This is a genomic window from Natrialba swarupiae, from assembly GCF_008245225.1.
GTDB lineage: Archaea > Halobacteriota > Halobacteria > Halobacteriales > Natrialbaceae > Natrarchaeobius > Natrarchaeobius swarupiae.
Genome location: NZ_VTAW01000019.1, coordinates 1 through 56,203, shown reverse-complemented (window position 1 = coordinate 56,203; position 56,203 = coordinate 1). Strand labels below are relative to the sequence as shown.

The window sequence follows — 56,203 nt, the reverse complement described above, 5'->3', positions numbered from 1 at the left end:
AACCGCCGCGGGAACTACCTCCTCCCGCCCCGGGAGCACCGTGCGTTACCGCCCGCAGATCCGGGTTCGGGGGCGTGAACCGACCGACAACGACGATACGAACACGACACATGCAGGACCGCGACACCATCGACCGACGAACGTTCACACGACGAACAGCCGCCGTAACGGGAGCGATCGCGCTCGCCGGCTGCGTCGGTGGAGAAGAACCCGGTGACGGCGACGAGACCGGCGACGGAGACGGGAACGGGGACGACGACGTCGCCGCCGTTCCGGAACTGCCCGAGATCGAGGACCCGCCGGACGCAGTCTACGTCCCGACCCACCGGGAGGCGATGCGGATGCTCGAGCCGATCGACGCCGGCGAGTTCCGGCTCGCCCCGATGCTCTCGTACCCCCACCCGTTCTGGGTGATCGCGGGCGGCGGGAGCGCCGAAGAGGAGGTCGAACGAATCGACCCCGACGACGGCCGCGGCGTCCACATGATGTTTACCCTCTGGGACGCCGAGACGGGTATCGTGCTCCCGGTCGACGAGGGGACACAGATCACGATCTATCGGGACGACGAACAGGTCGGCTCCCCCCGATCCCCGTGGGCGATGATCTCTCAGGAGATGGGCTTTCACTTCGGCGACAACGTTTCGCTCCCGGAAGACGGAACGTACACCGTCGAGGTCACCATCACTCCGGTCTCGACGACGAAAACCGGCGACCTCGAGGGCCGACTCGAGGAGAGACAGACGGCCACGTTCGAGTTCGTCTACGACGACGAGTTCCGTCACGAGGTCGTCGGCGGCGTCGAGTACCTGGACGAAGACGACTGGGGACGACGCGGCGCGCTCGGGCCCATGGATCACGGCCACGGAGAGGGTGGACACGCTCACGGCGAAGAACACGGTGACGGCCACCACGACGACGGCCATCAGCACGGTGACGGTGACGGCCACCACGACGACGGCCATCAGCACGGTGACGAGCATCGCGATGACGGCGGCCACGACGACCACGACCACCACCACGTTCCGTACTCCGAACTGCCGGACGTAGACGAGTATCCTGGGACGGTGCTCGTGGATCCGGACGCCGACGAACGGCCAGCGGAGACGATGGACCTCCCCCGGAGCGGTGATGGGGCATTTCTCGCGACCCTCACGGAACCGGGATTCCGACTGGCCGACGGGGACGAGCGCTACCTGCTCGTCTCGCCGCGAACGCCGTACAACCGCGTTCCGCTCGCGGATATGTCCCTGTCCGTGACGGTCGAGCGCGACGGCGAGACCGTCGCCGAACCGTCGCTCGAGCAGACGCTCGATAGCGAGCTCGATCTCCACTACGGAACGTCCGTGGCGGACGTCCAGCCGGGCGATTCGGTGACGATCACGGTCGAATCGCCCCCGCAGGTCGCCCGCCACCGTGGGTACGAGACGGCGTTCCTCGAGATGCCGCCGGTCGAACTGACCATCCCGGAGGAATCGTGATGGGTCGGGCCGGTGTCCTCGAGGGGCGATCGTCTCGGGCTCGAGCCGGCGTCACGATCGGAGTCGTCTGTCTTCTCGGGATTGGGTTGCTCGTCCCCGCACCGGTGTTCGCGGGCGACAACACGACGTTGTTCTTCTTCGAGGAGACCGAGATCGACGCCGATCCCGGTGAGACGATCGAACTCGAACTCGTCGTGAGCGACCACGGCGACTACAACGCCAACGGCATCGACGAACTCGGGTTCGAACTCTCTTACGACCCCGACGTGTTCACCGTGACCGACCTCGAACACGGCTCGATGCTCACCGGAGGCGATTCGGACGTCGAGGTCGTCGGAACGAGCGAGATCGACGACGACACGGGGACGATCATCGTCGAACAGGAGCGCGATCCCTCCGGCGACGGCGCGAGAGCAACCGAGACGGCGGTGACGATCACCCTCGAGGTCGCCGAGGACGCGGAGCCGACGACGGAGACGATCGAGATCTCCGACGCATTCGCAACGCTCGTAACAGACTATCCACAGGCTGTGATCGAGCGGGACGCTACGGTCTCCGTCGACGGCGGGGCCGGACCAGCCGACGACGAGAGCGCCGGGACCGACGACCCGGACGGCGTCACGTTTGCGGACGAGGAGACATCGGACGCGGCGAGCGATTCGTCTGCCGACGACGCCGGCTCCGGAACGGTCGCCGACCCCGGTGAGGGCTCGAGCGACGAATCCGCGGACGACGCGGCGACTGAGGACTCGATCCCCGGATTCGTCGGCACAACCGCTGTCCTCGGTATCGCTGTGGCGCTCGTGCTGAGACACACCGGAAACCGACGCTGATACGTCTTACAACTGTGGCGGAGATTCTACCGGTTTCATCGCCGACCACTGGGTTTTTTATTCCATAACATGATTGTGGACAGAAAGGACGGAGCGCTCGTCGGTCGATCGCGTCCGCGGCCTCCCGAGATGTATGGGACCTGTTGATGGTATGGAATCGAACACCAGTGGAGAACTGATCGTCCTCGTGACGGACGCTCGAAGCGCCAGCAGTGACGTCACGGACGAGATACGGAACCGGACGGGGATGAGCGTGCGGTCTGTTTCGGTCGCTGACCTCGACGATCGACTCGAGGACGCCGTTCCGGACGCGATCGTGCTGTCTGCGGACGACCCTGAGATCGTCCGGACGACCGTCACGCGAATTCAGGAGGACGTCCCCGACGCGCCCGTCGTCGTCGCTCCCCGCGACGGAAGCGAGAAGCTAGCGACGGTAGCGATCAGGGCAGGTGCGACCGATTACGTTCCGGAAGACGGCCCCCGTCTGATCGACCGGATCGTGGATTCGGTGCAGACGACCGGGGAACGGGACCGAAACGTCGAGTTCCGTCGAATCCTCGCGGAGGAACTGCCTGATGAGGCGTTCGTGATCGGCGAAGACGGAACGTACCTCGAGGCGAAGGTCCGTCCCGAATCGGCGGAGCTGTACGAGACGACCGCGGCGGAACTCGTCGGAACGACGATCGGCGAGGCGTTCCCGGAACCGACCGCGGAACGGCTTCTGGACTGTGTCGAGCGAGCGATCCGGTCCGACGAGATACAGTCGATCGAGTACGACGTCGAGACGGCTGACGAACATCTCCGGTACGAAGCCCGGGTCGTCCCGACAGATCGCAGAATCGACGGACGGCGAGTTGCCGTGTGGCTCGCACGCGATATCACCGAACGGGCGAAACGCGAACGGGAACTCCGGGCACGCCAGGCGGAACTCGAGACGCTGAACCGGATCAACGCAGTCGTCCGGCGGGTGATCGAGACGCTGGTCGAGGCACCGAGCCGAAACGCGATCGAACGGGAGGTCTGTCGACAGCTCGTCGATTCGGAGCTGTACTGTGGCTCCTGGATCGCCGAGTGGACCGGTGACGGCTCCCTCGCGTACCGAACCGGCGCGGGTGACGCGACGACCTATCTCGAGTGCGTACAGGAGGGGACGAGCGGTCCTGATCGCCCGTTCCGACGCGCCGTCCGGTCGGCGGAGATTCAGACGGAAGATCACGTCCTCGAGCGCGAGCCGTTGCCCGACCCGCTGCAGACGGCCGCTGCCGACGACGACGTCGAGGCCGTCGTCGCCGTCCCGATCACCCACGAGGACGCGACCTACGGAGCGTTAACCGTTCTGGCGAGTCGCGACGACGCGTTTAGCGAGAGCGAGCGGGCGGGATTCGAGTTACTCGGCGAGACGATCGGCTTTACGATCATGGCCGTCAAAAACCGCCAGCTGCTGTTTGCCGATACCGTCGTCGAACTCGAGTTTCGCATCGATGGCGGCGAGACGTTTTCGTTCGACCTCTCACGGGAGTACGACTGCACCTGTTCGCTCGAGTGGGCGGGGACGACTGCGGACGGGCGGACGTTCCAGTTCGTCACGATCGACGGTGTCGACGGGGAGACGGTACTCGAGGAGGCAAACGACCACGGCTCGATCGAGGAGTGTCGGCTCGTCCACGACGGAGTCAGCGGCTGTACGATCGAGATGCGGCTGAGCGACTCCGGCGTTCGAACGCTGACGAACCACGGCACCACGATTCGTGACGTAACGGTCGAGGACGCCGTCGGAAGCTGTCTGGTCGAGGTGTCACAGGAGGCAAACGTCAGGGAGATCGCGGACGCACTCTCTTCGATTTACGAGAACACCGAACTCGTCGCCAGACGGGAGGTCGACCGGCAAGTCCGAACCGCCGCCGAACGTCGCAATCTAATCCTCGACCAACTCACCGACCGACAGCTCACCACCCTCCGGCTTGCCTACTACGGTGGCTTCTTCGATTGGCCCCGTGAGAGCACCGGTGAGGAGATCGCGGAGGCGATGGATGTCTCGGCGCCGACGATGCACCAGCACCTTCGGAAAGGCCTGAAGACCGTCCTCGGCGAGTTCTTCGAAGGCGGCGGTACGAGCGAGTAGGTCCTCGCAAGCGGTGCGTCGATGGATGGTCGTTCGGCGACTCTTCCGATGAACGTGACGTTCACCGACACCAGACCGTCAGGATACTATAAAAGTCACGCATATGAACCCGGTGGCCGATAGACCAGTGCAGATTTCACTCGAGTGATGAGCGACCGGAGCCGGGCAATTCGACTCCAGATGGCAGAGATCCCGTGGGTGCACCGCCCCAACCGAACCGGTTTATACCGAACGACAACCGTGGGGTCGGGTGTATAGGTGCACACAGTGGCATCGATCGATCCAGTCGAGACTGTATTCGAGGCATCGGACGGTCAGTACTACACGGCCTGGCAGGTCCGTCGTCGACTCGAGAGTGGGAGGTGGCGTTGCTGTCTCCGCCAGCGGGATCCGGATCGACGGCTGGTGGAGACGGAATGCGCCCAACTGCTGTTTCTCGTGGCGACCGACCCGCGAGCGCTTCCCGACTGGACGGAACTCCGCATCGAACGGACTGCCACACACGTCGTCGATACGCGATCGTCGCTATCGCAACCGGTGGGACGGCGTTCCTGAACGGCCGCGTATATAACTCGTGAATATACTAACCGCGAGCTAGAGAACGAGTCACACCGAACGGTCAGTCGTGAACCGCCGACACGTCCTGGGAGCGATCGGGTCGGTCGGGTCGCTCGGGACGCTCGCGTACGCGACGCGTGATCCGGTTCGGACCCTCGAGTTTCGACTCTGGCTCTCGGAGGAGGCCGCCGCGTACGACGGGGTCGCCGAGCGCGTCCTCGAGTACGTCGAGGAACTCATGACGTTCGAGTTCTGGTCGCTCGAAGCCTCCTTCGGCGGCGTCCTGTCGGTCTCGACCGAGGACGGTGCGCGCGTCACGACCGGCGGAGAGTGGCCGCTGGCGCTCGCATCGGGAACCGTTGGCTCGAGCGACGTCGAACCCGCGGGCGACGTCAATCTGATCGTGACCGACGGCCAGATGAAGCGAGCCCCGACCGGCTACGGCCTGCCACACGTCGCCTCCGTCGGCGGCGCGCGACACATCGCCGATCTCGAGCCGTTCGACAAACTGGTCGGGTCGGGACCCGAGGGGGACGTCCAACGCCGGATCGTTCCGCTCCAGACGCGCACTCGGACGATTCAGATTCTGCTCCACGAGGTCGGCCACGCGCTGGGGTTACACCACGACCACGGCGTCGCGTTTCGGTACGGCGATGCGATCGTGTCGACGCCGATGCTCAGTACGTACGCGTTCAGTTCGAACAGCCCGTACGACCGCTCGCGATGTGGCACGAGCTATCCCGACCCGGGCGATCTGAGCCGACAGCTCAGTCTGGCGTTTTCGACGTGTGCACGGCGCGAACTGACGAGTTACAGCGGCGGCGTCCGACTTCGGAACTCGAGTGGGCGGTAGTGGACGCTACCGTCTCCATCCATAGGACCAACGCCGAATCCGAACGTCGGTCAGTCGAGGTTAGTTAGTCGTCTTCTTCCGCCTCGTCTTCGTCGCCGCGGGCGAAACTCGCCTGCTCGCCACCGGCTTCCTCCGCGTCGGCCGCGTTCGGCCCTTCGATGAGCGACTCGAAGTCGTCGACCTCGTCGTACTGGTCCCGGTAGACGAGTGCGGCCTTCCCGAGCGACGTGATCTCGTAGAGGCCGGACCGTTCGGCGGGTCCGATCTTCTCGACGAGTCCGTAGTCCTCGAGGACCGGTAGTCGGGTGTTGATATTCTTTCGGCTCTTGCCCGTGTGGGCGGAGAGGTTCGTTGCGACGTTTCGTCCCTTGTCTTCCAGGGCGTCGAGGATCAGGAAGTCAGTTGGCTGTCGTAATTTCACACTCGTTCACTCTCATACGCACTCTATATTTCCAGTGGTAACTAATACTTTCGGCTCTTTGCGGAAAATTACTACCGGATGTTTCCGTCGGCATTCTCCCCCTAGGCCGCTCAATCGTCGGCCGTTCCGGACGATTTCGGCAGTTCCGTCTGCACGGACGGCGGACGGATGGTTCCGGTTTCTTCGTCCTCGAGTGACCCGTTGAGCAACCCGATGCCGGCCGAACCCAGCCACGTCAGAAACGAAGCGACCTCCGTCGGCGAGCGGACCCGCCAGTCGGCCGCCGACGGCTCCTCACCGCCGACCCGGATCCCGATACCGTCGGGACCGACGGCCCGGAACGCCGATTCGTCGGTTGTGTCGTCACCGACGTAGACGACGACCGTCTCGGGCGGGAGATCCGCCGCGGTCAACTCGACGGCGTTACCTTTTCCCCACGGGATCGCGGGACCGATCTCGAGGACCCGTTTTCCCCGTGACACCTCGAGGTCAGTGCCGCCGAGCCGGTCGACGACTGCGGCCGTCCGTCGGCGAACGAGCGGACGGAGCGGATCGGGGACGGCCCGCGTGTGAACCGTCGCGGTCAGTCGCTTGTTCTCGATTCGGACGCCGGGAACCGAATCGAGGGCGGCCTCGAGCGCCGAGCAGGACTCCCCGACCAGCGTGGCCCGTTTGCTGGCGACGGGGTGGACCGCGAGCGAGCCGTTACGAAGGAGTTCGAGCCCGTGATTGCCGGCGTAGGCGTCCGACTCGCCGACGCGGCCTCGAACGTCGGCGAGTGCACGCCCGCTGACGATAGCCGTCGAGACCGCCCGTTCGGCGACGAGCGTCTCGAGTGCCTCCTCGTTTCGGTCGAGCGGGGTCGCATCCGCCGGGTCGTCGACGATCGGTGCGAGCGTTCCGTCGAAATCCAGACAGACTAGCAGTCGCGAGGCTGCAGACAGTGCCGACCGGATCTGTACCAGTCCCACCTCGAGTCGTCGTGGCGGGGTTTCGGCGGTCATGGATTATATCGGTGACGTGTACTCCGGAGAATCCGGATCGAGATCGGAGTGGCCCTCGTGCTGTCGGTCGTCGTGGACGCGCCGTATCCAGTCGAACTGGGTGGCCATCCACCACCCGATGTCCCGGTCGAAAACGCGGTTACGAAGGGCGGACATCCGGCGACGACGCTCGTGACGGGGCGTCGAGAGCGCGTCGTCGATCCGACGTGCGAACCCGTCGACGTCGGTCGGATCGATCGTAAACGCGTGGGAGCCGAGACGTTCGTGTGCCCCGGTTCGATCGCTCAACAGCAACGTTCCGTCGGCGTCGCTGCTCGAGGCAACGTACTCCTGTGCGACCAGGTTCATGCCGTCGACGAGCGGGCTGACGATCATCACCTCCGCTCGCCGGTACAACGCGGCGAGCGTCTCCGTCTCGAGGTACGAGTCGGTGTAGACGATCGGTCGCCAGTCCTCGGTGGCGAACCGGCGGTTGATCCGCTCGACCTCGTCTCGGACGAACTCGCCGTACCGCTGGTAGGCCGGTATCTCGGTTCGTGAGGGGGTCGCCTTCTGGACGAAGGTAAACGACCCGCGCCAGCGCGGATTCCGCTCGAAGAACCGCTCGAGTGCAGCGAGTCGCTCGGGGATCCCCTTCGTGTAATCGAGCCGGTCGACGCCCAGTCCGAGGACGGTCTCGCTCGAGACGCCGTTCGTCGAGAAAACCGACGACAGTCGTGACGGATCGGCCGACCGGGCGTTCCGGTCGTACCGCTTGGCGTCGACACCCATCGGCGTCGCGACGACCGTCGTGGCCTCGCCGTCGTACCGAACGGTGTGGCGGTCCCGGTCGACCGTCGCCGACGGCAGCGCTCGCTCGACACACTCGAGGAAGTTTTTCGCGTATCGATCGACGTGAAATCCGAGCAGGTCGTTCCCGAGAAGCCCCTCGAGGATGCCGACGGCCGCCGGGCAGTCGCGGAACGTCTCCGGCGTCGGCCACGGAATGTGCCAGAACTGCGCGACCGCCGCCGAACTGGGGATCGAGTCGCGGATCGTTCGCGGAGCGAGCGCAAAGTGGTAGTCCTGAATCCAGACGACAGAGTCGTCGTCGGCGTGGTCGGCGACTGCGGTCGCGAACTGATCGTTGACCGACCGATACCACTCGAAGTCGTTCGGCCGCTCCTCGAGGAGATCCGTAAACCCGTGACAGAGCGGCCAGAGGACGCGGTTGCTGAACCCGCGGTAGTACGAATCGACTGCGTCTTCCGAGAGGTCGAGTCGGCGCAGCGTGTACGCCCCGGACGATGGTGGAACGCTGACGCAGTGTCGGTCGTCGGCGACGTCGAAATCCGCGTCGCCGTCGCCCCACGCGATCCAGGTGCCGTTCGTTCGCTGGCAGACGGGGTCGAGACCAGCGGTCAGCCCGCCGGTCGGTTCGTCGACGGATACCGATCGCTCGTCGTCCGATTCGTCGTACTCGTGGCGGTAGGGCTGGCGGTTCGAGACGACGATCAACGACCCAGGACAGTTCGGTTCCCGAGAGCGGTCGGTTCGCAGGCTCCGGTCGCCTCCGTCGGTTCGTATCGATCTGTTATCCGTGTTCGTCGACGACAATCGCTCGTCGGTAACTCGCATTCGCTGGTAGAACACAGCGCCGCTACGGGTTGATTCGTGGCCTGCAACCGCATGGAGGTCTAATAGGTACCCCGTACTGTTCTGGACCAGTGGAGGGTTCGACGAGACGATAGGTCGATCGGCTCTCGTTTCGGGCGGGGTCGACCGCCGGGTGTCGGCCGGAGCAGGGGTCGATCCCAGCCCGATTAATAGTAGTACAACTCGAGTTCGTGGCCACAGCTTCGACAGACGGTTTCGCTTCCCCGCAGTCGGTTCGAGTCGCTTTCCTCGACGATACCGGGGCCGGGCGGCACGGACGTGTTGACGGTCGCGTCACACGCGGGACAGCCGATGTCCATCGCGCCACGGTTCGACTTCGACATGTCCTCGTGCTACTCGAGGTTGGCCGATAGTTATACCAGCCGTACTGGGAGTGGGGGATCCGTTTCGAATCGTTCGCCGAGCGTACGGCGTGGTTTACGATCGAACGGACACCGTTTCGCGGCCGACCGGTCGTCACACGGTCAGTATTCCGGACGTCCGAGCCGTTCAGGGTCGCGTTCAGTTCGAAACACGAACCAACGAGCCTTTGATCGCTCCACCCTACCGTCCGATATGGAACGCCGAACGTACCTCCGAGCGGCGGGGGCCACAGGAGTCGCGGGGATCGCCGGCTGTCTCGACAACGTCGGGTTCGTCGGCGGCGACGGCCGAACCGCACTCGGCTCCCCCGAGGAACCACGCGGGGACCCCTCCCACCCAACCCACGGCGACGAGTTCCCCTCGTTTTCCCTGCCGGATCCGCTCTCGGGAGAGACCGTATCGCTCGAGGACATGGTGGGCGAGCGAGCCTTTCTGATGACGTACTTCTTTACGGCGTGTCCCGACGGCGCCTGTCCCGCGTTGCTCTTGCGTCTCCGCCGGACCCAGGAGGACGCGATCGAACGCGATTACGAGGACGACATCGCGCTGCTCGCGATGACGTTCGATCCCGAGCGGGACACGCCGGAAGTCTTAGCGGAGTACGCCGGCGAGCGCGGGATCGACCACGAGGCCGACAACTGGCACTTCCTGCGACCCGAAAGCTACGAGGACGGCGAGCAGCTACTCGACGACACGTTCGGCATGCACATCGAACGGGTCGAAGACGACGACGAGCTCGACGACCACGGTCAGGAGGACCACGGTACCGATCACGAGGACCACGACCACGGCGAGTACACGTTTATCCACTACAACCTGATCATGCTGGTCAACGACGACGGAATCGTCGAGCGATCGTATCCAAACGCCGTCCAGCAACGCGAGGAAGTGAGCGTCGAGGCGATCGTCGAGGACGCCAGAACGGTCGCACAACGATAACCATGCGTCGACGGGAAGCTATCGCCGGAGTTGCGAGCGCAGGCGTAGTCGCCGGTGCCGGTGCCCTCGCGGTGTTCGGCGTCCCGTCGGTCGACGAACTCACCGGCGAGGACGTCGAACGCGACCCGCTCGAGATCGAGACGGTCGACGCGCCGGGGAGCGAGGCCGGTCACGTGCTCGTCCCCGCCGCCGATCGCCCGACGTTCGTCGACATCTTCGGCACCTGGTGTCCGCCCTGTATCGAGCAGATGCCCGCTCTCGCCGAGGCGTACGAGCGAGTCGGTGACGACGTCCTCTTCATGTCGGTCACCAACGAGACGGTGGGCGAGACCGGTTCGATCACCGAGGACGAACTTGTCGAGTGGTGGGACGACAACGGCGGGAGCTGGACGGTCGGACTCGACCCGACGGCGGAGCTGACCGAGCGCTACCTCGCCGGCGGCTATCCGACCGCTGCCGTGATCGATCCCTCCGGTCGGGTCCGCTGGTCCGACGACGGCGTCAAGACCGCCGACGAACTCGTCGACCGAATAGAGGACGCACTCGCGGCTCGGGACCCATGATCGGGGCGGACACGACGTTCCTTCTGACGCTCGCGTTCGCCCTCCAGGCCGGTTTTCTGACGTTCTTCTCCCCGTGTGCGTACCCGCTGTTGCCCGGCTACGTCGGCTTCTACGTCAGTCAAACCGAAGGAGAGGACGCCTCACTCGGCGGCTCGCTCACCCGCGGGCTGATCGCCGGCGGCGGCGTCCTGGTAACCCTCGCCGCCCTATTCGGGTTAGCGTTCTGGGTCGGCCACTCGACCATCTCGAACGTCGTCCTCTTCGAACCGATCGCCGGTGCGCTCCTGTTGATCTTCGGCGTACTGGTCGTACTCGGTCGAGCACCGTCGCTGTCGGTCGCGCTTCCGAAACGGCGCTCGAGCGTCTTCGGATTCGGGATCTTCGGCGTGGGGTACGCGCTGGCCGCGGCGGGCTGTGTCGCCCCGCTGTTCGGCGCGGTCGTCGCCAGCGCGCTCACGTATCCGCCGGCGACGGCCGCGCTCGTCGTCGGAACCTACGTCGGGAGCGTCACGCTTTTGATGGTCTCGCTGACCGTCGCGACCGGGATGGGTCTGGTCGCGAGCACGGGCAAGATCATGGCCTACAGCGATCACTTGGAACGCCTCGCCGGTGTCGTCATGATCCTCGCCGGCATCGGACAGCTTTACCTCGCGGTCGTCGTCCTCGACGTGATCTGACCGGAACGCTATCCAGTGCGACCACGGGACTTGCCACAGGGATCGACGGACAGGTGACCGTCCGAGACGGCGGTCCGTCGAGTATTCTATTACACCATCACTTAATCCAACGTTCGTTGACAATTCTTTATGCCGCGAGAGCTCGTATCCCGTCTTACGTGAGCAAACGCGCTGTCCGAGCTGTCTCGAGTTGACGGATGAGGAAGTCGATCGAAACGTCACTGATTCGGGGCTCGAGCGGACGTTCGAGCGTGACGACTGCGGCCACCGGTGGTCCGTTTTCTTCTGATTCGTCGAGGGGGTGTCGTGTATCCCCAGCACCGGCAAGTCGGGGACGTATTCGGCCGTCGACCGAACGTCCGAACAGTGATGTACCAAGATCTCCTGCTCGCCACCGATGGGAGCGACGGTGCTCGACGCGCGACCGACCACGCGCTTGCGCTCGCGGATCGCCTCGATGCGACGCTCCACGTGCTCTCGGTCGCCGAGGAGGGACCACACAGTTCGGAAAAACGGGACAAGATGCGGTCCGACCCGGAAGGCGAAGCAATCGACGTCGTCGAGACGGTCGAACGGACGGCGACGGCCGAGGGGGTCGACGTGCGGACGACGGTTCGCCACGGCGTGCCACAGGAGCAGATTCTCGAGGCCGCGACGGCCTCCGGTGCCGATCTGATCGTCGTCGGGACGGTCGGACGGAGCGGGCTCGACCAACTGATCGTCGGCAGCGTCGCCGAGGAGGTCGTCCGAAACGCGCCGGTTCCCGTGGTAACCGTCAGGGAGGGGACGTAGACCGCCACCCGAGGTGCGTCCACCGGCTGCAGACGACCGTTTGCCCGCTGACCGAATAGCGTGCGGACCGGCGGGGGAGGAGCCCAGGCTGATGGCCGACCGACCGAAGACGGCCCCGAACTGACGGTCTGCCGGTGGAGACGATCACCGACTGAGAGTCGGTGGGGGAGAGGCGAACCTCCCACTGACAGCTGATGAGCGGAGAGGCGAACACCCCACTGACAGCCGATGAGCGAAGAGGCGAACCTCCCACTGACAGCAGATGAGCGGAGAGGCGGGCTAATTGGCGGAGAAACGATCTCGGCCCCGATCGTAATCCAGGATTACTGAATCGTACCGTGACGATAATTTTCTCTGCGGGCAGGAAATCGAACCCCACCGTGGACACCCGGTTCGACTCGAGGCGCGGGTGGTCGCTCTCTCAGGAGGTGTTCGGACCGTGAGCGACGACGCCACCGCCGTCGCCGCCGGCACCCCGGGGGTTCTCGTCGTCGGCGACTCGCCGGCGGTCGCCGCCGCCGCCGCGGCCCTCGAATCGGCGCTGGGGGCCGATTCGGTGTGGCTCGAGCCGTCGACCGACGGCGCACGGGACCGACTCGAGTCGGACGACGTGCGGTGTGTCGTCTGCGAGTTCGACTCGTCTGCCGACGGATCGGTCTTCGACGAGATCCGCGACGGCGCGAAAGCGGTCCCGATCGTCGCCGTCGCGGATACGGACGCTCAGACGGCGGCGATCGAGGCGGGTGCGACCGACGTCGTCGATCCGGCGACGCCGTCGCCAGTCGCCGTCACTCGCGTCGGGAACGCGGTGAGGGGGGCTCGACTCGACGAGCGCGAACCGGATCGCAACTACCGACGACTCCTCGAGTACGCGGACGTTCCGCTCGTGGTCGTGACGACCGACGGCACGATCACGTACGCAACCCCGGCCGTCGACCGCCTCGGCTGGACGCCCGACGATCTCGTTCGATCGGCTCTCCCGGGTCTCGTCCATCCCGACGATCGCGACCGGGTACGCGAGGTGGTTTCGGGCGTCCGCGACCGGCCCGTCGGCTCGACCGAGACGGTCACCTGTCGGCTGCACACGGACGACGGAGCGTGGACGGTCGTCGAGTTGACGGCGGTCGATCGCCTCGAGGACCCGGACGTCGAGGGAGTGATCACGACGATCACGGTGGCGCCGGAGGTCGGAGACGAGACAGTCGAGACGGCCCTCGAACACGTCGGCGACCCGTTGTTGGTTCTGGGCGAGCGGTGGGAACTCGTCCACTGGACCGACGCCGCGGGCCGATTGCTCGAGGGAGAGCCGGAGCCCGGAACCGTCCTCTGGTCGGTTCTCCCGGACGACGTTCGTGAGCTGTTCGCCGATCGACTCAGGGAGTCGGCCGCGACCGGCGACCCGGTCGCGTTCGAGACGAGCCACCCGGTGTTCGACGCGCCGCTCGAGGTGACGGCCTACCCGGACGACGGGGGGATGTCGGTGGTCGCACGCGAGAGCTCGGGCGGGGACCGCTCGCGGGCCGACGCCGAGACGTCCCTCCGGACGGAAGCGAACCGACTCGCACTCCTCGAGGACGCGATCGACGGAGTCGTCGACGGCGTGGCCGTACTCGACGGAACGACCGTCGAACTCGCCAACGCTTCCTTTCGGGAACTGGCCGACGACGACGTGCTGATCGGTCGGAGCGTCGACGACCTGTTCGACGCCGACCTCGCGGCCCGGATCCGGAAGCGACTGGAGTCGCCCCTGTTCAGGTGGATGGAGCCGGTCTCCGGCGACCTCGCGGTCGGTGACGGGCGCGCGGTCGACGTCTTCATCACGCCGCTGGACGACGACGCTCGGGCAGTCTGCACCGTCCGTGACCGGCGGCGATCGGGGGCGACGCTTCGCTCGAGCGTCCTCGACGCCGTTTGCGACCTCCGTCGGGCCGACACTGCCGTCGAGATTCGACGGGCTGTCGCGGATGCAGTTCTCGGTGGTGCCGACGCCGAGTTCGCAGCCTGGTACCGGGTCGACGACGGCGTCCTCGAGCCGGCAGCCGTCGCGACGACCGGCTCAGACGACCGACTCGACCTCCCGGCGGTCGCCGTCGACCGAACCGAGATCGAACCCCTTCTCGACGCGGGCGAGGCAATCGTCTCCGACGGCTCCACGCTGGAACCGCTTCTCGAGCGCTCCGGCGTCCGGGCCGAACGCGTCTTCGTCCTGCCGGTCGACAACGAGAACCTCCTTCTCGCCACGACCGCGAGACCGCTCGGCTTCGCGTCGCTCGAGGTCGACGCGGTGGAACCGCTCGCCGACGCGGCGTCGGTCGCACTCGAGGCGCTCGAGCGTCGCCGTCGGCTCCGGACGATCGGTCGTGAACGCGACGTGTACGAGGCACTCGAGGGGGACTCGGAACGGCTCCGTGCCGAGGTGCGCGCGATACTCGCGGCCGAAACCAGAGACGACCTCGAGCAGCGCGTCTGCGAGGCGGTACGCGAAGTCACTCCCGTGGGGACGAGCGGATCGATCGGCCTCGTCTGGATCGGCCGCCACGACGTCGGCGCAGAGACGGTGACGCCGTCGACCTGGGTCGGCGACGGCGGCGAGTTCCTCGACTCGCTGTCGGTGCCGGTCGATCCCGACCTGGGGTTCGTCGGCCGAGGGGGTCGGTCGGACGTAACGGGGAAGAAACCGTCGGGCGTGACAGGGGAGAAGTCGCCTGACACGACGGCGGCAGAACCGTCGGACGCGACGGTGGCGATCGACCTCGAGAGGGAATCGAATCGCCGGACCGGCGACGGGGAGCCCTGGCGGGAGGAACCGCTCGAGTACGGCTATCGGAGCGCTCTGCTCACGCCGATCGAGTACGGTGAGTTCCGGTACGGAACGCTCACCGCGTACGGTGATCGGTCGGGGCTGTTCGACGATCGAGTTCGGAGTCGTTGTCGCCACCTCGCGACGGTCGCCGGCCACGCGACGGTGGCGCTCGAGCGGAAGCGAGCGCTGCTCTCGGAGTCGGGTGTCGAACTCGAACTCGTGGTCCGCGACGAGGACGACCCGCTTCTCGCGACCGCCCACCATCTGGAGACGGAGATCACCGTCGGGACGGTCGTTCCCGGATCGTCCGGCGGGTCGACCGTCTACTGCACGACGGCGCTGGACGACGCCGACGGAGACGACGGTGCCGACTCACTCGCGGGCGTCGACTCGATCTGCCGGATCGGGACGGATTCCGGCGTCGAACTCGTCGTCCGCGAGGAAACGATCGCGGACCGAATCGCCGAGCACGGCGGCGCGTTGCGTTCGATCGAACCGGCCGGCGATCGGACGCGTCTCGTCGTCGAACTGCCGAACACGATCGCAGTGCGTGGATTCGTCCGAATGCTCGAACGCAGCTATCGGGGGGTGAAACTGGTCGCCAGACGCGAACGCACTGGGTCCGACGCTCGGCGTCGGTCGTTCGACGCCGAGTTGCGGGACCGACTCTCGGATCGACAGCTTCGCACGCTCGAGACGGCGTACTACAGCGGCTTCTTCGAGTGGCCCCGGGAGAGTACCGGCGAAGAGGTTGCGGGGGTGCTCGGTGTCTCTCAGCCGACGTTCAGCCGGCACTCACGGATAGCCCAGCGAAAACTGTTCGAACTCCTGTTCGACGAGCGAGGCGACGGGGAATAAGCGACTGTTTCGGAGTTTACCGTCCATTACCAGGTCTCGTTCGGGGCCAACTCGTGGGGTAATTGCTTGTTTCGTTCGCCAGCCGACGTTCAGAATATCGGACGGATGAATACGTATTGAGCCATCGTGGCTGTGATTTTGCTATCTAGCGCCCACGTCCAGATAGCCACGGCCTAATCACTCGATCGATGAGCGTGTCACCGGTAACGGACGCTTACGGAGAGGCGACCGGACGGAGCGAGGTGGATCTGTGAGCATCGAACTCGCCGAGACCGAACGCGAACGATCGACGGTTCTGGATCGGTCCGACGGCGGAATCGTCGCGCAGGTTCGACTCGATCACCCCGACCTCGTCTTGCGATCGTCCCTCGAGCGGGCTCCTGACGTCACCCTCGAGCCCGAGTACTGGACGACCGACGAGACGGGCCACACCCTCCTGTTCGTCACCGCACGGGGGGCGGAGTTCGGCGGGTTCGAGGCCGCCCTCGAGACCGATCCGACGATCCGAGAGCCGATACTCGTCGACCGGTATCCCGACCGGCGGGTGTACCGGGTCACGCTGACCGAACGGGCGCTGACGTTCACCGCGAGTACGGCCGAAGTCGGCGGCCGGCTGCTCGAGGTCTCGAGTTCTCGAGACGGCTGGCTCGTCCAGCTTCGGTTTCCGAGCCGGGACGCACTCGTGGCGTTCAACGACGCCTGTCGGGACGACGGCGTGTCGGTGTCGGTCGAACACCTGCGAGTCTCCGACGACGGCGACGACGGCGTCGTAGCGCTGACCGAGAAACAACAGGAACTGCTCGCGGTCGCCTACGAGGAGGGCTATTTCGACGTGCCGCGTGGGATCTCACAGGACGAGCTCGCCGACCGTCTCGGCGTCTCGAAGTCCGCCATCTCCCAGCGACTCCGTCGGGCAATCGCCGAACTCTGTGCCGCGTCACTCGCCTGACCGCCACCGTGGGGCAGCATCGACATCCGCACCTGAGTGTGTTCGTATCTCCCCACCAACCTTTTTGAGCCTCACGCACACCGTTCGAATATGCTTCGAGCACTGGTCTCCCGCGCCCGCGAGTGGATCGCAGTCGACGATCCCGAGGATCGCATCGAGGGATCGGGTGAGCCGATCATGTCGCCGAAAAATCGCCGATCGCCGGAGGCCCAGCGCGTACTCCGCGAGTCTCGAGACCTCGAAGAACGCCACGAACGACGGGACGAACCATGACGAGTCGACTCCCGAGGGGCCGGTTCCGACGCTAACGTGAAAGGACTCATCCGAGCCTCCGGTAGTGTTAAAATACAACTACTAGTCCGAATTTTAGTTCACGTTTGTCTACCGTTTGACGTTGCGGTTCGTTTTTATACTCCGATACAGTACCAACGGTAGACGATCGACGACAGAGGATCGAAATGCAAACAGAACGTTCTCCCACCCACGACATCAGCGATCTACAGTACGACCAGCCTAACGATCGGTACGTCTTCCACCACGATGGCGACGGTACCGCGACGATCACGACGACGATCGTCCACGCCATCGCGTCGATCGCGGACATCGACGTCTCCCAGGGCGAGTTTTCGCTCTACGACAGCGTCGACCCCGACGCGCTCGATCGGCTCTTCGGCAAAAAGGCCGACGGCACCGAACGAACCGGCGGGCACGTCGCGTTCACCGCCTTGGAACACGAGGTGTACGTCTACGCGAACGGGGACGTGATCATCTACCCGCCCTCGGCGTCGGTGGACCGGCCGACTCGCGACTAGTCGGGACCGACACACAGTCCCCGATCATGGTACATTTTAGGCTCCCGCGCGTTCTCAGTGGCAACCATGACGGTAGTCGCACTACTGAGCGTCGCACCGGTGATCGAAGACAGTATGTCGGACGAGGTCGCGAAGGCCGTCGACGCCCTCGAGGCCTACGACGTCGAGTACGAGACGAACCCGATGGGGACGGTGATCGAGACCGACGAGATCAGTGAGCTGTTCGCCGCCGCACAGGCGGCCCACGAGGCGGTCGACGGCGACCGCGTGAGTACGGTGTTGAAGATCGACGACAAGCGGACGAAGCAAACGTCCGCTGCGGAGAAGGTCGAGGCGGTCGAAGAACACCTCGGCCGAGCGGCGACGAGCGATTCCGCGTAATCCGACCGAATCGTCGAACTCCGCCGAAACGAGGACTGACACGGATTCCTGCCCCGATGGAACGGTGCACCCGCCCCAGGGGTCGCGGCTGCGCCCGAAGTGACTGACACGACACTGTATGATGGGTCCCGATCCGAACGGTCGACCGGACACCTGTCAGTCAGATCCGACCCGCAGACGCGCGCGGATACGTGATCGATCATAATCCGTATCACTCGTCGGGGCCAAGTAGGGACGTCATGACGGAGACGACCATCGAAGTAGACGGAATGGCGTGTGAGGGCTGTGAGAACACCGTCACCGACGCCCTCGAGTCCCTCGAAGGCGTCTCCTCGGTGACGGCGAACCACGAGGCGAGCGAGGTTCGCGTCGTACACGAGGAGACGCTCGTCGACGAGTCGTCGATCGCCGATGCGATCGAGAACGTCGGATACTCCGTGTGAACACTGCCCATACTATCGGGGCGTAGGACCATAGTCGGACGGTGGTCAGACAGAGACTGACAAACGGTTTTAGGTCGGAGGCTGAAGCGACACCATGGAGAGTCTCAACCGAATGGCGATCGAACTGGTCGACGAGGCCCTCGAGTATGCCGAGGAGCTAAACGTCGGCGGATACGACCTCGAAAACGACGCGACGGTGCTCGATTTCGGCCTCGAGTTCGACGGCGGTATCGAAGCCGGAATGCTTCTGACCGAGATCCAGACCGCCGGGATGGCGACGCCGAGTTACGACCTCGGCGAGATCAGCGACGCGCCGATCCCCTACGTCTCGCTCTCGACCGATCAGCCGGCGCTCTCGCTTTTGTGCTCGCAAAAGGCCGGCTGGGAGCTGACGACCGAGGACTTCGAGGGGCTCGGAAGCGGGCCGGCCCGGGCGCTCGTCGCCGAGGAGACGGAGTTCAGACGCATCGGATACACGGACGCGTTCGACCTGACGGCACTGGCCGTCGAGACAGAGGACGTACCGACCGAGGCCGCCGCCGAACAGGTCGCCGACCTCGCGGAGGTCGAGACGAGCAGCGTCTTCTTACTCCCCTACTCCACCGCGAGTATCGCCGGGAGTATCACCAACGCGGCTCGAGCGGCCGAACTTGCGACGTTCAGATTGACGGAACTCGGGTACGATCCCCTCGATATCGTCTCGGTGACGGGACGTGCGCCCGTCCCACCGGTCGCGGGCGACGAACGGACGGCGATCGCCCGGACGAACGACGCGATCGCCTACGGCGGAACGGCCCACCTCACCGTTCGGGAGGACGCCGACCAGTTCGAGTCGGTGTCCTCGACGGCAGCCGACGCACACGGACGACCGTTCGGCGAGATCTTCGACGACCTCGAGTGGCAGTTCGAGGAGGTTCCCTCCGATCTGTTCGCCCCGGCGAAGGTGACCATCGACGTCGTCGGCGGCCCGACGTACGTCCACGGCGAGACGGACGAGAGCCTGCTCGCCGACTCGTTCGATCTCTGAGCGTGCGATTCAAACCCGTTCCGGAGCCGCCCGACGGTCTCGAGGCCGTCGCTGGCGTCGCGGCCGCGGTTCCGGCCGAATCGAACGCTACGGCGAGCGACGCCGACTGCTGTTCCCGGCTCGTCGAACGAACCGACGTCGAGGGCCGCGAGGCGGCCGCAACCTGGCTGACGTTCCTCCGAGCGCTCGAGTTGGTCGAGACGGAACGCGACACGTATCGGCGGACGGCCAACGACGTCGATCCGGAATCGCTCCGGACCGCGTTCCGGAGCCGCGTTCGCGACGTTCCGACCGTCCTCGAGGTACTCGAGGACAGTACGACTGGGCTGGAGGTGGCGACAGTGACCAGGCGGGTTCGCGACCGCTCGACCGAGCGAACGGTGGGGCGCTCGCACCGCGAACCCGACGACTGCGCGGAGTGGGCCGTACGCGTCGAACGCCTGCTCGAGTGGGCGACCCTGTTCGGGCTGGTCGAGCGGACGGGCGACGGGAACGGTTCGACGGTCCGGTATCGACGCGAGAGGGCCGACCGGTAGCCGATCTCCGTTTGCTGTGTCCCGCATCTCCCAACCTATGGCGAGGTGTACCGATAGGACACGACCAGCGGGAAAGAGCACGCGACCGAAGCGGTCGAGACCGTCTGTTTCGACCCCGACGACACTCGGTACGTACCGTCTGCCGGGTGGATCGTCCTCGGGCGTTCGGCCGAATCGGTGTCGGCCTCCGCTGGATAATCGGAGACTACCACGGTCGACACCGCAACTGTGTCCAGAGAATACGATCGTAGCGGATCGCTCTGTTCAGTTCCTCCGAGACGTGAAAAGGCTGCGAAACCCACCGAAGCCGACACTCCTATGTATCGTCCAGTCGAACTCTGATATGGTAGCATCTATCACAGGTTGAGCGAGCAAAAAACCTATCCGATCACGTATCGGAGTCACTGACATCCCCGTTTAATCCGAATCATGAACGAAGTTCAACTGGAGGTTGCGAAGGCGTACCCGAACGACTCGGGTCGTGGTATCGCCCGACTCGACCCGGACACGCTGTTGCATCTAAAGCTGAGTCCGGGCGACATCATCGAGATCGAAGGTGCGGATACGACCGCGGCGAAAGTGTGGCGGGCCGACCGGCAGGACTGGAACACGGACACCGTTCGAATCGACGGCTTCACGCGCCAGAACGCGGACGTCGGCATCGGGGAGCGCGTAACGATCCGGAAGGCCGAAGCGACGAAGGCGGATTCACTCACCCTCGCACCCCCCGAGGAGGCGTCGGTCCAGTTCGGTTCCGACGCCGCCGGCATGGTGAAACGCCAGATCCTCAAACGGCCGGTCGTCGGCCGCGACATCGTCCCGGTGATGTCCTCGACGAACCACCCGTTCATGCGATCGCCCGGCCAGGCGATCCCGCTTATCGCGGTCGAAACCGACCCCGAGGGAGTGGTACTCATCACGGAAGATACAGACGTCGAACTCCGAGAGGAACCGATCAGCGGTTTCGAGAAGACCGGTGGCGGAATTACCTACGAAGACATCGGCGGCCTGCAAAGCGAGATCCAGCGGGTTCGGGAGATGGTCGAACTCCCGATGAAACACCCCCAGATCTTCAAGAAGCTGGGTATCGAACCGCCACAGGGCGTCTTGCTCCACGGCCCGCCGGGGACCGGGAAGACCCTGCTCGCGAAGGCCGTCGCCAACGAGACCTCCGCTTCGTTCTTCTCGATCGCCGGCCCCGAGATCATCTCGAAGTACTACGGGGAGTCCGAACAACAGCTCAGAGAGATCTTCGAGGACGCAAGCGAGGAGTCGCCCGCGATCATCTTCATCGACGAACTCGACTCCATCGCGCCCAAACGTGAGGACGTCACCGGCGAGGTCGAACGCCGCGTCGTCGCCCAGTTGCTGACGATGATGGACGGCTTAGAGGCGCGGGGACAGGTCATCGTCATCGCGGCGACCAACCGCGTCGACAGCGTCGACCCTGCGCTTCGCCGGCCGGGTCGGTTCGACCGCGAGATCGAGATCGGCGTTCCCGACGAGACTGGCCGCGAGGAGATCCTCCAGATTCACACCCGCGGGATGCCGCTTTCGGACGACGTCAATCTCCCCCACCTCGCCGACGAGACCCACGGTTTCGTCGGTGCCGACATCGAGAGTCTCACCAAGGAGGCGGCGATGAAGGCGCTCCGACGATACCTCCCGGAGATCGATCTCGACGAGGAGGACATCCCGCCGAGTCTGATCGACCGGATGATCGTCAAGCGAGAGGACTTCCGCGGTGCCTTGAACGAAGTCGAACCCTCGGCGATGCGGGAGGTACTCGTCGAACTGCCGAAGATCTCCTGGGACGACGTCGGCGGCCTCCACGACGCCAAAGATCAGGTCAAAGAGTCCGTCGAGTGGCCGCTGAACAACCCCGAACGGTTCGACCGGTTGGGTATCGACCCGCCGGCCGGCGTCTTGCTGTACGGCCCGCCTGGCACCGGGAAGACGCTCATGGCGAAAGCCGTCGCCAACGAGACGAACGCGAACTTCATCTCCGTGCGCGGCCCGCAACTACTCAGCAAGTGGGTCGGCGAGTCCGAGAAGGCGATCCGTCAGACGTTCCGTAAAGCCCGACAGGTCTCGCCGACGGTGATCTTCTTCGACGAACTCGACGCCCTCGCACCCGGGCGGGGCGGCGAGGTCGGCTCGAACGTCTCCGAGCGCGTCGTCAACCAGCTCCTGACCGAACTCGACGGATTAGAGGAGATGGGGAACGTGATGGTCATCGGCGCAACCAACCGTCCCGACATGATCGACCCGGCACTCCTTCGTTCGGGCCGGTTCGACCGTCTCGTCATGATCGGCGAACCCGACGTCGACGGCCGCGAACGGATCCTCGATATCCACACGGAGAACACGCCGCTCGCGGCGGACGTCACCCTCCGTGAAGTCGCGGAGATCACCGACGGCTACGTCGGCTCCGATCTCGAATCGATCGCCCGCGAGGCCGCGATCGAAGCACTTCGCGAGGACCACGAAGCCGACATCGTCGAGATGCGTCACTTCCGTCAGGCGATGGAGAACGTCCGACCGACGATCACCGACGACATCTTGGATTACTACGAACGGATCGAAGAGGAGTTCAAAGGCGGCTCGAGGGGACCGGACCCGACGGGCCGTCGGGACAGTCGCATCGGTTTCCAGTAACGACTCGTTTCTCTCCCGTACGCTCTTCGTACCTGCGTTCCAGTTCCGGACGGTTTCCAACGACAGACGAACCGGCGAGCCCACACGACGGGAGAACGACCGTATTCGAGTAAATTGTAGTCAAGCGATCATAAACGGTCGTATCCGTATATACCGACGTGTGGGCGAGAACGCGTGTATCGATGTCGGATTCCCCGGCGCCAGGCGATCGAGGGTCGTCTTCGGTGAGCGGTCCACCGGTCGAGAGTGAGAACGACGATCGACGAAAGATGCTCGAGCGGGTCGTTCCGACTCTCGCCGAACCGATCCGTCGAGCGGGGTTCTGGACCGCAATCGTAGCTCCGTTTCTGTACTTTCCCGTGTTGTTCAACGGGTTAGGGACGTGGCTCGAGTTGCTCTTCTTTCTCGGTTTGCTCTCGGTGAACGTCCTGGCACTGTACGTCGGCCACACCTACCGTCGCTAATCGGCGTTGGCGTGGCCGACTGCTGTCACTGACCGGCGTTGGCGTAGCCGCCGGCTCTGGAGTGTCTCCCCTACCGTCTCCACTGACCGGCGTTGGCGTAGCCGCCGGCTCTGGAGTGTCTCCCCTACCGTCTCCACTGCCCGGCGTGTACGAGTTCCGCCCGGAGCGCGCGTCGCTTGACGATGACGAACCCGAGTACGATGAACCCGAATCCGACGAGCGTCGTCGTATCGACGACTTCACCGAGGTAGAGCCAGCCGACGACTGCCGTGAACACTGGGGCGACGTAGGAAACCATGTTGATCTCGACCGCGCCGAGACGCTCGAGCAGGTCGAAGTAAATCAGGAAGCCGATCGCGCTCGCGACGACCGCCAGATACGCGAGCGCGCCGATCGCTTCCGGATGTGTCCAGGACGAGGGATCGATCGGCTCTCCCATCGCGATGCTGACGGCGTGCAAGAGGAGTGCGCCGCCGATCATCGACCAGGCCTCCATCGTCTCGATAGGGAGATCCGAGTCGAAGCGCCTGGTCAGGACGCCACCGAGAGCGAACGACGCGGCGGCACCGAAGATCAGTAGTTTGGCGACCACGTCGGTCGAAAACAGATTCGACGGATCGGGCTGAGTGATGACGGCGACGCCGACGAGTCCCAAGAGGACTCCGACGACCCCGACCGCCGACAGCGCGTCAGTGGGCATCAACGCCCGGGCGAACCCGGTCGTGAGGACTGGCGACAGACTGATGATGATCGCCGCGGCAGCCGCAGTCGTGTTCTGTTGTCCGACGAACAAGAACACGTGGTAGGCGGCGATCAGCAAGATTGCACCGACAGCCACGACACCCCACTCGTCTCGTCGGCGTGGTCGCCATCGATCAGCCGCGTAAACGGCGTACGCGAACATGAGTAGCCCGGCAACGTCGTATCGAAATGCGGCGAAAAGAACCGGGGGAAAGTGTCGGAGTCCCGCACTGATCGCGACGAATGCGGACCCCCAGAGAGCCGCGAGTATCACGAACAACCCGACGTTGCGAAACCGGTTCACACCGATGCTCACTCCGGACTAATCCTATATATTTCGATTCGAAACGTGCAACGTTTCCCGGTGACGAGACGTGTTCACGACCGAAGGACATCGCTCGAGAACGGGCACGCGGCAGTCATACGGTCTGCTCCGACTGACTGCTGGTCGTCGTGTGACCGGTCGGGACAGACGGACAGCGGTCCGTATCAGAGTGCCGGTCGCTGACGGATCTCGGGAACCTCCTCCGTCTGACGGAACTGCTCGAGCAGCGGTTTGATGTCATCGAACCCGTCGTCGAGTACGATGTCACCGCTGCGAAGGTCGTACTCGATGATGTCGTAGTCCGCGAGACGCGGGAGGTGATTGTGGACCAAGGATACGTAGATTCGCTGTCTGGTCTCTTTCTCGATGGTCCCCGCCGGTTCGTCCAGCTCCCAGGCGGCCACCTGTGAGATGAACTCCTCGATGTTCGCCCCGCGGTCCTCGGCGAGGAGATACAGCAGATACCGGCGCTCGGACTCGGCTAACAGGGAACAGGCAGCCTCCATTCGGCTTGCACTCGTCCGGTCCATACAGACACGAGACGCGTCGGGGTATTACACCTGCTGCCAACATGGATAGGTCGGAATTCGGAGATTTTCGTCGACGCTGATCGGTGTCTCCGGGACGTACCGGCTCACGGACGAGTCTCCGCGGCAACTTCCCGTTCAGTGGGCGGGTGGAGAGACACCCGGAACGACCGCGACAAGTTTCGATCTGATCCGACGGCTGTCGTCTGGCCTAAGGGTATATCCGTATCAGTTCGGTCCCGCCTGGTCGCCCCGCTCGTCTGTCCCGGACGTCGACTCGGGGTCGTCGTACAGGTGACACGCGACCGGGTGATGTCCGTCGCCGAGTTCCGGATTTCGTCGTTCGCAGACGCTCTCGTACGTCGAAGCCAGCCGCTCGGCGGCTGCATCCCAGTCGGCTGACGCCAGGTGTGCGAGCGCCTCGTCGACGACTGCCTCGTGTCGACCGGATAGGTCGGACTCGAGCAATCGCCCCTTCAACTCGGTGACGAACGCTCGCGTCTCGCCGGCGTCGAAGTCGTCCTCACCGAGCGACTCGAGGGAGACGTCCCGACGTTCGATTCGCTCGCGGAGGTTCACGATCGCACGGTACTCGTCCTGATCGATAGCGAGGTCGTCGGGCGGGATCACCATCGGACACCGGGTTCGAAACCGGCAGCCGCTCGGTGGATCGCGGGGAGAGGGCACGTCGCCCGAGATCGTCTCGCGATCCCGGTCTCGCTCTGCCGTCGTCGCCCGCGGTACGCTCTCGAGCAACGCCTCCGTGTAGGGGTGTTTCGGTTCCTCGAAGATGGTTTCGACGGGGCCGATCTCGACGATCTCGCCGAGGTACATGACGGCGACCCGGTCGCAGATGTGACGGATGACCGAGAGATCGTGGCTGATCAGCAGGTAGGTCAGGTCGAACTCCGTCTGGAGGTCTTCGAGCAGGTTCAGCACCTGGGCCTGCACGGAGACGTCGAGTGCCGACGTCGGCTCGTCGAGAACGAGGAACTCCGGCTCGAGCGCGAGCGCGCGAGCGATGCCGATCCGCTGGCGTTGACCGCCGGAGAACTCGTGGGGGTACCGGTCGAGCTGGTCGGCCGAGAGACCGACGCGTTCGAGCAGGTCGCGGACGCGTTTGCGCCGTTCGGCGTCAGTGTCGACGTCGTGAACGTCGAGGGGCTGTCGGACGATCTCACCGACCGTCATCCGAGGATCGAGACTCGAGAACGGGTCCTGGAAGACGACCTGTGCCTCCCGACGGAACTCGTTCAGTTCGTCCCCGCCGAGGTCGTAGACGTCACGTCCCTCGAACTCGACGCGACCATCGGTCGCCTCCTGGAGTCGGAGGAGCGTCTCGCCCGTCGTGGACTTTCCGCAGCCGGACTCACCGACCAGGCCGAGCGTTTCGCCGCGGTGGACATCGAAGCTGACGCCGTCGACGGCGCGGACGGCGACCGGCTCGCCCCCCAGCAGACGGTCGAAGACGGAGTCGTTCTCCCAGAAGTACTTGTGGAGGTCGTCGACCCGCACGAGCGGCTCGTCGACACTCCTCTCGTCGGTCGTCTTCCCCCCGTTCGCACCCGTTCCGTCTGCCGTACTCGCGTCGTCCGTACTCACGGGCGGTCACCTCCAGGCTCGTCGACCGGTTGCCGCGGTGGGTTGCCGGGGCCGGTGGACTCGTCGATATCCGTTCCAGGGTCGGCGTATGCGTCCGCGGTCGGACGCTCTTTCCCTCCGAAGTAGTCCGCCGGCAGCGCGCGGGACTCGTCGTACTCAGTCTCCGTGAGGACGCAGCGAACCTCGTGATGATCGCTTCCCGGCGCGTCGAACTCCGGCGGATGCTCGAGACAGTCCTCCATGGCCTTCGGACAGCGATCGGCGAACTGACACCGGTCGTCCATCTCGTGGTCGAGCAGACTTGGGACGTTCCCAGGGATCGGCTGGAGACGCCCACCCGCGCGCTCGAGGTCGGGAACCGAACCGAGCAGCCCTTCGGTGTAGGGGTGGACGTGGCCGTCGAAGACGTCCTCGAGCGTCCCGCGCTCGACGATCTCGCCGGCGTACATGACGCCAACCTGGTCGCACATGCGTGCGATAACGCCGAGGTTGTGTGTGATCAACAGGATCGTCATGCCCGTCTCCGCCTGGAGCTCGTCGAGGAGGTCCAGGATCTGGGCCTGGATGGTGACGTCCAGTGCGGTCGTCGGCTCGTCGGCGATCAGCAGATCCGGCTCGCCGGCCAGCGCCTGCGCGATCATCGCCCGCTGGAGCATCCCGCCGGAGTACTCGTGTGGGTACTCGTCGGCTCGTTCGACCGGGTCGGGAATGCCGACCAGCTCGAGCAGTTCGATCGCCCGCTCGTGACTCGCCTCGGAGACGTACCGCTGGGACGGAAGAACCGTCGATAGGAGGTAGTTTCCGAGCGAATACTCCCGCGTTCGCGCCCGCGTCGATCGCGGGTTCGCGCTGGCCCGGCGCTGGACTTCGACGGCTTCCGCGAGTTGCTCGCCGACGGTCAGCGTCGGGTTGAAGCTACTTTCCGGGTCCTGAAAGATCATGCTGAACGATGTCCCGCGAAGCGATCGCCTGACGTCGTCGGAAAGCGCGAGCAAGTCGACGAACTCGCCGTCGACCGCGTCCGGATAGTCCCCTTCGACGTCCTCGACGAGGTCTCGGTTTCGATACCAGATCTCGCCGCTCGTGATCTCTCCCGGCGATTCGATCAGATTCATGACCGAACGAGCGGTGACGCTTTTACCGCTGCCGCTCTCGCCGACGATCCCGAATATCTCGCCGCGTTCGATCCGAAGATCGAGGTTCGAGACCGCGTTTACCTGTCCCTCCGTCGTGAAAAACCGGGTCGAAAGATCGTTTACTCGAAGTACATCTTCTGTCATCGTCCTTCTCCCTCGATGTTTGGGTCGAGTGCGTCCCGGAGCCAGTCGCCCAGCAAGTTGACGCTGATCACTGCCAGGACGATCCCGATCCCCGGAAGCATCGAGACCCAAGGTCTGGTTCTGAGGACGTCCTGGCCTCGTTCGATCTCGTACCCCCAGGAGAGCGTCGTTCCGGAAAAGCCAAGATACGCAAGCGATGCCTCCAGGAGGATGATCACCGCGACCTGAATCGTTGCGAGCACGATGATCGGCGTCAGGCTGTTCGGGAGGACGTGTTTCAACAGGATCGTCCGGTTGCTCGCCCCGAAGCTGCGTGCCGCCTTGACGTACTCTTCGTTCCGGATCGACAGTGCCTCGCCTCGGGCGACCCGCGCGAACCATACCCAGGTGACGAGGCCGACGACGATCGTCACAGTTCCGGGGATCGGTATCGATTCGGGCATCCCCTCTGCCAGTCCGGCCCGGACGATCGGATCGGGGACGTAAAATGGCGACTCCCCGAACACGCCGATAAGCGCAAGTGCGAGTACGAGCGCCGGGAACGCCAGCATGACGTCTGCGATACGCATCAGACCGTCGTCGATCCGGCCGCCGTAGTATCCCGCAACGAGCCCGACCGGAACCCCGATCGCGACTGCCATACTCGTTCCGAGGAGTCCAACGAGCAACGAGACTCGCGCCCCGTAGAGGAACCGCGAGTAGACGTCTTGTCCGACGTTGTTCGTTCCGAGGACGTGTTCGCTCGAGCCCTGTACCGTTACTTCACCGATTTCACCGTCCGCCGCGACCTGCGTCGTATATTCGTGACCAAGCGGAGGATACTCCGCACCCTCCTCCGTGTAGTGGCCCGTCCGAGTTGGATCGTGAGTAGCCAGAACCGGGGCAAACATCGCCATAAAGAGAATCGAAAGCAACAACACGAGTCCGATTTTCGGGAGTAAACTCTCGGAGAACGTCTGTTTCAGGTTCGATTTGACTCTCTTGGAAATCATTCGTCGCTCACCTGTGGGTTGAGATAGGCGTACAGTGCGTCGACGACGATGTTGATCGAGACGAACGCGATGGCGATGAAGACGACGATCCCCTGCATGAGCGGCCAGTCTCGCGCATCCAGTGCGTCGATGAGTCGGAGTCCGAGACCGGGCCAGTTGAACACCGTTTCGGTGATGACCGCACCACCCATCAGCGTCCCGATCTGGAGACCGAGGACAGTGAGGATCGGAATCATCGTATTTCGAAGCACGTGTTTGTACCGGACGAGGACCGCGGGCAGTCCCTTCGCCTGACTCGCCGTTACGTAGGGTTTTCCGAGCTCGTCGACCATTCCACTCCGGGTGAGGCGGGTGATCAGCGCCGTAAAGTACGTTCCGAGCGTGATGGCGGGAAGCGCGATGTATTTCAGCCACGTGAAGATATCGCTCGGGGAGCCGGTCTGGGCGAGTGTAAGGACTGCCGGACCGAACCCGACCGGTCGTCGACCCGTTGGAAAGAGACCGGCCCACACGCCCAGAATGAGAATCAACATCAGTCCGAGCCAGAAGTTCGGCGTGGAGATCCCCAGCAACGAAAACAGCGTCGCTCCGTAGTCGGAGGGCTGGTTCCGTCGCGTCGCCGAAATAACGCCGAGCGGGATCGCGATGACGATCGCGACAATCGTTGCGGCCACCGCGAGTTCGATCGTCGCCGGAATGCGTTCGATGACCATCGCCTCGACCTCCCTGTTCGATTGCCAGGAGTAGCCGAAATCACCGACGACCATCCCCTGAAGGTAATCGAAGTACTGTACGTAGATCGGTTCGTTCAATCCCTCCTCTTCTCTGACTTGCTCGACGAGTGCCTGCGTCGCTCCCTCGGCAAGCATCAGGTTCGCCGGGTCGCCGGGCGACACCGCCCTGAGCCCGAACATGATCGTGATGACACCCCAGATGACGAACACACCCTGAAGTATCCGCCGTACGAGGAACTTCCCCAGCGTCATTTGAATGTAGTACCCATAGACCGTATCGAGTGAATCGAGGGCCTGATAATCACGCTTTCGTTTCACCGGAAGACAGGCCGCGAGACCTGTCGTTACCGCTCCATTTCCCAGATGTAGACGGTCTCGTCTTCGCGTGGGTCCCACTGGATGTCATCTCTGACACCGTAGATGCTCTCCTGGGTGTGGAGGAAGACGAACGGGGCCTTCTCGTGGGCGAGCTGGTTGACCTCCTCGAGTTGCACTCGTCGCTCGTCGGGATCCTCGATCTGCTGGCTCTCGAGAATTGCGTCGCTGAGTTCTTCGTCGTGGAACGTCCGGTTCGGGTTGTCAGGGATCGTAAAGAAGCCCTGGACACCGTAGTCAGTGTCGCCGGTGATAGTCCCCCAACCGATCAGGTAGAACGGTATCTCCCAGGTATCGCCATACTCGTCGGGCTCGACGCCAGCCTGGTTCGCGTCCGAGACGACGCCGAAGTCGACGATGTTTGCCTCGCAGTCGACGTTGTCGAGTTGGTTGATCTGGTCTGCGACCGTCTCACCGACGTCGGCGTCGTTGAGATATCGACCGGACGGTGCGACGAGTTCGATCTCCACACCACCGTAGCCGCTCTCCTCGACGAGGCTCTCGGCCGTCCCGATGTCCTGTTCGTAGGGTTCGATACTGTCGTTGAAACCGTTGATTCCGGGTGCAACTGGCTGCCCTCGGGGCTCGCCGAACCCGCTGAGGATCGTATTGACGATCTCCTCGTTGTCGACGGCGTAGTTCATCGCCTGCCGGAACTCCTGGCTGTCGAACGGTTCGACCGTGTTTTTCATCGGGCAGAAGATATTCCGGAAGCTCGTCACCTGCCGTACCTCGACTCCGTCGGCGTTCTGGACGGTCGTCACGTCCTCCGGCAGGATGTTGATCGTGAGATCCGTCTCTTCCGTCTCGAGTGAGGCCACCCGACCACTGGATTCGCCATCGGCGTTGAACCTGACCGTCTCGAACGGTGGCTCGTCGCCCCAGTAATCGTCGAACCGCTCGAGGACGATCTCTTCGCCCGAGGTGAAGTCGACGACCTCGTACGGGCCGGTCCCGTTGAAATCCTCCGGGTCGGCCCCGGAGATCGCCTCGTTTTCGGCGTCGTGGTTGTCGATTGCCCACTCCATGTTCAGCGCGCGAGCGTAGTTACCGAACTCGAACTCGGCCAGACCAGGCGCGGCTCCGTAGTGGACCTCGAGAGTCGTGTCGTCGACCGCCTCCGCGCCCTCGATCGAACCGAGACCGAAGGTCCCGATCGGGCTTGGGACGCCCATCTCCGGATCAACCGTCCGATTGATTGTCCAGGCGACGTCCTCCGCGGTCAGGTCGTCGCCGTTGTGGAAGACGACGCCGTCCCGGAGGGAAAGCTCAGTCGTCCCTTCGCCTTCCTGGATCTCCCAGTCCTCGACGACGCGCCCGAAGATTCCCTCACCGGGTTCGAAGTCGAAAAGCGGTTCGTAGATGTGGTCGTACACGTCGAAGTAGTCTCCGGTGATGTGATCGAGCGGATCGATCGTGTCCGGAAACTGCGACAGCGTGATCGTGAGTTCGTCGACGTCTCCGTTTACGTCACCGTTTCCATCGTCGTCACCGTTACCGGTACCGTTTCCGTCGTCCAAACAACCGGCGAGCGTTCCGATCCCGGTCGCCGCCCCTGCGGCACCGGTAAGTTTCAGCAGCGTTCGTCGGTCGATACTTCGTCTATTAGCACCCTTCATACCAGATGGAGAAACAAGCAGGTTTTTCATAAATGTTGCTGATGTCAGGATCGGTTACTGTGTACTTCTTTTCATCTGGAAAACTGAATGGATATTCGATCAGCAGTTCAGTATTTCCAAACAAATAATATGACCTCCAGAATCCGAGATCAATTGGACGATCGTTTCATTCTCCTCGAATGGCCGGAGCGAAACCGTCCACGTCGCAGTTCATCGACTCTTCGATCACACCCTCCGGTGGCGTTCGCCACCTGAATTCGTGTGTGCCAGATGAGTCACTTCTGACATCGGCTCCCGTCACGAAATGAACCGCCAGCGGCGTCGGCAGCCACCTGGGTTGGATACGGATGAGAACGACCGAGCAATCGTTCCCGCTCGTTAGCAGACCGATATTCCGAACAAACGACGGGGGCGAGGGCGCTACAGTTCGTTCAGTTTTCGGAGTAACTGGCCGCGGTACTCCTGGTCGCTCGTCACGCCCTTGACCTCCAAGACGTTTCGCTCGAGTTTGTCGAGGGCGACACGAAAGGCGTTCTCCGCGCCGTAGCCTTCGCCGGTGCCGGCGACCTGGCCCTTGTTCGTGCGGAGGCGGATCTGGCAGTGGATCAACGGCGTCCCGCGCAGTTTCTCTTTGTGCTCTTTGAAGCGGACGTGTGCGTGCATCACCTGCATCTCGGCGTACTTGTCGGCGACCTCCGTGATGCTCTCGACGATCGACTCTCGGGATATCGTATCGAGAAGGGAGATGTTCGTAATCTGAACGTCCATGTGTTCTTCTTCCGTAAACGTCAGCGCGCGCAGGACGTCGGTCTTGGTGACGACGCCAGTGACGATCCGGTCGTCGTCGTCGGGAGTGACCATCAACCCGCCGTAATCGAGTTCGAGCATCGTTTCGACGGCTTCCTCTGCGGTGGCGTCGAGCGACGTCGTCTCGACGGGGCTGTTCATGATGTCGTAGACCGGGACGTCGAGCATCCGTTCGTTGTCGCCAACTCGGTCCCCGGTGGTCATCCGGTCGTTCTCGCGGATGACGAAATCGGCGATGTCGTGGGTCGTCACGACGCCGGTGAGATATCCGTTCTCGTTCTGGACCGGGATGCGAGAGATGCCGTGTTCACGAAGCCTGTTGATCGCCTTCCCGATTCCGTCGTCCTCTGCGATCGTGACCGGCTCCGCCGAGTAGACGTCTTCGACCGTGAGTGCGTTGAGGTTCTCGAGAACCGCCTCGAGGACGGCATCGCTGCTGATCACGCCCCAGAGTTCGCCGTCCTCGAAGACGGGTGCCATCTTCGCGTTGCTCTCGATCAACACTCGAGCGGTTTCTCGGACATCTTCGTCGCGGCTGACACGCGGGGCCGGTGCGCTTCGACTCGGCTTGATCAGGGCAGCCACCTTCGCGTCGTCTTCGACGTGAGACTGCAGCACCTCCCGCTCGCTGATGACGCCCTCGTACTCCCCGTCGTCAGCGACGATAATTCCCTTCGGGTTGCCGTTCTCGAAGGTCGAACGGACCTTCCCCATGCGCGTTCCAACGTCGACTTCGATGTACTCCTGCGTGGCGATATCAGCGATATTCATCGTTACGAGAGGATATACTGCTGCAGGGCTTTTGAAGATACTGCCTGTTCCCGTCGCCCGGAGGAAGTTTCTTGTCTTCGAACCGAAACGTACGACGTATGAGACCCGACATCAGCGTTCTCGGTCGGTACACCTATCTCGCCACCGAACTGTTCTGGGGAACCGTCGCGTTCGTCCTGCTCAGGCGAGCGGGCGCGCTGCGGAAAGCCGCCGTCACGATCCTCGTCCTCTATCCGATCGCGTACGTCTGGGATCGGTACACCCTCGCCGTCGGCGTCTTCGACATCACGCTCCGAACCGGCATCGACGTCGCCGGCATTCCACTCGAGGAACACCTGTTTATGGCTGTCGTCCCGGGGCTAGTCATCGGCATCCACGAGACGATATTCGGTAATGACGCCGCTGACGCCGCGGGCGGATAGAGCCCGGACCGGCTCCGACCTACCCGAGTTTCAGCGACTGCAACGCACCCGGATCATCTTGGGTACTGGTGGTGTCCCGGCGAACGATGGACCGCCGACCTGCGAGCGAACGGGTGGGGGACGCCGACGACTCGAGCGATCGTGTCATCCTCCGTGCGATCGTTCGACTGGTTCTCGCCGTCGCCGTCCTCTCGGCGCTCGTCTTTGGGATCGTCACGTTCGCGCCGTCGACGCTCGAGACGGTCAACGACGTCGAGTTCGTCGACGTTCGAGATCTGCCGAATCCGAGCGCCGACCCGCCGCCGGTCGACGAGCACTATCCCGACGTTACCGACCCCGACGACCCCGGAGCGTCGACGTACGAAACCGATGTCGAGCCCATCTCGTCGGCCGACGTCGAGCGATTCGTCCACGCCGAAGTGAACGACCGACGGGCCGACCACGGCCTCGAGCCCCTCGAGTGGGACGGCACCGTAGCCTCGGTCTCGCGTGCACACAGCCAGGACATGGCCGAGCGCGAGTACTTCGCACACGTCAACCCCGACGACGAAGGTCCGTTCGATCGGTTCAGCGCGGTCGACGGCTACTGTCGAGGCTACGGTGAAAACATCGCGCTCACGTGGGTCGACAGACCGGTCGAGCGGCCCGGAAACGGCGATATCGTCGAGTACCACACCGCCGAAGGGGTCGCGGAGGGGCTAGTCGACCAGTGGATGAACTCCACGTCCCATCGCGAGGCGATCCTCGAAGACCACGGCGGGCCGGGCTGGGACCGCGGCGGTGTCGGCGTCTACATCACCGACGACGGCGAAGTCTACGCGTCGCACAACTTCTGTCACGAGTACTGATAGGCTTGCTGTCCCGATATCCCGACGCAACTGCTGTCCGGATCCAGATGTGCCAGAAATAACGCACGGTAGACGGTATGAGACGACCGCTGGAGGTGGTGTGTAGGAACTCCGTGAGACTCTCGGACGGACTGTGACACTGCCACAAACCAGAAATGACGAACTCGAGAGTCGCGACGGAGCCGGCACAGCTGGTGCAAACCGATCACAACGTCAATAGGTCGGCGGTCGTAGATCCAGTATGGATCCGAAAGCGACGACCCTCGCGCTCTATCGAACCGCGAGCGACCGCGACGTTACCTACCTCGCGGCCGGCTTCGCCTACTACGCGTTCGTCTCCGTGATCCCGCTCGTGTTGCTCGCGCTCGTCGTCGGCTCGCTTCTCGGCGGGGAGCGGATCGCACAGCAGTTGATCCTCGTCGCCGGCGACTTTCTCCCCGAAGCCGGCGAGGACCTCGTTACCGACGCGCTGACGACCGAAGCTGGACGCACAGAGGCGACGGTTGTGGCGCTCGGCGTCGCCATCTGGGGTGCGCTCAAGGTGTTTCGCGGGCTCAGCCTGGCTTTCGACAGAATCTACGACGAGGTCGCCGAGGACTCGCTTCTCACCGAGATCCGAGAGGGGCTGGTCGTCATCGTCGCCGGCACAGGTGCCCTGGCGCTGATGATCGTCGTGGGGACGGTGCTCGGTATCGTCTCCGGAGCCGTTCCGTACGCGGGAGTGCTGAGCTGGGTCGTCTTGCTAGTCGGACTCGTTCTCGTGTTCCTTCCGATCTACTACGTCCTGCCGCCGATTTCGATCGACCTCGCGGAAGCAGTTCCCGGCGCACTGTTCGCCGCCGTCGGCTGGGCGATCCTGCAGGCAGGATTCCAGCTCTACGCCGCGAACGCTGGCCGGTATCAGGCGTACGGCGCTGTCGGTGGAGTGTTGTTGTTCGTCACCTGGCTCTACTTCGCCGGCATCGTCATCCTGTTCGGGGCCGTACTCAACGTCGTCCTGTCACGGCCGGCACTCGTCGAGTGAGACGGGTTGCTGTCCCACTGTCCGGTCACGTCCGCCCCACAGATCGCGGTTGGGCCGGACCTGACGGACAGTAGACCGTACGAAGAGTCGCCGACCAGTCCCGGACTAGTTCCATTTCTTACAGGTTGTGTTCGTCGAAACAATTATGCTGGCCCGGTGGGCAGACATCCACCATGACCGACGACAGATCGCACCGTTCCGACGAGGACGACGTCGAAGGGTCAGCCGGAACCTCGAGTGGCGGGCTCGAGCCCGGTGGCGGGCCACAGCGAGTCGTCTCGGAGCGAAGCGTCGACGACATCCTGGACTCGCTGGACGAGTCCGCTCCGGACAACGAGTCGGAGGACGGTTCGCGTTCGAACGAGCCCGAAGACGACTCCCCGCGGGTCGAAACGACGAGCGAGACGGACGACGACGAGAGTACCGGGCCGGAAGGGTCCGGTGTGGTGGCGTTCGACGAGGAACGCGTTCCAGAGACGATCGACGAACCCGAGCGTCGCGCCTCGAGCGACGGCCGTGGTGAAACAGTTCCCGCGAACGACGCTGGCGGTGAATCCGGTACCGACCGCGACGGCGAAACTGCCGGCGAGGATCGGACCGTGGACCACAACGCACTCGAGGCCCGGATCGCACGCGGGGACGTCACGGGTGCGGACGTCCGGGCCGCGGAAGCCGGCGAAGGCCGCGACCCCTCGCCCGAAATCGACGAGGTCGACCTCTCGCTGGACGACCTCGAGACGGCGAGTCCATCGACGAAATCGTACGCCCGGTCGACCGGCGATACCGCCCCAACCGACGGCGACGCGGCACGGATCGAGGGAGATACGGCCCAACTCGAGGACAGTGAGGCCGGAGCCGACACTTCGGCGGGGTCCGCAGACGACGAAGGGGCCAGCGACTCCACCGGCGGCGTGATCGGCCGGATCAAAGACCTCTTTTCGGGGTAGGCACAGCCGCGACAGTGGCGGTGACTCCTCGCCCCGTCGCTCGAGCGGCCCGACACCGATTCGACGGGCTGTCTCGGCGGATCGACACACGATTCTTCGTTCGGCCGGGTATCTTTTTGTTCTCGTCGCCGGAAAACTCGAGCGACGCGCGCTGCCGTCATCGAGGAACACGGCGAACCGCTCGTGACCGAAGACGTAGCGACTCCGGAGCCAGGCCGGCGTCGGTCTGTCGGCGGTCCACGTCGCGGCGGCACTCGGTGCCCGACCGATCGCCGTCGACGTCCGCCCGGAGCCACTCGAGCGGGCGCGGGAACTCGAGGCAGCCGAGACGATCGACGCAACGGCGGTCCACGACGTCGCACAGGAGATCGTCGGGGAACGCCTCTCGCTCGAGGACGTTCCCGAGACGCTGTCAGCGATGGACGAGTATCGAACCGTCGGAATACCCGTCGTCACCCAGTTCTGACTCACGTGACCATCTGCTGGTGGGACGAACCGGGGGTGTAGATCCCCAGCAGATCCAGCGGGAACAGGAGGAGACCGACGCTGAGCGAGACGCCGGCGGCGACGACACCCAGAAGGGGAGAATTCCGGAGACGATCAGCGATTCCGTGACCGCCCACTCGAGTCGGCCGTAGAAGCTGTCGGGGAGCACAGTCCCAAGGGATGTCGACTCAGCCACAATCATCGAAAGTGAACGTACGGCAGCAGTCGGACCACGGGTAGAGGAGACGAACTCTCGGCGACGTCGACGAGTCGTCGTCACTCCATCGGGTGGATGTCCGTGACCGTCCCGACGCCCTTGCTTCGACCCTCGCGGAAGACGAACTTCTGGCCCTCCTCGACGAGATACGGTCGGAACTTGAAGCGGACGGTGGCCTCGCCCGAGTCACCGGGCAGCAGACGGCCGTCCTCCGGATAGAAGGCGGCGGCCTCGCCGATCGTCTCGAGGTGGACGACGGGTTCGTAGCCGTCGCCGATCCGGGTGGGATGGTTGAGCACCATCACCTCGGCCTCGAACTCCCGTACTGGCTTGGGATCCGCATCGCGGGGGAGCAACGCCATCCCGCGTTCGATCGCGCTCTCTTTGATCCCCTTGAGCGCGATACCGACGATCCGTCCCGCCTGGGCCTCGTCGACCCGGTGGTAGTGCATCTCGATCGAGCGGACCTCGACTTCCTGGAACCGCCCGTCGGGCATCGGCCCGATCAGGAGTTCGTCGCCGGCCTCGACCTCGCCGGACATCACCGTCCCCGAGGCGACCGCCCCGACGCCGGTCACCGAGTAGCTTCGGTCGACGTACATCCGGAACTCGCCGGCGTCCTGGCCCGTCTTCGGGAGCCGATCGAACAGTTCGTCCAGCGTCTCGAGGCCGTCCATCGTGATCGCACTCGTCTCGACGATCGGGACGACGCGCTCGCCGACCTCCTCGATCGCGGCGTCGACGCCGTGGCGGGCGACCCGCAGCGGCGACTTCTCGACCTCGCGAAGGAGCCGCTCGACCTCGCGTTCGACCTCCTCGACGCGTTCCTCGCTAACCGCGTCGGTTTTCGTGATCGCGACGATCGTCGGGAGATCGGTCGCGAGCAACACGCCGAGGTGTTCCCGGGTCGTCCGGGTCGGGCCGTCGTCGGCGGCGACCACGAGGAGCCCGTAGTCGAGTTTCTGCCCGACCAGTCCGCGGATCGTGGTCCGAAGCCACGGCTCGTGACCGACCGTGTCGACGAACGAGACCAGCCGATCGGCGTTCTCGACGACCTCCGCGCGGTCGGCTTTGCGGTTCGGATTTCGAACGCGGACGGGGCCGTCCTCGTCGAATCCGTAGACGGCGTAGGAGAGGTCCGCCGACAGCCCCCGTTCGACCTCGTGGGGCTGGACGTCGAGGTACGAACGGGTCGCACCGTCGCCGTCGTCGGGCGTGCCGGTCACGAGCGAGCCGACGAGCGTGCTCTTGCCGTGGTCGACGTGACCAGCCGTCCCGACGACGACGTGCTCGTCGTCCGTCTCGAGAACGCCGCCTTCGCGGATCGTGGCGACGCCGACGAGCCCCTCGTTTCGGCCGTCGCCAACGCCCCACGTCTGGACGTTCTCGATGTGTGCGTCGGCCTCCTCGGCGAGCAACGAGAGGACGTCCATCGTCTCGGAGAAGGTGTCGGGATCGACGCCGGCGAGCCCGCCGTCGTCGGTGACGCCCACGACGTAGGTGGCCTCGCCGTCTCCCGAGAGAATGCGGTGTCTGAGCTGGGCGGCCAGACTCTCCCGACGCCCACCCTCGAGGTGGACGTCTCGTGACAACCGTTCTTTGAATTCGACGCTGCCACCGTCCTGTTCGCCACGGTCCAGGGCTCGCTCGAGGAGAGCCCGGTCACGGCTCATACCCACCGGTAGAGAGCCACACGGCAAAAGCCTTCTCGTCACGTGCTGACAAACGTCACGGTTAACAGCCTCGAACCCCTCCAACAGTGTCGTCTTCCGACCTGGGGGCTCGGGCCCGCTGGCCGGGTCGAGACGAGTTCCGGGCCCGGTTTCAAGGCGCTCGAGCGCCTACCGGGCGTATGAGCGTCAGCGGTCTCTGTCAGATCTGTGAGTCTCGCCCGGCCCAGGAGCGGTGTGACAACTGCGGGACGTTGGCGTGTGAACAACACTACGAGCGAGGGCTGGGGTTGTGCGCCGACTGTGCCGCCCAGGCCGATCCCGGTCGGCAGGAAGACGTGGACATCCACCGGTTTTGAGGCAGACTGCTATCGTTGGTACCGGTGCGAACAGGGGCAAGCCGTGAGTACGCCGGGGGCGACGAGTCGTACACCGGAACCAGCGGACGGCGGTCGCTCTACTCGCGGTACTGGTTCAACCGCTCTTTGAGCCGTCGTGCCGCCTGACCGCTGGCCTGGGCGAACTGTTCACCCTGATTCTCGCCGGCGAAGATGATCCCCCGCGAGGAGTTGACCAGCCCGACGCCGTCGGCCAGCCCGTACTCGATGGCGGCCTCGGCGTCGCCGCCCTGGGCCCCGATACCGGGAACGAGGAAGGGAATGTCGGGAACGATCTCGCGGACCTCCTCGAGTTCGTCGGGCGTGGTCGCGCCGACGACGAGACCGACGTTGTCGTTCTCGTTCCACAGGTCCGCGAGCGCGGCAATACGTTCGTAGACGGGTTCGCCGCTCTCGAGTTCGAGGTCCTGGAGGTCCTCGCCGCCGGGGTTGGAGGTTCGACAGAGGACGAAGATACCGGCCTCCTCGTTCGACAGGAACGGCTGGAGGGAGTCCCGGCCCATGTAGGGATTGACCGTGATCGCGTCGACGGTCTCGAGGATCTTCGCGTACTGTCTGGTCGTGTTGCCGATGTCCGCCCGCTTGGCGTCGAGCAAGACGGGGACGCCCTTGCCGTGGGCGTAGGCGACCGTCTCCTCTAAGGCTCGCCAGCCGTCGGGGTCCTCGTAGAAGGCCGCGTTGGGTTTGAAGACGGCGGCGTGTTCGTGAGTCGCGTCGATGATCCGGCGGTTGAAGGCCCACCGCGGGAGATCGTGCTCCGCCAGGTGGTCGGGAATCCGCGACTGATCGGGATCGAGGCCGACGCTGACGACGCTGTCGACCGTCCGAATCCGGTCGTGAAGCCGGTCGAAGAAGTTCATACTCGCGACTGTCGCCCCAGAGGTCGAAAAAGTTACTATCCGACCGAGGGGAAAAGATGGGAGATATTCGACCGACCCGTCTCAGTGATCGTGACCCTCGTCGTCCGATTCCTCGAAGAATCGCCCGCGGTAGTACTCGGCGAGTTCTCTGTCGAACGACTCGAACTCGAGGATGTCGTCCTCGTCGTACTCGTCGTACTCGTCGACGAACGACTCGGCGTCGCTGCGGTCGGCGAACGGCGTCGGGTTCCGCATCATGATGTCGTCGACGTGGTCCGGATCGGTCACACGGACGAAAACCGCTTCGGAGGCGTCGAGGAGTTCCCCCGTCTCATATCCGGTAACCCAGACGTTCGCCACGTCCTCGTTCGGCCCGCCGAACTCCTCCGGAGCGGCGTAGTACGCGGCCATACACCCCGCAGAACAGAAGAATTCTCGATGGCCGTCCTCGTGAACTAGCTGGGCGTTCCAGTCCGGATGTTCTCGAGCGACCATGCTGCAGACAGCGCACTCCCTGTCGTCGGGGAACGCGGCTGCCACTTCGATGTCTTTCTCGTCTCCAGCGTCCTCGTCAGTACCTTCCGTCTCGCCTCCGTCGGATTCCGACGCGGGTCCGTCGTCCGACTCGCCTCCGTCACCAGGTGCGTCGTCTTCACCCGTCTGGTCGCCCAGACAGCCCGCAACGCCGACTACCGTTCCCGTGCCGATTACACCGAGTACGCGACGCCGGCCATACCTGGAAGTTGAGTCGTCTTCCATATCGCTACGAACGAGCCAGGGTTGTAAACGCTATTTGGTACTTCCGTCGAATGCGTTCGATAGACGAACCAAAGATCGACTTTCGTTACCGAAGCTTGCCGATACGAGACGTTCTTAAATCTGAGTGATATGTCCACCAACAATCACACTGGGTCCAGAACACTTCCTCCGATCCAGACGATATGCTGCCGGGCGTCCTTGATACGGATTGGTGTCGCGGTTTACCGGTGATCGCAGACCGGCGTGCGATCGACCGGAAATCAGTCATCGCAGACCGTATGAGTCGATGCGAGCGTCCGCTTCCCGAGCGACTGTGTCCGGTCCGGGTGAAAATCCGACTGTCTGAACCCGAATCCCTATCAGAACTCGAGGAACTCGACGAGGTTTCCCTCCGGATCGCGGACGAACAAGATGGTGCTCCCGGTCTCGGTGGTCTGTGGTTCGCTGATCGTCGCCACGTCATCCGGAAGCCCCTCGTAGAACGCGTCGACGTCGTCGACTTCGAGTCCAACGTGGCTCGCACCGGGCTGGTTGAGCCCCGCGGACGCCGACGCTCGCGCCTGTGGGTCGTACTCGACGAGTTCGATCCGAACGCCCTCACCATCGAGGTGGACGAACTCGGCGCTTGCGTCCTCGACGCCGACCGCACTCGAGAACGCCTCGCCAGAGACGGCGAACCTGTCGGCGACCGAGAGGCCGAGGACGTCCCGGTAGAACGAGAGCGTCTCCTCGAGGTCGTTGACGGTGATGCCGACGTGGTGTGTGCTGCAGTTCGGATCGGACATACTCCCGACTCGGGAGAGCGGACAGGTAAAAGGCGAGGATCCGTCGACGTCGCGGGGATCTGCGATCGGAGCGATTCGTGCCACGATGGCCACCATTATTTCACCAGCGTGCCAACCCGACGGTATGACCCGCGTCGCGCTCATCGCCCACGACGAGAAGAAGCCGGATCTCATCGAGTTCGCCCGAGAGAACGAGGACCAACTCCTCGAGTACGAACTGATCGCGACAGGGACGACCGGGAAGCGACTGATGGAAGAGACCGACCTCGAGGTCGAGCGCAAGGAGTCGGGGCCGCTCGGGGGCGACCTGATGATCGGTGCGGAAGTCGCCGAGAATCGGCTGGACGGGATCGTCTTCCTCCGCGATCCGCTTCGCGCCCAGCCACACGAGCCCGATATTTCGGCGCTGTTGCGCATCTGTGACGTCCACGACACCGCGCTGGCGACGAACCTGGCGTCTGCGGAGTTTCTCATCGAGGGGCTCGCCGACTGATACGGTTTACTGTCCGTCAGTACCGCCGCGTGCGGGACCCGTTCTCCGGGAGCGGCGGGACACAGGGACAGCAATCCGTACGAGCCGGATTACCGTAACCGATTTTCGGGGTCGATTACGAGGACGTCACTGGTCGTCGCGGAACTGACTTACAGCAGTTCGTACAAGCGGGTACAACGCTCGGGCCAGGACTCGGAGCCGTGGGAGGAGAAGACAATGCATAAAGGCGAGATATCCAAAGAACGGCGTACCTCGATTCTCGATGAGTGAGATCGCTCTCGCCGCCGATTTCGCGATTATCGTCGTCGTCGCGACGATCATCGGGCTGATCGCCCGTCAGACGGGCCAGCCGACGATCATCGCGTACATTCTGACGGGAATCATCCTCGGCCCGGTCGCCTTCGACGTCGTCACCGACGAGGGGTTAGTCGAGCTGATGGCCGATCTCGGCTTCGCGTTCCTGTTGTTCCTGCTCGGCCTGAAGATGCGTTTCGAGGACATCCGCGAGATCCTCCCATCCGTCACGAACGTCGCGTTCGGCCAGACGGTCCTGCAGACGGCGCTCGCGTTTCTGGTTGCGGTAGCGCTCGGATTCGAAACCCAGGAGATCCTCGTCATCGCACTCGCGACCGTCTTCGGCGCGACGCCGATCATCGTCAAGATCCTCACCGACAAAGACGAGATCACCAGCCTCCCTGGCAAGATCGACGTCGGCGTCCTCATCGTCCAGGACATCTACCTCGTGATCGTCCTCGCGCTGTTTACCGCCGACGAACTCGGCGGCGCAGCCGACATCGCGTCGACGCTCGGCGTCATCCTCGTCATGATGTCCTTTATCGGCATCTTCTCGCTGTTCTCCTCGCGATACATCTTGCCCGGACTGTTCCGGCGCATCGCGGACAACAAGGACGTGTTCCTCATCGTCGCCATCGCCTGGGCGTTCCTGTTCGTCGCGGTCGCGGAAGGCGCAAACCTCGATCCGAAAGTCGGCGCGTTCCTCGCCGGCATCAGCCTCGCCCAGCTCCCCTACAGCAAGGAACTCGAGGACCGGATCACGCCGATCACCGACTTCTTCATCCTCGTCTTCTTCGCCACCATCGGCCTCCAGATCGACGGCCTCTCGAGCCTGCTGGCCTACTGGTGGCAGGCGATCGTCGCCTCGATCGTCCTGATGGTCGGCAACTTCTGGATCATGTTCTATCTCATCGACCGGGAAGGGTTCGACGTCGAAACCTCGTTTCTCGGCTCGATCAACATGGTCCAGGTCAGCGAGTTCTCGCTGATCGTCGGCGCGCTCGCGATCGACCAGGAGCTGATCGGGCCCGACGTGCTCGGCTACCTGAGCCTGATGGCGCTGTTGACGATGGGCGTCTCGACCTATATCATCGCCTACAACCACGCGATCTACGAACGCCTCGAGCCGTGGTTCCGTCGGTTCGAGTCCGACGACACGACGGACGCCGAGATCGGCACGTACGAGGACCACGCGATCGCCATCGGCTACGACGAGATCACCGAGTCGGCGCTCCCGATGCTCGAGCGAAAGTACGGCGAGGTGGTCGTCATCGATCGACAGACCGATCACGTCGAGAAACTCGAGCGAGAGGGGCGATACGAGTACGTCTTCGGCGACTTCCGCCACACAGAAGTCCGCAAGGAAGCGAACCTGAAAGGGGCCGCGTTCGTGTTGAGCTCGAGCGTCGAGCGGGAGGTCAACGAGGCGTTGCTCGAGGAGGTCGCCGAGGACGCGACGGTGTTCGTCGAGGCGGAGCGGATAACCGACGCGCGTGCCCTCTACGACCGCGGTGCGACGTACGTCATCATGAGCACCCATCTCGCAGCCGAGAAGATAAGCGAGTACGTCGAACTGTACGTCACCGATCGGGAGGCGTTCGACGAGGCGGTCGATCGCGACGCAAACGGGATCGAAGCACGTCGACGTCGTGCGACGCTCGGGTCCGATGACCACGGCGGAGCCGACGACGCGGAGGCGGGGGACGGATCGGACGTCGCCACCGACGTCGGTAGCGACGAGACACCTGGAGGGGAGACTCATGACTGAACAGCTCGTAATCACGCTCGCGGTCGTCTTCGTCACCGCCGGACTCCTGTCGCTGGTTGCGAATCACTTCGGACTCTCTCCGATTCCGTTTTACATCATCGCCGGGTTGATCGCCGGCACGTTCGAATCGGTGACCCAGGCGGAGATCATCGTCCTCGCCCAGTGGGGGATCGCGTTTCTCGTCTTCGTCTTCGCGATCCGGATCGACTTCGGGGACCTCGAGTCGGTGTTGCGCGACGCAGAGATCGCGGCGGTGACACAGCTGATCGTCGTCGCTCCGATCGCGCTCGGGATCGGCTATCTGTTTGCCGTCTCCCTCGGCGTGTCCGATCCCCTCCGAAATGCGGTCTACTTCACCACGGCCGTCGTCTTGAGTTCGTCGCTGGTCGGCGGCGTCGTCCTCGGCTCGGAAATTCGGGACAACCTCGTTCACGGGCGACTGGCCTCGTCGATTCATTTCTTCGACGACCTGGTTGCGATCGGCCTCCTGTTGATCCTCAGCACCGAAGTCGTCACGGCCGACGCAATCGCTGCACAGATCGGCTACGGTGTCCTGTTCGTGGTCGCGGGCCTGCTGATCTACCGCCACGGGTTCCCGATACTCGTCCGACTCTCGGAGGGCGACGGTGAACTCGTGCTGGTCGGAAGCATCTCGATTCTCATCGCGTTCATCGCTGGCGCGGAGTTCGTCGGCCTCTCGATCGTCGTGGGGGCGTTCGCGGCCGGCGTCGCCATCCGAAGCGACGGCACACAGTCGCTCGAGGTTCGAAACGGTATCGACGCGATCACGGACTTCTTCGTCGCTATCTTCTTCGTGACCGTCGGGGCGCTAGTCGCGATCCCCTCGATCGAGGTTCTCGTGATGGCGAGTACGCTCGCGGTCCTCGTCCTCGTGATGAATCCGATCGTTCACGTCCTCTCGTTCGTCTACGAAGGGTACGACGCTCGGACGGCGTTTCTCGCCGGCTCGAGTTTGAATCAGGTCAGCGAGTTCGCGCTCATCATCGCCATCCAGGCGTTGCTGATGGGAACGATCGCCGACGCGGTGTTCGATGCGATTATCCTCGCGGCGGCCGCGACGATGGTGTTGACCTTTCTCGGCCGCCGGGTCGAGGATACGGTGTACGAATACGTCGTCGCCAGGATATTCCGTCGGCGGCGAACGCGAAAGGTCGACGACCGGAGTAACGTCTCCGATCTCGCCGACCACGTCGTGGTCGTCGGTTACGGCCGGATCGGTCGCCGAATCGTCGAGACGCTCGAGGAACTCGGCCAGCCCTATGTCGTCATCGAGAACGATCCCGTGCTGTGGGACGAGCTCAACGCCGAGTGTCGAAACTACGTCCTCGGCGACGCGCTTGCCGTCTACCCGTGGGAGAAAGCCCAGCTCGCGGACGCGACGCTCGTCTGCTCGACCGTCGACCACCGTCCGCTCTCCGAGACGGTTCTCGACCTCGAGACCGACGCCGACGTCTTGCTCCGGGCCGAATCGGCCGACGAAGCCGGCGAGTTGCTCGAGGCAGGTGCGACCCACGTCGCCGTCCCGAACGTTCTCGCGGGTGAACAGCTCGTCTCGACCGTCGAAGAACTCGCCGCTGGCGAGACGGACGCGAAGACGCTCGAACGAGAACAGTTCGACTACTTCGACGCGCTCGAGCGCTACGGGTTCGCGAGCCGCGACGAGCGGATCTGAGCTACGCACCGACGCCGACAGCCGTTGGGCCGTCGACGTCTACCGCGGTATAGCCACCCTGTCGACGACTCTTCTCGTCGAGTCGAACAGCTACACTGGACCGCCGAAGTACTCGTGGACGATCAACACGAGCACCAACCCGACGACGAAAAGCGGAATACTGACCGCTGTCGAGACCGCGATCGCGTCGGCCAGTCCCAGTGCACCGATCACGAGCAGCCCGACTCCGACAGCGTAAATAAGCAGATTCCGCCCGACCTGAAGCACCCGCCTGGCTTCGAACACGTCGACCGATACCCGCGGCGACGGCAAAGAGGTGCCGGTCCGGCTCGAGGAGGCGGTCGATTGCACTGGCAAATTGGTACACCGGCTCGTCTCAGCCGAAGTGAAGCGGTGCGTAATCGGCCCGTCGCTCGATCTCGGCCTGCTGAAGCTCCCGCAGCTCGTCGCGGCTCAGATCACCGTCGAGCAGCTCTTCGATCTGCTGAACCAGTTGCTGTCCCGCGAGCAGGTCGGGATGACTGACGTACAGCGCGCCCTCGTCGAGCAGTTCGAGGGCGGTTTCCTGATCCCCCGCTCGCAGCGTCACGTCGGCCGAGAAATCGAGCGAGAGAATACGACGCGAGACAGCCCGGGAGTCGACCGTCGAGAGGACGAGTGTCGCGTCCGCGACGTTCGCCTTCTCCCAGGTGTAGGTCTCCATCGCGTCACCGACGACGGCGGCCTCGCACTCGCTCGTGACGGCGTCCCTGCGGGCGGGATCGTTCTCGATGACGACGTACGGCTGATCGAGTTCTTCGCAGGTTTCGACGAGTTTCGTTCCCTGTCTCCCGTAGCCGACGATAACGACGTGGTCGGCGATCTCCTCGGGGACGTCGCTCCACTCGTCGATCCGATCGTGTTTCCCATCGATCACACCACTGTCGGAGAGCGTGCGATAGATCTCCTCGTTGTACCGGTGAGTCAGGCTCGAGGTGACCATGGTCACCGCGGCGGCGAGGATGATCGCATCGAAAATCGCCGGACTCAACGCCTCGAGTGTGAGCGCCTGGATCACGATGATCAGTGCGAACTCGCTGACCTGATCGGTGTTGAGGCTGGCGAGCGTCGCCGACCGGGCCTCGTAGCCGCGAGCGATCAGGATCGCCGTCGTGACGGCTGGCTTTACGACCGCGGTCAGGACGACCAGTCCGGCGACGAGCGCTAGCGTCTCGACGGACTCGGTCCACCCAAGTTCGACGAACGGGACGACGACGAGCGCACCGATCGTGACGAAGAAGATGGCGACGAAGAAGTCCCTGATCGACTGGATACCGTTGAACAACCCGAGGTACTCGACTGGATCGTGACGAACGGCGAGTCCGGCCGCGAACGCCCCGACGACGATCGAGATACCGGCGAACTCGGCCGCGCCGACGAACAGCGCGAGCAACGCGACGACGCCCAGAATCATGAGTTCGTCCGAATCCCCGGCGAATCGGCCGATGACGTCGAACAGGTACCTGTTGACGAGGAGGGCCCCAAGAAACAACGCCGCCCCGCCAGCCAGCGCCGGGCCGACGTACCCCGCCTCGAGCGTGCCGGCACCCAAGAGGAGTATGACGACGATGGCGATCAGGTCTTGGACGAAGTGCAGCGACTGGGATAGTCGACCGCGGACGAGATCCAGCATAATCTCCCGGTGTAACAGCGCTGTGCCGACGATCGTCGACGAGAACGCAACCGCGATACCGAGGTAGACCGCATCGGTTAGCGATACGCCGAGAGCGAGGCCGAACCCGACGCCGAGCGAGCCGACGACGATAATCTGGCCGAGCGCCGCCAGTTCGCCGTCGACGATCACGGACCGGATCGCCGCGAAGTCGATCCGTGCTCCGAACGTGAACACGAGCAAGGCGATTCCGTAGTACGCGAGCTCGAGCAGCGGATCAGGTTCGAGAACCCATCCGGCGACGAGCCCCGCGAGGACTAGCGCCGGTACCGTCGGGAGATCGAGTCGGTTGGCGACGAGCAGGAAGGGGCCGGTCACGATGAACAGTACCGAAACCGCCGTGAGCAGTTCACTCATCGAGACCACCTCCGAGCCGATCGCGGGGTACCGGGGACGGATTCGACGTCTCCAGCAGTTCCACGTCGGTGTCGATCGCTTCCACCAGAGCGTCCTCGTCCTCGAGGTACGCCCGGAGATACTCCGCGAGTCTGTCGGCTGCGAGATACGGGGTCATGATGACGCAGTGTGCACCGCTGTCGTAGAGCGTGCGCGCGTGTTCGATCCGCTTCGCCTCGACGAAGACCGTCGCGTCGTCGACGTCCCTGAGCAACGCCTCGTTCACCGCCGGATCGACCGACGACGAGAGGACGAAATCGGCCCTTTTGACGGCTGCATCCTTCCGGATCGTGGCGTTTCTGGCGTCGCCGAAGATCACGTCGTACCCCCCTTCCTCGAGCGTGTCGACGTGACTGACCGTCCGGTCGATGACGACGACGTCCTCGTATCGGTCGGCGAGCAGCGGGAGCGCGTTTTTCGTCACCTCGTCGTAGCCGACGACGACGACGTGGTCCCGGTACTCCCGTTTGCCGCCCTCGAACGCGCCGGCGCCGGTCCACCGGTTGATCGTCGGCTCGAACCGTTCGAACAGCGCGTGATTGAACTCGACGAAGTAGACCGAGACGGCCATCGTGAAGATCGCAAGGAGGGTCATGAAGCCGAGCACCTCGGCCGGGATGAACCCGCCCTCGAAGGCGACTGCGGCGACGATGATCCCGAACTCGCTGACCTGAATCATGTTGATCGAGCCGAGGAACGTCGTCTCGTGGTCGAACCCCTGCCAGTCGAGCAGGTAGAAGAATACGAGGAACTTCACCGGCATCAACACGAGCGCGGCGACGATCGCCTCCTGCCAGTGGGCGAGCAACTGCGCGGCCTGGAGGTCGAGCGCGACCGAGACGAAAAAGACCATCACGAACAGGTCGGTCAGCGGGTTGACCCGATCCTGTAACTCCTTGCTGTAGGGAAGTTGTGCGATCGCCAGGCCGGCCATGAACGCGCCCATCTCGATCGAGAGGTAGGCCTCGATGCCGAGCGGTGCGAGAAAGAGGTTGATATTGTCCGAGACGAAGACGAAGAGGAACGCCCACGAGAGGGCGACGAGGAAGAACACCTCCTTGTTGTCCGCGATGCGTCGGAAGACGACCGGCAGCACCGACTGGGACGCGGCGACGGCCGCGACGGTGATGAGCGCGACGAGGACGAGGACGACTCCGAGCGTCGTCGCGACTTCAGCGAGATCGTCCGGTCGACCGGCCGCGAGCACGGCCAGGATGATGACGACGACGACGTCCTGGACGAGCAGGACGCCAACGTCGATCTTGCCGTGCAAGGACGTGGCTTCGTCCTTGTCGTTTAACATCTTGATGACGACGGCCGTAGAACTGTACATCACCGCCAGACCGATGATAAACGACTCGAGGAGGCCAAACGGCGGTAACGCCAACGCAACTCCCATCCCGGCAGCGAAGACCGCCGCCATCTGTGGGATCGAGATCTTGACGATCGGCGAGAGGATGTGTTTGATCTCGTCGAGTCGCATCTTGATACCGAGCAGGAACAACAAGAGCGCGAGCCCGAGTTCCGAGAGCAGTTCGGTCAGTTCGCTGACTTCGACGATACCGAGGACCGCCGGACCGATCACGACACCGGCGAGGATATACGCGATGATCGTCGGCTGACCCGTCCGTTTGGCGACGAATCCGGCGAGCGTCGCACTCAGAATAATAATAGCGAAATCGGCAGTGAGTGCTACCTCGGTGACCATTCCGTTCGAACGAAACGAGCGCCGCGAATTAACGGTGTCGAAACCCCACGTCGCTCTCATGTCAGATTAACTGACAATTCACGATGCCCTCTGCGCACGCTCCCAGCGGAATCGGCCTTCTCGAGCGAGTCGTCGTCTCGAGTGTCCTACCGAAAGACGGCCGGGTTCGAACGGTCGTTTCGGCCGAACGCTGCGGAACGCTCGAGTGCATTCTGCGACGCTGGGGACAACGGACGGCCGCGAGCGCTGCGAAAAAGGGATAGCTTCAACCCCCTCGAGTCCTCTTCCTCTCTCATGACACGGGCGGTCGTCTTCGACCTCGACTACACGCTCGCGGTGCCCCGTCGGGACAGAGAGACGATTCTCGAGGAGGCCGTCGAGGCGGCGAACGCGCCGGCGTTGACCAGAAGCGAGTATCTCGACGCACACCGGAACAACCTCACCCAGGAGAGTCGCGAGCCGATCTTCGCGGACCTGCTCGAGCGCCACGAGAGTGAGGCAGATCCGGCCGAACTCGCCGCCGCCTACCGACAGACGATCGCGGAAGCGATCGAACCGCTTCCGGGCGTCGAACGGATGCTCGAGGAGTTGCGCACGAACTACCGGGTCGGGCTGCTCACCAACGGCCCCGTCCGGGCCCAGCGGGACAAACTCGCGACGCTCGGCTGGGAGCGGGTGTTCGACGCCGCACTCGTCACGGGGGAACTCGAGGCCGGCAAACCCGACCGGCGTGCGTTCGAGGCGATCACCGACGAACTCGGCGTCGAGCCGGCCGAGGCGGTGTACGTCGGCGACGAGGTCGACGCCGACGTCGCCGGTGCGACGGGTGCCGGAATGCGGGCGATTCAGGTCCTCCTCGCGGACGGTCCCGATCCCGATCCGCGGGCTGTCGCCCACGTCGAGCAGTCCGTCATCGCCAACTCCCTCCCGAACGTACTCGAGGACCTCGAGTGGACCTAACACACCGATTCGGTCGTCGTACCGCGGCCCGCTACTCAGTCGACTGGACCCGCGCGACGACCGACTGTACCACGTTCGTCGCGCGTTTGACCGCGGCACCGCTTTCGACGAAGACGAGCGTCCGCGGCGGCTCGGTCGCCTTCGGCCGCACTCGTAGGTCGCCTTCTTCGGCCGTCTGCGCGGCGATGTCCTGGCCGACCGCGAACTCGAGGCGCGCCCGGTTTTCGTGAACGAAGACGCGTGCGATCCGCACGGTTTCGTCGCTTTCGCCGTCGCCATCGTCACCACTGGCGTCGTCACCCACGTCGACGTCATCCTCGGGCGTCGTTGCCTCGTCGCGGGACAGCACCGAGACGTCGTAGGCGCGTGCCCCGTCGGCCGTCGGCTCGACGTCTCTGTCGGCGTCAGTGACGGCGATGCGCTCGAGTCCGCCGTCCTCGCGGCCCTCGAGTTCCGACGCGAGGAGCTGGGCGATTCGTTTGCCGTCGGTGATCCGTTCCTCGACCATGTCGGTCGTCTCGGTCGGCCAGGGACTAACCAGCTTCGTCTGCCGTCAGCGCGGACTTCGCGATCGGGACTAGTTCGGCGACGTCGATCCCCTCTCGACGCGCGTAGATCACGGCCGCCGCTTCGATCGTCACGCCCAGTTCGCCCTGTAAGGAGTTGATCGCACCGACGGCCTCGTGTTTTTCCATCCCTTCCGCGACCAGCGCGTCGAGGACGCGTTCGAACGCCGAGCGCTCGCGGAGCAGATCCTCGTCGGGGACGAACTCCTCCGGGACGGTGACCTCGGACGGATCGAACGTGGCGACGAGTTCGTCGTCCGCGTGCTCGAGTAGCCCCTCACGGGTCGCGACGTCGATCAGTCGCTTGGCCTGATCGGGCGAGAACCAGCCCCGATCGAGCGAGAGCGAGACGACGAACTCACTCTCCTTGAGGCGTGACGTGCCGTTCTGGCGAAACGGTGTAGCGACCGCGACGCGAAGGCTCATCGAAGACGACTCTCTCTACGGGCGAGAAAACGGTGACGGTTCCGCGTCAATCCGACGCGCGTCCGCCGGTGCCGTTTCGGTCGGCACGGGACGGCGGCGGAAACTCGTGTACGGTGGATTTCGGCGGTTCCGGGAGGATGCAGCGATCGGGTTCGTTGTTGACGTGTTCGTACTGGTGTGGAGCGTTCGCGAGCGGGTGAGCGGGGTTTTGATCGCTGTCGATTTGTGCAGCACGAACTGCGCCGAACCCGTTGAGTCGTGCCTGAATGCCCCGCCAGTGATAGCCGGTCGCGGACGGGACCGAGAGCGGGCGCGGTGGCTTCCCGTCTGGATGGTTCGCCGCCAACATGGTGCTGTTGACGTTGCTGGCGAGGGTGTCGTGGTCGACGAGGACACCGACGGTCGCGTCTCGAGGCGCTCGTGCGGCGAGAACGTCGAGACCAAGGTGTAACGCCCGGTACTCGGCGACGTTGTTGTCGGGGGGAGTATCCGCCGTTGCGATCCGTGCGACGCGGGTTCCGTCCCGAGTCTCGATTACGGCACCCAGTCCACCACCGGATTTCCGGAACGACCCGTCGGTCGCGACGTAGAAGTCTCGATGATGGGTCCGCGGCGGATGGGCGATGTGGGGTGTGGGCGACTCGTCGAACAGGTCCCGCAGTGCGGACCGGCCGTGAGCGGCCATGTTCCCGAATAAGACGTTGCACCACTTAACTATTCTGTCTGCGTTAACATTCATCACACACGGTACCCTCCTCCGAATTTGGAGGGAGTCTCGAGAGCGAGCCAACCGAACGCCGTCTCGAGTCCACCGGCGGGCGAGGGCCACGTCGACGACAGTCGTATGAATGAGTGATATGCGGAGTTACCACATATACGTTGCACAGAACGCACAGTGCATTTGAAAGTCAGTCACTCATACGGTCTGCTGTACCGATATACCGGCGAACCCGCAGACGGATCGCGAGTTCGGCGGTACCGACCGACAACGATCCGTATCAGTTTGTGTCTGTCGACGGGTCGGGGACGACGATGACAGGTATCGACGCAGTTCGGACGACGCGGTCCGCCGTGCTCCCGAGCAACGCCGTCGCGGTCCTCGACTGCCCGGTTCGCCCGACGACGATCAGATCGGCGCCGATCTCAGACGCGTAGTCGACGATCGTCGACGCGGGGCGCCCGCGGCGAACGGCACCGACGACGTCCGCCTGCCTTCGGTCGACCGCCTCGAGGACGTCTTCGACGAGTTCGTTCTTCGCATCTTCCAGGTCGGCGACGAGGCCGGAGTCGAATCGCAGGGGATCGTCCGTCGTGTCGACGACTGCGAGGACGTAAACGGTCGCATCGATGTCGGCCCCGAGGCCGAGCGCTCGCTCGAGGGCGGCGTCGGCGGCGTCGCTTCCGTCCGTCGCGACGAGGATCGAACGCACGGGTTCGCCTGCATGCTCGGTCGGAACCATCTGATACTCGTACGTCACCGTACGAATGGATGGCGGTTAACAGTTCGGACCTCTCGAGGAGATGGTCGCTCCCCTCGAGAACACCCTCGAATCGACATCCTCGAGTCCGGCGGCGAATCTCACCGAACGACGAGGACAGGAACTCCGGATCGGCGGACGACCTTCTCCGCGACGCTTCCGAGGAGGGCACGCGAGACCCCGTCCCGTCCGTGGCTGCCGATGACGATCGCGTCGAAATCCTCGGTCTCGGCGACTCGGACGATTTCGCGATCCGCGGTCCCGGACGTGAGTTCGGTCCGGATCTCGTGGCCGTGGTCGGCCGCCAGCACCGCCGCGTCGTCGAGCAGTGATCGTCCCCGCTCTTTCGCTTCGTCCCCTCCGGGGACCCGATCCTCCGACGCCTCGAACACCGCCCAGTAGCCTTCGGGTGCCGGGATGACGTACTGTGCGGTCACGTCGGAATCCGGAAACGTCTCGAGTGCGTACTCGAGGGCCTGTTTCGATGGCTCCGATCCGTCGTAGGGAACGAGGAGTCGATCGCTCATGACCGGGCGTACGTCGACGAACGACATAAGGGTATCAGCGGTGTGACGAGCGAGACGGGTGGCTCTGGACGAGGTCGCCGTCATCCCGCCTCGACGTTCCTGATCACCAGGAACTGTCGAAAGAGTTCCGGTGATCGAAACCCTCCTCTAGAGGTGAGTGGTATGGTCAGCTACTACGACAAGATCCTCGCCGGAATCGCGGTGAGCCTCGTCGGCGGGATACTCCTCGGTACGTTCACCGCGGTGACGCTCAACACGGGAATCTTGCTCGGAGCGCTCGCCGCGAGCGGGTTCGTCTATCACGCGATGTTCGAAAACCCGCCGCTTCCGACATCGGACCCGAGGGTCGCGGCGACGGTGATCGTCTGGCACGCCGTGGTGTTCGTCATCGCGCTGTCCGTGTTCCTCGAGTAGTCCGGACCGAGAGCCAACGGGCGATACCCCCGTTCGCGACGAGGAGTGAGACGGATTGCCGTACCGTTGTACCGTTGAAACCGCAGACGGATCGCGGGTACACCAGCACTGATGGGCAGGAAACCGAACCAGAGGTGTGCCGGCGGCGGTCATCGCGTCCCTGCGCCGAACGAGAGACGGCCACGATAGCCGGAGCCGATCCCTCGGCTGGCGACGATACTCCCTATCGGCAGTTCACCCCTCGACGTTATTGACCGGCGGATGGAACGAATACGCATGACGTTCGTCGTTCCGTTCGACGGGTCGAAACTCGCCGACACATCCCTCGTGAGAGCTGTTGAGTTCGCTACTGCGCTCGAGGAAGACGTGACGGCCGTCACGGTCGTCCCGGAGCGAAAGCGCTACGCGCGTGAGAAGGGGTGGATCGAGGAGGGAGAACCGTACGACGTCGAGGAGGTTATCGAGACGCTTCGGACCCGGGTAAACAGCCTCGCCCCGACGGCCACGTTCGATTGCGAGCGAATCCGCGAATTTCCCCCGGAAGCCCAGATCGCCGAACGAATCGAGCGGCTGGTGCGAGACCACGATCCGAGCGTCGTCTTTCTCGGGAGCGAAAACGTGGGTCGTGTCGTAACGCCGCTGACCAGCGTCGGCGTCCACGTCGCAGGCGATAGATCGTACGACGTCTACGTCGTTCGCCAGCCTCATCCGGTCGCGATCGACGCAATCGAACCACACGCCGACTTCTACTCGGGCGAGGCCCCGTAGCTCGTCATGGGCGGTGATCTTCGGACAGGTCACCGTAGATCGACTCTAGGGACTATCGTCGCGTCCTTCTGGAGAACATTCGAAAGTTCACGTCGTTGAAGTCGCTGTCCGTCACCACCGGCGTGGCCGGCCGTCAGTCCGGCGTGACCGTACTGCGGGGAGAACGCAGTCACACCGAAAACCGAGACAACGATCCGTATCAGACGGTCAGAACCGGTTGGGCCGCCGTTCGAAGGATCCGCTCGGCCACACTTCCGATTTTGCCCGGGCGGGAGTGACTTTGACCTTGGAAGCCGATCACGATCAGGTCGGCGTTGTACTCGGCCGCCTTCTCACGAGCTTGCTCCCAGGGACGGCCGTGACACACGTCCCACGTACACTGGATCCCGCGCTCGTCGGCGCGCTCGTGTATCTCCTGAAGCATTTCGGCGCCCGAATCCTCGAGTCGATCCAAAACGAGTTCAGTGCTGCTCAGGGCGGGTTCCCCGTAGCGGTGGGTTTCGACGCAGTACATCGCGTGGACGGACGCGTCGTATCGGTTTGCGAGTTCGAACGCGTGTTCGACAGCCCTGTTCGCCGAATCGCTTCCGTCGGTCGGGACAAGTATCGTCTCGTACATCGTTCCGACAGTATCCACACGGACCGCGTCCAAATAGTTCACACCCGCGTCGCCTGCGCCAGTTCGCCGGGACTGGGGTACGTCAGTGCCGGCCCACCGGTGACCGCCCTGTTGAACCCCTAGCAGTACTTCCGGGGTTTAGTTCCAGCAGCTGTTTTTCGGCGTAGAACACGTCTATTGACAGAATGAAAGAGACGAAACGTGCTCAGGCGGAAGGGCTACAGTTTCTCAGCAATTACTGTTCAGCATTCACGACTCGGTTAGACGGATCATCATGGCCAAAATACGACCGAACGTGGCAGAACGCAGCTCGGTACTTCCGGGGCGCAACAGGCCCCGGAAGTCCGATAGCCACCGATATCGCTGACAAAATGCAGGTAGATCAAGAACGTCTCGAACGATTTGTCCGTGAAAGCCCTTGGGAGCACGAGAACGTCGAAAAGAAGCTTCGGGAACGCGTTCCCGAAGCGACCCAGGGCCGCCAAGCCGCAGTGGTCATTGACGGTATGGGTATTCCGAAATCCGGTGAAGACAGCGTTGGTGTTGCTCGACAGTGGTGTGGGGCGACTGGAAAAGTCGACAACTGCCAAGTTACTGTTAACTGCACGCTCGCCAGACCTGGCGAGCGGCAGAACGCTGATCAACTCACGTGGCCACTGGGAATGCGTCTGTACCTCCCGAAAAAGTGGGCTGGAGCAGATGACGCAGAATACGACGATCAACAGCACCGAGAACTCTTCGCTCAGCGCCGAGAAGACGCGAACATTCCCGACGATATCGAACATCGGACAAAACTCGAGATTGCAGCTGGGCTCGTTGAACACGTCGTCTCGGCCGATATCGAGCACGGTTGTGTCGTTGCTGATCAGAACTACGGCAAGTCTCGGAGTTTCCGACAGAAACTCCGAGGACTTGACGAGCCGTACATCATGGACGTCTCTCCGTCATCGTTTTCTTTCGTTTCCGAGGAAACTGAACTGCTGCGTCCGGAAGACTCTCCCCA

Annotated in this window: 59 protein-coding genes and 1 pseudogene (1 of these 60 cut by a window edge); 35 read left to right on the top strand and 25 right to left on the bottom strand. The window is 63.9% G+C overall.

Annotated features, from left to right (window positions below; all coding sequences use genetic code 11):
* From FYC77_RS14190 to FYC77_RS14165, 6 genes are all read left to right on the top strand, one after another.
* On the top strand, positions 1-78 hold the final stretch of the coding sequence (locus tag FYC77_RS14190) for a DUF7405 family protein (RefSeq protein WP_149082175.1). The gene continues 1,200 nt to the left of window position 1, outside the view; 78 of the gene's 1,278 nt are visible here — the last part of the coding sequence; the start codon falls outside the window, past its left edge; the stop codon is at positions 76-78.
* 32 nt (positions 79-110) lie between these two features.
* The gene (locus FYC77_RS14185; protein WP_149082150.1) at positions 111-1,478 is read left to right on the top strand and encodes a DUF7350 domain-containing protein; all 1,368 of its coding nucleotides are present in this window, start codon (positions 111-113) and stop codon (positions 1,476-1,478) included.
* Positions 1,478-2,311 carry a cohesin domain-containing protein gene (locus FYC77_RS14180; RefSeq protein WP_149082149.1) on the top strand — a complete coding sequence of 278 codons (834 nt, stop codon included), beginning with the start codon at positions 1,478-1,480 and terminating at the stop codon, positions 2,309-2,311. The genes FYC77_RS14185 and FYC77_RS14180 overlap by 1 nt, the downstream gene beginning before the upstream one ends.
* 151 nt (positions 2,312-2,462) lie before the next feature.
* Positions 2,463-4,433 carry a bacterio-opsin activator domain-containing protein gene (locus tag FYC77_RS14175; protein WP_149082148.1) on the top strand — a complete coding sequence of 657 codons (1,971 nt, stop codon included), beginning with the start codon at positions 2,463-2,465 and terminating at the stop codon, positions 4,431-4,433.
* A gap of 258 nt (positions 4,434-4,691) precedes the next feature.
* Positions 4,692-4,988: a hypothetical protein gene (locus FYC77_RS14170; protein WP_238386960.1), complete on the top strand. Its 297-nt coding sequence runs from the start codon at positions 4,692-4,694 to the stop codon at positions 4,986-4,988.
* A gap of 70 nt (positions 4,989-5,058) precedes the next feature.
* Complete coding sequence (locus tag FYC77_RS14165; protein ID WP_149082147.1) at positions 5,059-5,844, top strand: zinc metalloprotease; 786 nt, start codon at positions 5,059-5,061, stop codon at positions 5,842-5,844.
* Between the two features lie 64 nt (positions 5,845-5,908).
* Here the strand turns inward: FYC77_RS14165 and FYC77_RS14160 are convergent, their stop codons facing one another.
* From FYC77_RS14160 to FYC77_RS20190, 4 genes are all read right to left on the bottom strand, one after another.
* A complete protein-coding gene (locus FYC77_RS14160) occupies positions 5,909-6,265 on the bottom strand; it encodes a winged helix-turn-helix domain-containing protein (protein ID WP_149082146.1) in 357 nt (118 codons plus the stop codon).
* Between the two features lie 110 nt (positions 6,266-6,375).
* Positions 6,376-7,269, bottom strand: a complete 894-nt coding sequence (gene otsB, locus FYC77_RS14155) for a trehalose-phosphatase (protein ID WP_149082145.1) — start codon at positions 7,267-7,269, stop codon at positions 6,376-6,378.
* Between the two features lie 3 nt (positions 7,270-7,272).
* Positions 7,273-8,886 carry an alpha,alpha-trehalose-phosphate synthase (UDP-forming) gene (locus tag FYC77_RS14150; RefSeq protein ID WP_149082144.1) on the bottom strand — a complete coding sequence of 538 codons (1,614 nt, stop codon included), beginning with the start codon at positions 8,884-8,886 and terminating at the stop codon, positions 7,273-7,275.
* Positions 8,887-9,071: 185 nt separating this feature from the next.
* Positions 9,072-9,248 (bottom strand): hypothetical protein, encoded by a 177-nt coding sequence (locus FYC77_RS20190; protein WP_162354536.1) that lies wholly within the window; start codon positions 9,246-9,248, stop codon positions 9,072-9,074.
* A 232-nt stretch (positions 9,249-9,480) separates the two neighbouring features.
* Between FYC77_RS20190 and FYC77_RS14145 the strand changes: the two genes are divergently transcribed.
* The 14 genes from FYC77_RS14145 to FYC77_RS14080 all read left to right on the top strand — a co-directional run bounded on the left by FYC77_RS14145 (position 9,481) and on the right by FYC77_RS14080 (position 23,190).
* Positions 9,481-10,227 carry an SCO family protein gene (locus FYC77_RS14145; protein ID WP_149082143.1) on the top strand — a complete coding sequence of 249 codons (747 nt, stop codon included), beginning with the start codon at positions 9,481-9,483 and terminating at the stop codon, positions 10,225-10,227.
* A gap of 2 nt (positions 10,228-10,229) precedes the next feature.
* Complete coding sequence (locus FYC77_RS14140) at positions 10,230-10,790, top strand: TlpA family protein disulfide reductase (protein ID WP_149082142.1); 561 nt, start codon at positions 10,230-10,232, stop codon at positions 10,788-10,790.
* Positions 10,787-11,467, top strand: coding sequence for a cytochrome c biogenesis CcdA family protein (locus tag FYC77_RS14135; protein WP_149082141.1), 681 nt, complete (start codon positions 10,787-10,789; stop codon positions 11,465-11,467). Before FYC77_RS14140 ends, FYC77_RS14135 begins: the two co-directional genes overlap by 4 nt.
* A 369-nt stretch (positions 11,468-11,836) precedes the next feature.
* Positions 11,837-12,259 (top strand): universal stress protein, encoded by a 423-nt coding sequence (locus tag FYC77_RS14130; RefSeq protein WP_149082140.1) that lies wholly within the window; start codon positions 11,837-11,839, stop codon positions 12,257-12,259.
* Positions 12,260-12,698: 439 nt separating this feature from the next.
* A complete protein-coding gene (locus FYC77_RS14125) occupies positions 12,699-15,920 on the top strand; it encodes a bacterio-opsin activator domain-containing protein (protein WP_149082139.1) in 3,222 nt (1,073 codons plus the stop codon).
* 250 nt (positions 15,921-16,170) lie between these two features.
* Positions 16,171-16,869, top strand: a complete 699-nt coding sequence (locus FYC77_RS14120; RefSeq protein WP_149082138.1) for a helix-turn-helix domain-containing protein — start codon at positions 16,171-16,173, stop codon at positions 16,867-16,869.
* Between the two features lie 90 nt (positions 16,870-16,959).
* Positions 16,960-17,142 (top strand): hypothetical protein, encoded by a 183-nt coding sequence (locus FYC77_RS14115; protein ID WP_149082137.1) that lies wholly within the window; start codon positions 16,960-16,962, stop codon positions 17,140-17,142.
* A gap of 185 nt (positions 17,143-17,327) precedes the next feature.
* The gene (locus FYC77_RS14110) at positions 17,328-17,681 is read left to right on the top strand and encodes a HalOD1 output domain-containing protein (protein WP_149082136.1); all 354 of its coding nucleotides are present in this window, start codon (positions 17,328-17,330) and stop codon (positions 17,679-17,681) included.
* A 66-nt stretch (positions 17,682-17,747) separates the two neighbouring features.
* Positions 17,748-18,062 (top strand): MTH1187 family thiamine-binding protein, encoded by a 315-nt coding sequence (locus tag FYC77_RS14105; RefSeq protein ID WP_149082135.1) that lies wholly within the window; start codon positions 17,748-17,750, stop codon positions 18,060-18,062.
* A gap of 239 nt (positions 18,063-18,301) precedes the next feature.
* A complete protein-coding gene (locus tag FYC77_RS14100; RefSeq protein ID WP_149082134.1) occupies positions 18,302-18,505 on the top strand; it encodes a heavy-metal-associated domain-containing protein in 204 nt (67 codons plus the stop codon).
* Positions 18,506-18,599: 94 nt separating this feature from the next.
* Positions 18,600-19,532, top strand: coding sequence for a methenyltetrahydromethanopterin cyclohydrolase (gene mch / locus FYC77_RS14095; RefSeq protein WP_149082133.1), 933 nt, complete (start codon positions 18,600-18,602; stop codon positions 19,530-19,532).
* Positions 19,533-19,534: 2 nt separating this feature from the next.
* A complete protein-coding gene (locus FYC77_RS14090) occupies positions 19,535-20,068 on the top strand; it encodes a hypothetical protein (RefSeq protein WP_238386958.1) in 534 nt (177 codons plus the stop codon).
* A 429-nt stretch (positions 20,069-20,497) separates the two neighbouring features.
* Entirely contained in the window at positions 20,498-22,726 is a 2,229-nt protein-coding gene (locus FYC77_RS14085; RefSeq protein WP_149082132.1) for a CDC48 family AAA ATPase, read from the top strand.
* Between the two features lie 224 nt (positions 22,727-22,950).
* Positions 22,951-23,190: a hypothetical protein gene (locus FYC77_RS14080; protein ID WP_149082131.1), complete on the top strand. Its 240-nt coding sequence runs from the start codon at positions 22,951-22,953 to the stop codon at positions 23,188-23,190.
* Between the two features lie 124 nt (positions 23,191-23,314).
* Here the strand turns inward: FYC77_RS14080 and FYC77_RS14075 are convergent, their stop codons facing one another.
* The 8 genes from FYC77_RS14075 to FYC77_RS14040 form a co-directional block, all read right to left on the bottom strand.
* Positions 23,315-24,235 carry a DMT family transporter gene (locus FYC77_RS14075; RefSeq protein ID WP_149082130.1) on the bottom strand — a complete coding sequence of 307 codons (921 nt, stop codon included), beginning with the start codon at positions 24,233-24,235 and terminating at the stop codon, positions 23,315-23,317.
* A 185-nt stretch (positions 24,236-24,420) separates the two neighbouring features.
* Entirely contained in the window at positions 24,421-24,786 is a 366-nt protein-coding gene (locus FYC77_RS14070; RefSeq protein ID WP_149082129.1) for a DUF7344 domain-containing protein, read from the bottom strand.
* Positions 24,787-25,011: 225 nt separating this feature from the next.
* Positions 25,012-26,385, bottom strand: a complete 1,374-nt coding sequence (locus tag FYC77_RS14065; RefSeq protein ID WP_149082128.1) for an ABC transporter ATP-binding protein — start codon at positions 26,383-26,385, stop codon at positions 25,012-25,014.
* The gene (locus FYC77_RS14060; protein ID WP_149082127.1) at positions 26,382-27,665 is read right to left on the bottom strand and encodes an ABC transporter ATP-binding protein; all 1,284 of its coding nucleotides are present in this window, start codon (positions 27,663-27,665) and stop codon (positions 26,382-26,384) included. Before FYC77_RS14060 ends, FYC77_RS14065 begins: the two co-directional genes overlap by 4 nt.
* Positions 27,662-28,657 (bottom strand): ABC transporter permease, encoded by a 996-nt coding sequence (locus FYC77_RS14055; protein WP_149082126.1) that lies wholly within the window; start codon positions 28,655-28,657, stop codon positions 27,662-27,664. The genes FYC77_RS14060 and FYC77_RS14055 overlap by 4 nt, the downstream gene beginning before the upstream one ends.
* Positions 28,654-29,643 carry an ABC transporter permease gene (locus FYC77_RS14050; protein ID WP_149082172.1) on the bottom strand — a complete coding sequence of 330 codons (990 nt, stop codon included), beginning with the start codon at positions 29,641-29,643 and terminating at the stop codon, positions 28,654-28,656. Before FYC77_RS14050 ends, FYC77_RS14055 begins: the two co-directional genes overlap by 4 nt.
* A 92-nt stretch (positions 29,644-29,735) precedes the next feature.
* Entirely contained in the window at positions 29,736-31,385 is a 1,650-nt protein-coding gene (locus tag FYC77_RS14045; protein ID WP_149082125.1) for an ABC transporter substrate-binding protein, read from the bottom strand.
* 420 nt (positions 31,386-31,805) lie between these two features.
* Positions 31,806-32,963: a CBS domain-containing protein gene (locus tag FYC77_RS14040; protein WP_149082124.1), complete on the bottom strand. Its 1,158-nt coding sequence runs from the start codon at positions 32,961-32,963 to the stop codon at positions 31,806-31,808.
* Between the two features lie 98 nt (positions 32,964-33,061).
* On the opposite strand from FYC77_RS14040, the gene FYC77_RS14035 reads away from it, so the two are divergent.
* From FYC77_RS14035 to FYC77_RS20185, 6 genes and pseudogenes are all read left to right on the top strand, one after another.
* Positions 33,062-33,385, top strand: coding sequence for a lycopene cyclase domain-containing protein (locus FYC77_RS14035; protein ID WP_149082123.1), 324 nt, complete (start codon positions 33,062-33,064; stop codon positions 33,383-33,385).
* 86 nt (positions 33,386-33,471) lie between these two features.
* Positions 33,472-34,233 (top strand): CAP domain-containing protein, encoded by a 762-nt coding sequence (locus FYC77_RS14030; RefSeq protein ID WP_149082122.1) that lies wholly within the window; start codon positions 33,472-33,474, stop codon positions 34,231-34,233.
* Between the two features lie 241 nt (positions 34,234-34,474).
* Complete coding sequence (locus FYC77_RS14025; protein WP_149082121.1) at positions 34,475-35,257, top strand: YihY/virulence factor BrkB family protein; 783 nt, start codon at positions 34,475-34,477, stop codon at positions 35,255-35,257.
* A gap of 173 nt (positions 35,258-35,430) precedes the next feature.
* Positions 35,431-36,204: a hypothetical protein gene (locus FYC77_RS14020; protein ID WP_149082120.1), complete on the top strand. Its 774-nt coding sequence runs from the start codon at positions 35,431-35,433 to the stop codon at positions 36,202-36,204.
* 217 nt (positions 36,205-36,421) lie between these two features.
* Positions 36,422-36,670, top strand: a pseudogene (locus FYC77_RS14015) (zinc-binding dehydrogenase); the annotation flags it as partial.
* Between the two features lie 19 nt (positions 36,671-36,689).
* Entirely contained in the window at positions 36,690-36,842 is a 153-nt protein-coding gene (locus tag FYC77_RS20185) for a hypothetical protein (protein WP_162354537.1), read from the top strand.
* Positions 36,843-36,966: 124 nt separating this feature from the next.
* Here FYC77_RS20185 and FYC77_RS14010 read toward each other — a convergent pair whose 3' ends face one another.
* On the bottom strand, positions 36,967-38,580 hold the full coding sequence (locus FYC77_RS14010) for a GTPBP1 family GTP-binding protein (RefSeq protein WP_149082119.1): 1,614 nt from the start codon (positions 38,578-38,580) through the stop codon (positions 36,967-36,969).
* A 179-nt stretch (positions 38,581-38,759) separates the two neighbouring features.
* Between FYC77_RS14010 and FYC77_RS20510 the strand changes: the two genes are divergently transcribed.
* Positions 38,760-38,936 carry a hypothetical protein gene (locus FYC77_RS20510; protein ID WP_202911842.1) on the top strand — a complete coding sequence of 59 codons (177 nt, stop codon included), beginning with the start codon at positions 38,760-38,762 and terminating at the stop codon, positions 38,934-38,936.
* A 98-nt stretch (positions 38,937-39,034) separates the two neighbouring features.
* Here FYC77_RS20510 and pyrF read toward each other — a convergent pair whose 3' ends face one another.
* The 3 genes from pyrF to FYC77_RS13995 all read right to left on the bottom strand — a co-directional run bounded on the left by pyrF (position 39,035) and on the right by FYC77_RS13995 (position 41,379).
* Complete coding sequence (gene pyrF, locus FYC77_RS14005) at positions 39,035-39,835, bottom strand: orotidine-5'-phosphate decarboxylase (protein ID WP_149082118.1); 801 nt, start codon at positions 39,833-39,835, stop codon at positions 39,035-39,037.
* Positions 39,836-39,916: 81 nt separating this feature from the next.
* Positions 39,917-40,594, bottom strand: a complete 678-nt coding sequence (locus FYC77_RS14000) for a nitrous oxide reductase accessory protein NosL (RefSeq protein WP_149082117.1) — start codon at positions 40,592-40,594, stop codon at positions 39,917-39,919.
* Between the two features lie 359 nt (positions 40,595-40,953).
* Positions 40,954-41,379, bottom strand: a complete 426-nt coding sequence (locus tag FYC77_RS13995; protein ID WP_149082116.1) for a VOC family protein — start codon at positions 41,377-41,379, stop codon at positions 40,954-40,956.
* 124 nt (positions 41,380-41,503) lie between these two features.
* On the opposite strand from FYC77_RS13995, the gene FYC77_RS13990 reads away from it, so the two are divergent.
* The 3 genes from FYC77_RS13990 (at position 41,504) to FYC77_RS13980 (ending at position 45,627) form a co-directional block, all read left to right on the top strand.
* Complete coding sequence (locus FYC77_RS13990) at positions 41,504-41,872, top strand: methylglyoxal synthase (RefSeq protein ID WP_149082115.1); 369 nt, start codon at positions 41,504-41,506, stop codon at positions 41,870-41,872.
* Positions 41,873-42,134: 262 nt separating this feature from the next.
* A complete protein-coding gene (locus FYC77_RS13985; RefSeq protein WP_238386954.1) occupies positions 42,135-43,934 on the top strand; it encodes a cation:proton antiporter in 1,800 nt (599 codons plus the stop codon).
* Positions 43,927-45,627: a cation:proton antiporter gene (locus FYC77_RS13980; protein WP_149082114.1), complete on the top strand. Its 1,701-nt coding sequence runs from the start codon at positions 43,927-43,929 to the stop codon at positions 45,625-45,627. The genes FYC77_RS13985 and FYC77_RS13980 overlap by 8 nt, the downstream gene beginning before the upstream one ends.
* Before the next feature lie 90 nt (positions 45,628-45,717).
* On the opposite strand, the gene FYC77_RS13975 is transcribed toward FYC77_RS13980, so the two are convergent.
* The 3 genes from FYC77_RS13975 to FYC77_RS13965 all read right to left on the bottom strand — a co-directional run bounded on the left by FYC77_RS13975 (position 45,718) and on the right by FYC77_RS13965 (position 49,442).
* Positions 45,718-45,912 carry a hypothetical protein gene (locus tag FYC77_RS13975; RefSeq protein WP_149082170.1) on the bottom strand — a complete coding sequence of 65 codons (195 nt, stop codon included), beginning with the start codon at positions 45,910-45,912 and terminating at the stop codon, positions 45,718-45,720.
* A 91-nt stretch (positions 45,913-46,003) separates the two neighbouring features.
* On the bottom strand, positions 46,004-47,695 hold the full coding sequence (locus FYC77_RS13970) for a cation:proton antiporter (RefSeq protein ID WP_149082113.1): 1,692 nt from the start codon (positions 47,693-47,695) through the stop codon (positions 46,004-46,006).
* The gene (locus FYC77_RS13965) at positions 47,688-49,442 is read right to left on the bottom strand and encodes a cation:proton antiporter (protein WP_149082112.1); all 1,755 of its coding nucleotides are present in this window, start codon (positions 49,440-49,442) and stop codon (positions 47,688-47,690) included. Before FYC77_RS13965 ends, FYC77_RS13970 begins: the two co-directional genes overlap by 8 nt.
* A gap of 83 nt (positions 49,443-49,525) precedes the next feature.
* Here FYC77_RS13965 and FYC77_RS13960 point away from each other — a divergent pair, with 83 nt between their 5' ends.
* Both FYC77_RS13960 and FYC77_RS13955 read left to right on the top strand, forming a co-directional pair.
* Positions 49,526-49,705, top strand: coding sequence for a hypothetical protein (locus tag FYC77_RS13960; RefSeq protein WP_149082111.1), 180 nt, complete (start codon positions 49,526-49,528; stop codon positions 49,703-49,705).
* 31 nt (positions 49,706-49,736) lie between these two features.
* Positions 49,737-50,402: an HAD family hydrolase gene (locus tag FYC77_RS13955; RefSeq protein ID WP_149082110.1), complete on the top strand. Its 666-nt coding sequence runs from the start codon at positions 49,737-49,739 to the stop codon at positions 50,400-50,402.
* A 31-nt stretch (positions 50,403-50,433) separates the two neighbouring features.
* On the opposite strand, the gene FYC77_RS13950 is transcribed toward FYC77_RS13955, so the two are convergent.
* From FYC77_RS13950 to FYC77_RS13930, 5 genes are all read right to left on the bottom strand, one after another.
* Positions 50,434-50,910, bottom strand: a complete 477-nt coding sequence (locus FYC77_RS13950) for a hypothetical protein (protein WP_149082109.1) — start codon at positions 50,908-50,910, stop codon at positions 50,434-50,436.
* 25 nt (positions 50,911-50,935) lie between these two features.
* On the bottom strand, positions 50,936-51,394 hold the full coding sequence (locus FYC77_RS13945) for a DUF2240 family protein (RefSeq protein WP_149082108.1): 459 nt from the start codon (positions 51,392-51,394) through the stop codon (positions 50,936-50,938).
* 46 nt (positions 51,395-51,440) lie between these two features.
* On the bottom strand, positions 51,441-52,079 hold the full coding sequence (locus FYC77_RS13940) for a ribonuclease H family protein (protein ID WP_149082107.1): 639 nt from the start codon (positions 52,077-52,079) through the stop codon (positions 51,441-51,443).
* 313 nt (positions 52,080-52,392) lie between these two features.
* Complete coding sequence (locus FYC77_RS13935; RefSeq protein ID WP_149082106.1) at positions 52,393-52,854, bottom strand: universal stress protein; 462 nt, start codon at positions 52,852-52,854, stop codon at positions 52,393-52,395.
* Positions 52,855-52,973: 119 nt separating this feature from the next.
* Positions 52,974-53,399, bottom strand: coding sequence for a universal stress protein (locus tag FYC77_RS13930; RefSeq protein WP_149082105.1), 426 nt, complete (start codon positions 53,397-53,399; stop codon positions 52,974-52,976).
* A 162-nt stretch (positions 53,400-53,561) separates the two neighbouring features.
* Between FYC77_RS13930 and FYC77_RS13925 the strand changes: the two genes are divergently transcribed.
* Together FYC77_RS13925 and FYC77_RS13920 are read left to right on the top strand one after the other, a co-directional pair.
* Positions 53,562-53,813 (top strand): hypothetical protein, encoded by a 252-nt coding sequence (locus tag FYC77_RS13925; protein WP_149082104.1) that lies wholly within the window; start codon positions 53,562-53,564, stop codon positions 53,811-53,813.
* 276 nt (positions 53,814-54,089) lie between these two features.
* Positions 54,090-54,581, top strand: a complete 492-nt coding sequence (locus FYC77_RS13920; protein ID WP_149082103.1) for a universal stress protein — start codon at positions 54,090-54,092, stop codon at positions 54,579-54,581.
* A gap of 199 nt (positions 54,582-54,780) precedes the next feature.
* Here the strand turns inward: FYC77_RS13920 and FYC77_RS13915 are convergent, their stop codons facing one another.
* On the bottom strand, positions 54,781-55,200 hold the full coding sequence (locus FYC77_RS13915) for a universal stress protein (protein ID WP_149082169.1): 420 nt from the start codon (positions 55,198-55,200) through the stop codon (positions 54,781-54,783).
* A 185-nt stretch (positions 55,201-55,385) separates the two neighbouring features.
* Between FYC77_RS13915 and FYC77_RS13910 the strand changes: the two genes are divergently transcribed.
* Positions 55,386-56,203, top strand: an 818-nt coding sequence (locus FYC77_RS13910; protein ID WP_149082102.1) for an IS701 family transposase, incomplete at its 3' end; no start/stop codon positions are given.

Bases quoted from the DNA above. Each gene is read 5' to 3' on its own strand.
- FYC77_RS14105 (WP_149082135.1), top strand. From the start codon at position 17,748: ATGACGGTAGTCGCACTACTGAGCGTCGCACCGGTGATCGAAGACAGT.
- FYC77_RS13945 (WP_149082108.1), bottom strand. From the start codon at position 51,394: ATGAGCCTTCGCGTCGCGGTCGCTACACCGTTTCGCCAGAACGGCACG.
- FYC77_RS14100 (WP_149082134.1), top strand. From the start codon at position 18,302: ATGACGGAGACGACCATCGAAGTAGACGGAATGGCGTGTGAGGGCTGT.
- otsB (WP_149082145.1), bottom strand. From the start codon at position 7,269: ATGACCGCCGAAACCCCGCCACGACGACTCGAGGTGGGACTGGTACAG.
- FYC77_RS14040 (WP_149082124.1), bottom strand. From the start codon at position 32,963: ATGAATATCGCTGATATCGCCACGCAGGAGTACATCGAAGTCGACGTT.
- FYC77_RS13985 (WP_238386954.1), top strand. From the start codon at position 42,135: ATGAGTGAGATCGCTCTCGCCGCCGATTTCGCGATTATCGTCGTCGTC.
- FYC77_RS13950 (WP_149082109.1), bottom strand. From the start codon at position 50,910: ATGGTCGAGGAACGGATCACCGACGGCAAACGAATCGCCCAGCTCCTC.
- FYC77_RS13995 (WP_149082116.1), bottom strand. From the start codon at position 41,379: ATGTCCGATCCGAACTGCAGCACACACCACGTCGGCATCACCGTCAAC.
- FYC77_RS13980 (WP_149082114.1), top strand. From the start codon at position 43,927: ATGACTGAACAGCTCGTAATCACGCTCGCGGTCGTCTTCGTCACCGCC.
- FYC77_RS14055 (WP_149082126.1), bottom strand. From the start codon at position 28,657: ATGATTTCCAAGAGAGTCAAATCGAACCTGAAACAGACGTTCTCCGAG.
- FYC77_RS13940 (WP_149082107.1), bottom strand. From the start codon at position 52,079: ATGGCCGCTCACGGCCGGTCCGCACTGCGGGACCTGTTCGACGAGTCG.
- FYC77_RS14115 (WP_149082137.1), top strand. From the start codon at position 16,960: ATGCTTCGAGCACTGGTCTCCCGCGCCCGCGAGTGGATCGCAGTCGAC.
- FYC77_RS13925 (WP_149082104.1), top strand. From the start codon at position 53,562: ATGGTCAGCTACTACGACAAGATCCTCGCCGGAATCGCGGTGAGCCTC.
- FYC77_RS13955 (WP_149082110.1), top strand. From the start codon at position 49,737: ATGACACGGGCGGTCGTCTTCGACCTCGACTACACGCTCGCGGTGCCC.
- FYC77_RS13960 (WP_149082111.1), top strand. From the start codon at position 49,526: ATGCCCTCTGCGCACGCTCCCAGCGGAATCGGCCTTCTCGAGCGAGTC.
- FYC77_RS14135 (WP_149082141.1), top strand. From the start codon at position 10,787: ATGATCGGGGCGGACACGACGTTCCTTCTGACGCTCGCGTTCGCCCTC.
- FYC77_RS14050 (WP_149082172.1), bottom strand. From the start codon at position 29,643: ATGACGCTGGGGAAGTTCCTCGTACGGCGGATACTTCAGGGTGTGTTC.
- FYC77_RS14145 (WP_149082143.1), top strand. From the start codon at position 9,481: ATGGAACGCCGAACGTACCTCCGAGCGGCGGGGGCCACAGGAGTCGCG.
- FYC77_RS14140 (WP_149082142.1), top strand. From the start codon at position 10,230: ATGCGTCGACGGGAAGCTATCGCCGGAGTTGCGAGCGCAGGCGTAGTC.
- FYC77_RS14180 (WP_149082149.1), top strand. From the start codon at position 1,478: ATGGGTCGGGCCGGTGTCCTCGAGGGGCGATCGTCTCGGGCTCGAGCC.
- FYC77_RS13920 (WP_149082103.1), top strand. From the start codon at position 54,090: ATGACGTTCGTCGTTCCGTTCGACGGGTCGAAACTCGCCGACACATCC.
- FYC77_RS13930 (WP_149082105.1), bottom strand. From the start codon at position 53,399: ATGAGCGATCGACTCCTCGTTCCCTACGACGGATCGGAGCCATCGAAA.
- FYC77_RS13935 (WP_149082106.1), bottom strand. From the start codon at position 52,854: ATGGTTCCGACCGAGCATGCAGGCGAACCCGTGCGTTCGATCCTCGTC.
- FYC77_RS14130 (WP_149082140.1), top strand. From the start codon at position 11,837: ATGTACCAAGATCTCCTGCTCGCCACCGATGGGAGCGACGGTGCTCGA.
- FYC77_RS14150 (WP_149082144.1), bottom strand. From the start codon at position 8,886: ATGCGAGTTACCGACGAGCGATTGTCGTCGACGAACACGGATAACAGA.
- mch (WP_149082133.1), top strand. From the start codon at position 18,600: ATGGAGAGTCTCAACCGAATGGCGATCGAACTGGTCGACGAGGCCCTC.
- FYC77_RS14025 (WP_149082121.1), top strand. From the start codon at position 34,475: ATGGATCCGAAAGCGACGACCCTCGCGCTCTATCGAACCGCGAGCGAC.
- FYC77_RS20190 (WP_162354536.1), bottom strand. From the start codon at position 9,248: ATGTCGAAGTCGAACCGTGGCGCGATGGACATCGGCTGTCCCGCGTGT.
- FYC77_RS13970 (WP_149082113.1), bottom strand. From the start codon at position 47,695: ATGAGTGAACTGCTCACGGCGGTTTCGGTACTGTTCATCGTGACCGGC.
- FYC77_RS14045 (WP_149082125.1), bottom strand. From the start codon at position 31,385: ATGAAGGGTGCTAATAGACGAAGTATCGACCGACGAACGCTGCTGAAA.
- FYC77_RS20510 (WP_202911842.1), top strand. From the start codon at position 38,760: ATGAGCGTCAGCGGTCTCTGTCAGATCTGTGAGTCTCGCCCGGCCCAG.
- FYC77_RS14110 (WP_149082136.1), top strand. From the start codon at position 17,328: ATGCAAACAGAACGTTCTCCCACCCACGACATCAGCGATCTACAGTAC.
- FYC77_RS14010 (WP_149082119.1), bottom strand. From the start codon at position 38,580: ATGAGCCGTGACCGGGCTCTCCTCGAGCGAGCCCTGGACCGTGGCGAA.
- FYC77_RS14030 (WP_149082122.1), top strand. From the start codon at position 33,472: ATGGACCGCCGACCTGCGAGCGAACGGGTGGGGGACGCCGACGACTCG.
- FYC77_RS14070 (WP_149082129.1), bottom strand. From the start codon at position 24,786: ATGGACCGGACGAGTGCAAGCCGAATGGAGGCTGCCTGTTCCCTGTTA.
- FYC77_RS14000 (WP_149082117.1), bottom strand. From the start codon at position 40,594: ATGGAAGACGACTCAACTTCCAGGTATGGCCGGCGTCGCGTACTCGGT.
- FYC77_RS14175 (WP_149082148.1), top strand. From the start codon at position 2,463: ATGGAATCGAACACCAGTGGAGAACTGATCGTCCTCGTGACGGACGCT.
- FYC77_RS14085 (WP_149082132.1), top strand. From the start codon at position 20,498: ATGAACGAAGTTCAACTGGAGGTTGCGAAGGCGTACCCGAACGACTCG.
- FYC77_RS13990 (WP_149082115.1), top strand. From the start codon at position 41,504: ATGACCCGCGTCGCGCTCATCGCCCACGACGAGAAGAAGCCGGATCTC.
- FYC77_RS14060 (WP_149082127.1), bottom strand. From the start codon at position 27,665: ATGACAGAAGATGTACTTCGAGTAAACGATCTTTCGACCCGGTTTTTC.
- FYC77_RS14020 (WP_149082120.1), top strand. From the start codon at position 35,431: ATGACCGACGACAGATCGCACCGTTCCGACGAGGACGACGTCGAAGGG.
- pyrF (WP_149082118.1), bottom strand. From the start codon at position 39,835: ATGAACTTCTTCGACCGGCTTCACGACCGGATTCGGACGGTCGACAGC.
- FYC77_RS14185 (WP_149082150.1), top strand. From the start codon at position 111: ATGCAGGACCGCGACACCATCGACCGACGAACGTTCACACGACGAACA.
- FYC77_RS13965 (WP_149082112.1), bottom strand. From the start codon at position 49,442: ATGGTCACCGAGGTAGCACTCACTGCCGATTTCGCTATTATTATTCTG.
- FYC77_RS13915 (WP_149082169.1), bottom strand. From the start codon at position 55,200: ATGTACGAGACGATACTTGTCCCGACCGACGGAAGCGATTCGGCGAAC.
- FYC77_RS14035 (WP_149082123.1), top strand. From the start codon at position 33,062: ATGAGACCCGACATCAGCGTTCTCGGTCGGTACACCTATCTCGCCACC.